The sequence below is a fragment of the Streptomyces canus genome (assembly GCF_030816965.1).
Classification (GTDB): domain Bacteria; phylum Actinomycetota; class Actinomycetes; order Streptomycetales; family Streptomycetaceae; genus Streptomyces; species Streptomyces canus_E.
This window is the reverse complement of sequence record NZ_JAUSYQ010000002.1, coordinates 2,664,857-2,722,527: the sequence shown is the minus strand read 5'-3', so window position 1 is coordinate 2,722,527 and position 57,671 is coordinate 2,664,857. Positions and strand designations below refer to the sequence as shown.

The 57,671-nt window shown below is 70.5% G+C and carries 51 protein-coding genes, 1 pseudogene and 1 riboswitch (1 of these 53 cut by a window edge); of the genes and pseudogenes, 34 read left to right on the top strand and 18 right to left on the bottom strand.

The features are described 5' to 3' along the window. The first annotated feature begins 31 nt into the window (after positions 1-31). Positions 32-256: a (2Fe-2S)-binding protein gene (locus tag QF027_RS13515; protein ID WP_307074717.1), complete on the top strand. Its 225-nt coding sequence runs from the start codon at positions 32-34 to the stop codon at positions 254-256. A gap of 7 nt (positions 257-263) precedes the next feature. Here QF027_RS13515 and bfr read toward each other — a convergent pair whose 3' ends face one another. Continuing rightward, positions 264-743: a bacterioferritin gene (bfr, locus tag QF027_RS13510; RefSeq protein ID WP_007381448.1), complete on the bottom strand. Its 480-nt coding sequence runs from the start codon at positions 741-743 to the stop codon at positions 264-266. Between the two features lie 177 nt (positions 744-920). Between bfr and QF027_RS13505 the strand changes: the two genes are divergently transcribed. Then, positions 921-1,553, top strand: a complete 633-nt coding sequence (locus QF027_RS13505; RefSeq protein ID WP_266565942.1) for a sulfite oxidase-like oxidoreductase — start codon at positions 921-923, stop codon at positions 1,551-1,553. 101 nt (positions 1,554-1,654) lie between these two features. On the opposite strand, the gene QF027_RS13500 is transcribed toward QF027_RS13505, so the two are convergent. The 5 genes from QF027_RS13500 to thiO form a co-directional block, all read right to left on the bottom strand. After that, positions 1,655-2,518: a deoxyribonuclease IV gene (locus QF027_RS13500; protein ID WP_307074715.1), complete on the bottom strand. Its 864-nt coding sequence runs from the start codon at positions 2,516-2,518 to the stop codon at positions 1,655-1,657. 73 nt (positions 2,519-2,591) lie between these two features. Then, positions 2,592-4,520 (bottom strand): Stk1 family PASTA domain-containing Ser/Thr kinase, encoded by a 1,929-nt coding sequence (pknB, locus tag QF027_RS13495; protein WP_307074713.1) that lies wholly within the window; start codon positions 4,518-4,520, stop codon positions 2,592-2,594. Between the two features lie 157 nt (positions 4,521-4,677). Continuing rightward, on the bottom strand, positions 4,678-5,475 hold the full coding sequence (locus QF027_RS13490; protein ID WP_306982726.1) for a thiazole synthase: 798 nt from the start codon (positions 5,473-5,475) through the stop codon (positions 4,678-4,680). Between the two features lie 3 nt (positions 5,476-5,478). Further along, on the bottom strand, positions 5,479-5,679 hold the full coding sequence (gene thiS, locus QF027_RS13485; protein ID WP_306982728.1) for a sulfur carrier protein ThiS: 201 nt from the start codon (positions 5,677-5,679) through the stop codon (positions 5,479-5,481). Continuing rightward, entirely contained in the window at positions 5,676-6,839 is a 1,164-nt protein-coding gene (gene thiO / locus QF027_RS13480) for a glycine oxidase ThiO (protein WP_307074711.1), read from the bottom strand. The genes thiS and thiO overlap by 4 nt, the downstream gene beginning before the upstream one ends. Next, positions 6,837-6,948: riboswitch (TPP riboswitch) on the bottom strand. It overlaps the preceding gene by 3 nt. 52 nt (positions 6,949-7,000) lie before the next feature. On the opposite strand from thiO, the gene QF027_RS13475 reads away from it, so the two are divergent. The 6 genes from QF027_RS13475 (at position 7,001) to QF027_RS13450 (ending at position 11,977) form a co-directional block, all read left to right on the top strand. After that, positions 7,001-7,351 carry a hypothetical protein gene (locus QF027_RS13475; RefSeq protein WP_307074708.1) on the top strand — a complete coding sequence of 117 codons (351 nt, stop codon included), beginning with the start codon at positions 7,001-7,003 and terminating at the stop codon, positions 7,349-7,351. A gap of 32 nt (positions 7,352-7,383) precedes the next feature. After that, on the top strand, positions 7,384-8,598 hold the full coding sequence (locus tag QF027_RS13470) for an NAD(P)/FAD-dependent oxidoreductase (RefSeq protein WP_306982734.1): 1,215 nt from the start codon (positions 7,384-7,386) through the stop codon (positions 8,596-8,598). A gap of 178 nt (positions 8,599-8,776) precedes the next feature. Then, entirely contained in the window at positions 8,777-9,148 is a 372-nt protein-coding gene (locus tag QF027_RS13465; protein ID WP_057618538.1) for an Rv2175c family DNA-binding protein, read from the top strand. Between the two features lie 94 nt (positions 9,149-9,242). Beyond that, positions 9,243-9,893, top strand: coding sequence for a thiamine phosphate synthase (gene thiE, locus QF027_RS13460; RefSeq protein WP_307074706.1), 651 nt, complete (start codon positions 9,243-9,245; stop codon positions 9,891-9,893). A 123-nt stretch (positions 9,894-10,016) separates the two neighbouring features. Then, positions 10,017-10,940, top strand: a complete 924-nt coding sequence (metF, locus tag QF027_RS13455) for a methylenetetrahydrofolate reductase [NAD(P)H] (RefSeq protein WP_306982739.1) — start codon at positions 10,017-10,019, stop codon at positions 10,938-10,940. Positions 10,941-10,996: 56 nt separating this feature from the next. Next, complete coding sequence (locus tag QF027_RS13450; protein ID WP_307074705.1) at positions 10,997-11,977, top strand: SCO2102 family sporulation regulator; 981 nt, start codon at positions 10,997-10,999, stop codon at positions 11,975-11,977. Positions 11,978-12,032: 55 nt separating this feature from the next. Here the strand turns inward: QF027_RS13450 and QF027_RS13445 are convergent, their stop codons facing one another. The 5 genes from QF027_RS13445 to QF027_RS13425 form a co-directional block, all read right to left on the bottom strand. Next, entirely contained in the window at positions 12,033-13,535 is a 1,503-nt protein-coding gene (locus QF027_RS13445; RefSeq protein ID WP_307074703.1) for a phytoene desaturase family protein, read from the bottom strand. 86 nt (positions 13,536-13,621) lie between these two features. Continuing rightward, positions 13,622-14,236 carry a DUF4126 domain-containing protein gene (locus tag QF027_RS13440; RefSeq protein ID WP_307074701.1) on the bottom strand — a complete coding sequence of 205 codons (615 nt, stop codon included), beginning with the start codon at positions 14,234-14,236 and terminating at the stop codon, positions 13,622-13,624. 386 nt (positions 14,237-14,622) lie between these two features. Then, positions 14,623-15,255 carry a TetR/AcrR family transcriptional regulator gene (locus QF027_RS13435; protein ID WP_307074699.1) on the bottom strand — a complete coding sequence of 211 codons (633 nt, stop codon included), beginning with the start codon at positions 15,253-15,255 and terminating at the stop codon, positions 14,623-14,625. Between the two features lie 47 nt (positions 15,256-15,302). Continuing rightward, positions 15,303-17,387, bottom strand: coding sequence for a YhgE/Pip domain-containing protein (locus tag QF027_RS13430; protein WP_307074697.1), 2,085 nt, complete (start codon positions 17,385-17,387; stop codon positions 15,303-15,305). Next, on the bottom strand, positions 17,359-18,111 hold the full coding sequence (locus QF027_RS13425; protein WP_307074695.1) for an ATP-binding cassette domain-containing protein: 753 nt from the start codon (positions 18,109-18,111) through the stop codon (positions 17,359-17,361). The genes QF027_RS13430 and QF027_RS13425 overlap by 29 nt, the downstream gene beginning before the upstream one ends. A 185-nt stretch (positions 18,112-18,296) precedes the next feature. Between QF027_RS13425 and QF027_RS13420 the strand changes: the two genes are divergently transcribed. From QF027_RS13420 to QF027_RS13410, 3 genes are all read left to right on the top strand, one after another. Further along, positions 18,297-18,872 carry an SAV_6107 family HEPN domain-containing protein gene (locus tag QF027_RS13420; RefSeq protein WP_306982755.1) on the top strand — a complete coding sequence of 192 codons (576 nt, stop codon included), beginning with the start codon at positions 18,297-18,299 and terminating at the stop codon, positions 18,870-18,872. Positions 18,873-19,557: 685 nt separating this feature from the next. Beyond that, entirely contained in the window at positions 19,558-20,328 is a 771-nt protein-coding gene (locus QF027_RS13415) for a methyltransferase (protein WP_306982757.1), read from the top strand. Between the two features lie 277 nt (positions 20,329-20,605). Next, positions 20,606-21,001: a DUF3040 domain-containing protein gene (locus tag QF027_RS13410; protein ID WP_057618523.1), complete on the top strand. Its 396-nt coding sequence runs from the start codon at positions 20,606-20,608 to the stop codon at positions 20,999-21,001. A 210-nt stretch (positions 21,002-21,211) separates the two neighbouring features. Here QF027_RS13410 and QF027_RS13405 read toward each other — a convergent pair whose 3' ends face one another. The 4 genes from QF027_RS13405 to QF027_RS13390 form a co-directional block, all read right to left on the bottom strand. Continuing rightward, positions 21,212-23,623, bottom strand: coding sequence for a transglutaminase TgpA family protein (locus tag QF027_RS13405; RefSeq protein ID WP_307074693.1), 2,412 nt, complete (start codon positions 23,621-23,623; stop codon positions 21,212-21,214). Then, positions 23,623-24,990 (bottom strand): DUF58 domain-containing protein, encoded by a 1,368-nt coding sequence (locus QF027_RS13400; RefSeq protein WP_306982763.1) that lies wholly within the window; start codon positions 24,988-24,990, stop codon positions 23,623-23,625. The genes QF027_RS13405 and QF027_RS13400 overlap by 1 nt, the downstream gene beginning before the upstream one ends. Next, complete coding sequence (locus QF027_RS13395; protein WP_306982765.1) at positions 24,990-26,024, bottom strand: AAA family ATPase; 1,035 nt, start codon at positions 26,022-26,024, stop codon at positions 24,990-24,992. Before QF027_RS13395 ends, QF027_RS13400 begins: the two co-directional genes overlap by 1 nt. A 248-nt stretch (positions 26,025-26,272) precedes the next feature. After that, on the bottom strand, positions 26,273-26,878 hold the full coding sequence (locus QF027_RS13390) for a beta-class carbonic anhydrase (RefSeq protein WP_266565988.1): 606 nt from the start codon (positions 26,876-26,878) through the stop codon (positions 26,273-26,275). 376 nt (positions 26,879-27,254) lie between these two features. Here QF027_RS13390 and rsmH point away from each other — a divergent pair, with 376 nt between their 5' ends. From rsmH to QF027_RS13310, 16 genes are all read left to right on the top strand, one after another. Continuing rightward, positions 27,255-28,211 (top strand): 16S rRNA (cytosine(1402)-N(4))-methyltransferase RsmH, encoded by a 957-nt coding sequence (rsmH, locus tag QF027_RS13385; RefSeq protein ID WP_307074691.1) that lies wholly within the window; start codon positions 27,255-27,257, stop codon positions 28,209-28,211. A 60-nt stretch (positions 28,212-28,271) separates the two neighbouring features. Next, positions 28,272-28,814 (top strand): hypothetical protein, encoded by a 543-nt coding sequence (locus tag QF027_RS13380; protein WP_306982769.1) that lies wholly within the window; start codon positions 28,272-28,274, stop codon positions 28,812-28,814. A 5-nt stretch (positions 28,815-28,819) separates the two neighbouring features. Further along, on the top strand, positions 28,820-30,796 hold the full coding sequence (locus tag QF027_RS13375) for a peptidoglycan D,D-transpeptidase FtsI family protein (protein ID WP_306982771.1): 1,977 nt from the start codon (positions 28,820-28,822) through the stop codon (positions 30,794-30,796). Between the two features lie 244 nt (positions 30,797-31,040). Next, on the top strand, positions 31,041-32,561 hold the full coding sequence (locus QF027_RS13370; protein ID WP_306982773.1) for a UDP-N-acetylmuramoyl-L-alanyl-D-glutamate--2,6-diaminopimelate ligase: 1,521 nt from the start codon (positions 31,041-31,043) through the stop codon (positions 32,559-32,561). Between the two features lie 4 nt (positions 32,562-32,565). Continuing rightward, entirely contained in the window at positions 32,566-33,975 is a 1,410-nt protein-coding gene (locus QF027_RS13365; RefSeq protein ID WP_306982776.1) for a UDP-N-acetylmuramoyl-tripeptide--D-alanyl-D-alanine ligase, read from the top strand. Then, positions 33,972-35,045, top strand: a complete 1,074-nt coding sequence (gene mraY, locus QF027_RS13360; RefSeq protein WP_306982778.1) for a phospho-N-acetylmuramoyl-pentapeptide-transferase — start codon at positions 33,972-33,974, stop codon at positions 35,043-35,045. Before QF027_RS13365 ends, mraY begins: the two co-directional genes overlap by 4 nt. Further along, on the top strand, positions 35,027-36,460 hold the full coding sequence (gene murD, locus QF027_RS13355) for a UDP-N-acetylmuramoyl-L-alanine--D-glutamate ligase (RefSeq protein WP_307074690.1): 1,434 nt from the start codon (positions 35,027-35,029) through the stop codon (positions 36,458-36,460). Before mraY ends, murD begins: the two co-directional genes overlap by 19 nt. A 20-nt stretch (positions 36,461-36,480) precedes the next feature. Next, on the top strand, positions 36,481-37,842 hold the full coding sequence (gene ftsW / locus QF027_RS13350; RefSeq protein ID WP_307074688.1) for a putative lipid II flippase FtsW: 1,362 nt from the start codon (positions 36,481-36,483) through the stop codon (positions 37,840-37,842). A gap of 6 nt (positions 37,843-37,848) precedes the next feature. After that, a complete protein-coding gene (murG, locus tag QF027_RS13345) occupies positions 37,849-38,943 on the top strand; it encodes an undecaprenyldiphospho-muramoylpentapeptide beta-N-acetylglucosaminyltransferase (RefSeq protein ID WP_306982784.1) in 1,095 nt (364 codons plus the stop codon). Between the two features lie 19 nt (positions 38,944-38,962). Next, positions 38,963-39,757, top strand: coding sequence for a cell division protein FtsQ/DivIB (locus QF027_RS13340; protein WP_307074686.1), 795 nt, complete (start codon positions 38,963-38,965; stop codon positions 39,755-39,757). Positions 39,758-40,044: 287 nt separating this feature from the next. Further along, positions 40,045-41,241 (top strand): cell division protein FtsZ, encoded by a 1,197-nt coding sequence (ftsZ, locus tag QF027_RS13335; protein ID WP_307074684.1) that lies wholly within the window; start codon positions 40,045-40,047, stop codon positions 41,239-41,241. Then, on the top strand, positions 41,238-41,966 hold the full coding sequence (pgeF, locus tag QF027_RS13330) for a peptidoglycan editing factor PgeF (protein WP_307074681.1): 729 nt from the start codon (positions 41,238-41,240) through the stop codon (positions 41,964-41,966). The genes ftsZ and pgeF overlap by 4 nt, the downstream gene beginning before the upstream one ends. Positions 41,967-41,972: 6 nt before the next feature. Next, the gene (locus tag QF027_RS13325; RefSeq protein WP_307074679.1) at positions 41,973-42,692 is read left to right on the top strand and encodes a YggS family pyridoxal phosphate-dependent enzyme; all 720 of its coding nucleotides are present in this window, start codon (positions 41,973-41,975) and stop codon (positions 42,690-42,692) included. A gap of 129 nt (positions 42,693-42,821) precedes the next feature. Then, positions 42,822-43,463 (top strand): cell division protein SepF, encoded by a 642-nt coding sequence (locus QF027_RS13320; protein WP_306982794.1) that lies wholly within the window; start codon positions 42,822-42,824, stop codon positions 43,461-43,463. Between the two features lie 50 nt (positions 43,464-43,513). Next, positions 43,514-43,804, top strand: a complete 291-nt coding sequence (locus QF027_RS13315; RefSeq protein WP_057618503.1) for a YggT family protein — start codon at positions 43,514-43,516, stop codon at positions 43,802-43,804. A gap of 52 nt (positions 43,805-43,856) precedes the next feature. Next, positions 43,857-45,098: a DivIVA domain-containing protein gene (locus tag QF027_RS13310; protein ID WP_307074677.1), complete on the top strand. Its 1,242-nt coding sequence runs from the start codon at positions 43,857-43,859 to the stop codon at positions 45,096-45,098. A gap of 152 nt (positions 45,099-45,250) precedes the next feature. Here the strand turns inward: QF027_RS13310 and ileS are convergent, their stop codons facing one another. Beyond that, positions 45,251-48,388 (bottom strand): isoleucine--tRNA ligase, encoded by a 3,138-nt coding sequence (gene ileS / locus QF027_RS13305; protein WP_307074675.1) that lies wholly within the window; start codon positions 48,386-48,388, stop codon positions 45,251-45,253. 584 nt (positions 48,389-48,972) lie between these two features. Between ileS and QF027_RS13300 the strand changes: the two genes are divergently transcribed. The 6 genes and pseudogenes from QF027_RS13300 (at position 48,973) to QF027_RS13275 (ending at position 54,978) form a co-directional block, all read left to right on the top strand. Next, positions 48,973-50,388, top strand: coding sequence for a TraR/DksA family transcriptional regulator (locus tag QF027_RS13300; protein WP_307074673.1), 1,416 nt, complete (start codon positions 48,973-48,975; stop codon positions 50,386-50,388). A 61-nt stretch (positions 50,389-50,449) separates the two neighbouring features. Beyond that, complete coding sequence (lspA, locus tag QF027_RS13295; RefSeq protein WP_307074672.1) at positions 50,450-51,025, top strand: signal peptidase II; 576 nt, start codon at positions 50,450-50,452, stop codon at positions 51,023-51,025. Between the two features lie 49 nt (positions 51,026-51,074). Beyond that, positions 51,075-52,019: an RluA family pseudouridine synthase gene (locus QF027_RS13290; protein ID WP_059206042.1), complete on the top strand. Its 945-nt coding sequence runs from the start codon at positions 51,075-51,077 to the stop codon at positions 52,017-52,019. Beyond that, entirely contained in the window at positions 52,016-52,486 is a 471-nt protein-coding gene (locus QF027_RS13285; RefSeq protein WP_306982808.1) for a GNAT family N-acetyltransferase, read from the top strand. The genes QF027_RS13290 and QF027_RS13285 overlap by 4 nt, the downstream gene beginning before the upstream one ends. Before the next feature lie 125 nt (positions 52,487-52,611). Beyond that, positions 52,612-54,186: a Na+/H+ antiporter gene (locus tag QF027_RS13280; protein ID WP_307074670.1), complete on the top strand. Its 1,575-nt coding sequence runs from the start codon at positions 52,612-52,614 to the stop codon at positions 54,184-54,186. 52 nt (positions 54,187-54,238) lie between these two features. Beyond that, positions 54,239-54,978: pseudogene (locus QF027_RS13275) on the top strand (SDR family NAD(P)-dependent oxidoreductase). Between the two features lie 128 nt (positions 54,979-55,106). Here the strand turns inward: QF027_RS13275 and QF027_RS13270 are convergent. Further along, complete coding sequence (locus tag QF027_RS13270; protein ID WP_307074668.1) at positions 55,107-56,219, bottom strand: mechanosensitive ion channel family protein; 1,113 nt, start codon at positions 56,217-56,219, stop codon at positions 55,107-55,109. A gap of 119 nt (positions 56,220-56,338) precedes the next feature. On the opposite strand from QF027_RS13270, the gene QF027_RS13265 reads away from it, so the two are divergent. Continuing rightward, positions 56,339-56,908: a dienelactone hydrolase family protein gene (locus QF027_RS13265; RefSeq protein ID WP_306982816.1), complete on the top strand. Its 570-nt coding sequence runs from the start codon at positions 56,339-56,341 to the stop codon at positions 56,906-56,908. Here the strand turns inward: QF027_RS13265 and QF027_RS13260 are convergent. After that, positions 56,905-57,671 carry the final stretch of an alkaline phosphatase D family protein gene (locus QF027_RS13260; RefSeq protein WP_307074666.1) on the bottom strand. It continues 892 nt past the right edge of the window, so only the last 767 of its 1,659 coding nucleotides appear in the window; its start codon lies off the right edge, out of view; its stop codon occupies positions 56,905-56,907. The two genes, QF027_RS13265 and QF027_RS13260, sit on opposite strands and share 4 nt — an antisense overlap.

Below are 57,671 nucleotides of genomic sequence, written 5' to 3'. Positions count from 1 at the left end.
CCTTATCGATCTCTGCGGGAGGTGAATCCGCGTGTACGTCTGCAACTGCTTCGGAGTGACCGAAGCGCAGGTCCAGCGGCATGCGGACAACGGCGCCTGTACGCCCCGCCAGATCGCCTCCGCCTGCAAGGCCGGGACGGACTGTGGATCCTGTGTACGTCGGATCCAGGCCCTCCTCGGCCGAGGCGCCTTCCCCCGCCGGGAGCCGGCCGACCCGGGCAAGCAGGTCCTGACCGGACTCGACGAGGCGGCCTAGCTCAGGCCTAGCTCTCCGGCTGCTCGATCAGCTGCGCGATGTAGAGCGCCTCACCGAGCTTCTCCAGAAGCTCCAGCTGCGTGTCGAGATAGTCGATGTGGTGCTCCTCGTCCGCGAGGATCGACTCGAAGATGTTCGCCGACGTGATGTCGCCCTTGGCGCGCATCACCTCGATCCCGCGCTTGAGGCGGTCGATGGCCTCGACCTCGACCTGCCGGTCGGCCTCGAACATCTCCTTGACGGTCTGGCCCACGCGCACGTGGAACAGCCGCTGGTAGTTCGGGAGCCCCTCCAGAAAGAGAATGCGGTCGGTCAGCACCTCGGCGTGCTTCATCTCGTCGAAAGACTCGTGCCGCGTGTACTTCGCGAGCTTCGTCCAGCCGAAGTTCTCCTGCATCTTCGCGTGCAGGAAGTACTGGTTGATCGCGGTGAGCTCGCCCGTGAGCTGCTCGTTGAGGAATTCGATGACCTCGGGGTCGCCCTGCATCGCAGAGGCTCCTTCCAACCGTGGGGAACTGGCAGGCTGCGCCGCATCCTCGCACCGGCGAAGATGATCGTCCAGTAAGTCTCCACTTAGTAAGTAAGGGCATGCTTAGTCCAATGTGGGATGAATTGGGCGAGGGCTGGTCAGGTGCATCGCTTCGGGTCTGTCAGGATGGAAGGCATGGGTCAGCCGGTGGAGCGTGAGAGCGGAGAAGCGGCGCACTCCGAGCTTCCGCCGGGGCAGCGACTGCAGCGTGGCTGGCCCGTCACGCACTACGGCCCGGTCCCCAAGTTCCGGCCCGAGCGCTGGGAGTTCCGGGTCTTCGGCGCCACCGCGGACGGCGAGAAACACTGCTGGAACCACGAGGAGTTCACGGCGCTGCCGTACACCACCGTCGTGGGCGACCTGCACTGCGTGACGAAGTTCAGCATGCTCGGTGCCGAATGGGGCGGCATTCCCGCCCGCACGATCCTGGAGATCGCCCCGCCCGCGCCGGCGGTCACCCACGTGATGGTCTGGGCCGAGTACGGCTTCAGCTCCAACCTCCGTCTCGAGGACTTCGCGTCCGAACACGCGATCCTCGCCACCCACAAGGACGGGGAACTGCTGACCGCGGAGCACGGCTTTCCGCTCCGGCTGGTCGTCCCCCATCTGTACGCCTGGAAGGGGCCCAAATGGGTCCGCGGCGTCGAGTACATGACCGCCGACCGCCGCGGCTTCTGGGAGGAGCGCGGCTATCACAACGTCGGCGATCCCTGGAAGGAACAGCGGTACTCGTACCAGGAGCAGCCGGGGGACGGCCCCGAGCTGTGACGGTCAGTGCGCGTGGTGCTGGTGGACCACGGCATGACCAGTGACAGGGTGTCGGCGGCCAGTGCCACCTGGACCGCGGCCCGGACGGCCCCGTCCGTGTGTTACCCGTCCCGGAGTTTCTTCAGCCGCTCCACGTCCGCCGCGTGCCCTTCCTTGCCGCCGGGCGTTTCGATGATCAGTGGTACGCCCGCGGTGGCGGGGTGGGTCATCAGGGCGCGGAACGGGTCCTCGCCGATGTGGCCGGAGCCGATGTTCTCGTGGCGGTCCTTGTGGGCGCCGACCACGTCCTTGGAGTCATTGGCGTGGATGAGCTTCAGGCGGCCCTCGCCGACGGTCTCCACCAGGAGGTCGAGCGTCTGGTGCATGCCGCTCGGACCGGTGAGGTCGTGGCCGGCCGCGAAGATGTGGCAGGTGTCCAGGCAGACGCCCAGCTTCGGGTGGGCGTCCAGGGCCTCGAAGTACGGGCCGAAGTCCCAGGTACGTGAGCAGAGGGAGGCGCCCTGGCCGGCCGTCGACTCCAGGAGCAGGTACGGGTCCTCGTCGTGGGTGAGCTCGTCGAGGAGTGGCAGCAGGTGCTCGCGCACCTGCTTCAGGGCCACGGAACGGTCGCGGCCGCCGGTCGCGCTGCCGGTGTGCACGACGACGCCTCGCGCGCCGATCTCGCGTCCGCGCCGGAGGGAGTGCCGGAGCGAATCGACCGACTTCTCCACGGTCGCCTCGGTGTGCGAGCCGAAGTTGATCAGGTACGGGGCGTGGACGTACGCCGGTATCGCCTCTTGCGCGCAGGCCTCGCGGAATGCCTCGTCCTGGCGGGGGTTTCCGACGGGGGTGGCCCAGCCGCGCGGGTTGGCGACGAAGACCTGCACGGTCTCGGCGTCGAGGTCACGGGCGTACGACAGGCCGACGGAGTGCAGGCCGCCGGCCACGGGGACGTGGCCGCCGACGGGGTTGCGCTGAGTTGTCACCGGTCAAGGGTGCCATGGCCCGCGGCGCGTGCGCGGGTGGGGTGTGCTGCGCGCATCACACCCTTCGCGCTGGTCAGCGAATGGTGATCGTGATGGTCGAACCCTTGGGGGCGGTGTCGCCACCCTCCACGGACTGTTTCTTCACCGTGTCGCCGAACAGGCCGAGCAGGCCGCGGTCCTCGTCGACCTGGAAGCCCGCGGCCTCCAGTTCGGACTTGGCGTCGTCGACGCTGTCGCCGGTGACGTCCGGGACCTCGATCATCTCGGGGCCCTTGGAGATCGTCAGGGTGACGGTGTCACCGTCGGCCGCCTGGCTGTCGCCGGCCGGGGTCTGCTCGGCGACCTGGCCGGCGTCGTACTCGGAGTTGACCCGACTGGTGGCGATCTTCACCTTCAGACCGGCCTCCGTCAGGTCGGCCCTGGCGTCGGCCAGGTCCTCGCCGGTGACGTCCGGGACGTCGACCGGGGCACCCTTGCTGACGGTGAGCGCGATCGCCGAGCCGGCGCGCAGTGTGGTGCCGTCCTCGGGATCCGTGCTGATCACGAAACCCTTCGGTACGTCGTCGCTGAACTCCCGGGTGACCATGCCCGGCTGCAGCCCTTCCGCCTTCAGCCGGGTCCTGGCAGTGCTCAGCGCGTCCCCCTGCACATCGGGCACCTTCACCGTCTGCGGGCCCTTGGAGACGGTGATCGACACGGAGTCGTGGTTCCGTATGCGGGCGCCCACTCCGGGGTCCGTGCTGATGACGGTGCCGCGCTTCACGGTGTCGCTGTAGGCGTACGTGACCTTGCCGGTCTCCAGACCGGCCTCGTCCAGCCGGTCCCGGGCCTGTGCCTCGGTCTTCGTCAGGAGGGCCGGGACCTGGGTGAACTGTCCGGAGTTGATGTACCAGACGCCCGCCCCGAGCCCGAGGGCCAGCAGGATCGCGGCGACGATCAGGAGCGGGCCGCGCCGGGGGCCGCCGGAAGAGCGGCCGCGCCGGGAAGGCGGGGGCGGCGGGCTCTCCAGGCGGCTGGTGCGGTGGTACACCGGCTCGTCCTCGTTGACCGGCAGGGGGCGCGGCACAGTCAGGGTGCGCGGGATCACGCTCGTGCGGTTCTCGGCGCCCGCGTACTCCGCCGCGAGCGCCTGCGGCGGTACCGCGTCCAGCTGGTCGGCGCTCAGCCTGCCATGTGCCTCGCGGGTCTGCGCGAGCAGCGCCACGGCGTCGTACGGACGCAGGTCCGGGGTGCGGGCGGTGGCCGAGGCGACCAGTTCGTCCAGTTCGTACGGCAGCCCCGGGACCACGGCCGAGGGCGGCGGGACGTCCTCGTGGAGGTGCTTGTAGAGGACGACGGCGGGGGAGTCGCCGTCATGCGGGCGGTCGCCGGTCAGCATCTCGTACAGGACCACACCGCATGCGTACACGTCGACGCGGGCATCCGCGGTGCCCGGCTGCTGGATCTGCTCGGGCGAGAGATAGGACACGGTGCCCAGTACGGCTCCGGTGGTGGTCACGGTGTCGACCGACCGCACGAGTCCGAAGTCGGCGACCTTGACCCGGCCGTCGTCCCCTATCAGGACGTTCTCCGGCTTCATGTCCCGGTGCACGAAACCCGCGCGGTGCGCGGCGCCGAGCGCGGCGAGCACGGGCTCCAGGATGTCCAGGGCGGCGCGCGGCTGCAGGGCCCCGCGCTCGCGCAGCACGTCGCGCAGGGTGCACCCGGCGACGTACTCCATGGCGAGATAGACGTACGACCCGTCGGTGCCCTGGTCGAAGACCTGCACGACGTTGGGGTGGGCGAGCCGGGCGACGGACTTGGCCTCCCGGATGAACCGCTCGACGAAGGACCCGTCCGCCGCGAGCGCGGGGTGCATCACCTTGAGCGCGAGCACGCGGTCCAGACGGGTGTCCAGGGCCCGGTAGACCGTGGCCATGCCGCCGACCGCGATCCGCGCGTCCACGCGATAGCGGCCGTCGAGCACCTGCCCGACCAGCGGGTCCTGAAGGGTCGTATCCACGCAGGTGAGTGTACGAGCCGACGCTGACAGCCCGTCCGGTTCGGCCGATATCGAGGCGGGACTGCAGCGTAGCTGTGACGCAGATCGCACGGAGTTGCCGGTCGGGGGGCAGGTGTGGCACGGGGATCACCCCCCTCACCCCAGGCTCCACGTCAGGTCACTGGAAAGCAGGCCGCTCCGGGTCCAGTACCGCCCTGCCCTCCACCGGAGACGACGCCTCGGCGAAGTGCCGTCGAGGGATCCGCCCCGCCCGGTAGGCCAGCCGTCCCGCCTCCACCGCGTGCCGCATCGCATGCGCCATCAGCGCGGGCTCCTGCGCCCGCGTCACCGCTGAGGCGAGCATCACACCCGCGCATCCGAGCTCCATCGCCAGGGCCGCGTCCGACGCCGTACCCGCCCCCGCGTCCAGGATCACCGGCACACGCGCGTGCTCGACGATCAGCTGGAAGTTGTGCGGGTTGCGGATGCCGAGGCCCGAGCCGATCGGTGAGCCCAGCGGCATGATCGCCGCGCAGCCCACGTCCTCCAGCTTCCGGGCGAGCACCGGGTCGTCGTTCGTGTACGGCAGCACCGTGAAGCCGTCGTCCACCAGGGTCTCCGCCGCGTCCAGCAGCTCTATCGGGTCCGGCAGAAGGGTGCGCTCGTCGGCGATGACCTCCAGCTTGACCAGATCGGTGCCGAGCGCCTCACGCGCGAGGCGGGCCGTCAGGACGGCCTCTCCGGCGGTGAAACAGCCCGCCGTGTTCGGGAGCACCCGGATGCCGAGCCGCTCCAGTACGGACAGCACCGAGCCGTGCACCGAGGGGTTCACACGCCGCATCGCGACCGTCGTCAGCTCGGTGCCGGAGGCGACCAGTGCCCGCTCGAGCACATCCAGGCTGGGCGCTCCGCCCGTGCCCATGATCAGCCGGGACGAGAAGGACGTACCGCCGATGACAAAGGGATCGTCGGCCATGGGTCAGCCTCCTTGGACGGCGGTGAGGACTTCCACGCGGTCTCCCTCGGAGAGGGGCGTCGAGGGCCACTGCGCGCGCGGGACGACGGTTTCGTTGAGCGCGGCGGCCACCCCGGAGGGCGCCGGCGTCAGCGCCCGCACGACGGTGTCGAGGGCCGTGCCGGGAGCGAACTCCCGCGGCTCCCCGTTGACGGAGATGTTCATGCCGGCTGCTCCAGGAGTTCCGTGGCGGCGAATCGCCTCGGAGTGAACGGGCTTGCCACGTCGGGGAGTTCACCCGTCGTCAGAACGTGCGCCATGGCGTCCCCGGTGATCGGCGTGAGCAGCACGCCGTTGCGGTAGTGGCCGGTCGCGAGGACCAGCCCGGTCAGTTCCGTGGGCCCGAGCAGCGGGGCGTTGTCCGGGGAGCCCGGGCGCAGTCCCGCGCGGGTCTCCGTGAGCGGCAGCTCGGTGATGCCGGGGACGAGTTCGTGGGCGTCCCGCAGCAGCTCGTACACCCCGCCCGCGGTCACCGTCGTGTCCCAGCCCAGCTCCTCGCTGGTCGCGCCGATCACCAGCTCGCCGTTCTCCCGCGGCACCAGGTAGACCTGGCTGCCGCGGACCACGGCCCGCACAGTGCGGCTCAGGAAAGGCGCGCAGCGCGGAGGCACGGTCAGCCGCAGCACCTGGCCCTTCACGGGCCGTACCGGCGGCAGGACGTCCGCGGGGACCCCTTCGAGGCGGCCGCTGAGGCTTCCGGCGGCGAGCACCACCTGGCCCGCGCCCAGCTCGTCGCCGTCGGCCGTGCCGACCCCCGCGGCCCGGTCCCGTGCGACACGGAGGCCCTTGGCCCACGCGCGGTGGAAGACGACACCCGCCTGCTCGCACGCGGCCAGCAACGCGCGCGTGAGCCGCCGTGGATCGATCTGGTGGTCGCCGTCCACCCGCAGTCCACCCCGCACCCCCGGTGCGAGCATCGGCTCCAGGCGTCGGCACTCCCGGCCGGACAGCCACTCCGACTCCAGCCCCGACTGCCGCTGGAGGGCGTGCAGTTCGCGCAGGTGGGCACGGTCGTCGGCGTCCAGGGCCACGGCGAGCGTGCCGCAGCGGCGGTAGCCGAGGTCGAGACCGGTCAGATCGGTGAGCTCGGCCGAGAAGTCGGGATAGCGGTGGGCCGAGGCGAGGTTCAGCCCCAGCAGGGTGTGCTCGCCGTAGTGCAGTTCGGTGACCGCGGCCAGCATCCCGGCGGCCACCTGGGCGGCCCCGCCGCCCGGTTCGGGGTCCACGACAGTCGTGGTGAGTCCGCGCTGCGCGGCCCGCCAGGCCGTGACCAGGCCGATGATGCCGCCCCCGACGACGAGGACGTCTGACGTACGTGAGGACATGGGCGTCCAGCCCCTCCCTTCGCCGGCATGACCCGGATCAGGTTCGTACGGTCGGAGGCCGCCAGTCTCCCTCTCAGCCCGGTGCGTCCGGGCTCCCGCGAGTGCTCTACGTTGGCCACCCTAGCCCGTGCCCGTGCGCCTCTGTAAGGGAGCCTTCCGCCATGCCCCGCTCGCTCGACGGTCTCGTCCTCGCCCCGGTGGCCGATCAGGCCCCAGGTCAGGTGGGTACGCGGACCCGGTTCACCTACCACGAGAAGGACGGGCAGATCTGGGCCGAGTACGCGGGTGGTGACGTCGTACGCGGACATCTCGTCGGCACGCGCGCGGGGGACCGTCTCGACTTCCGGTACGTACAGCTCAAGCACGACGGAACGACATCCTCCGGGCACTGCGTCTCGACGGTCGCGGAGCTTCCCGACGGCCGGCTGCGGTTGGAGGAGACGTGGGAGTGGGAGTCGCAGTCGGGCAGCGGGACGAGTGTTGTGGAACAGGTCACTGAGCACGACTCCTGACTGACTGACTGTCAGGTGACTAGGGTGATCAAATGAGCGAGCAGACGCAGGCGCAGCGGCGGGTGGTCGTGGTCGGCGCGGGCATGGCCGGCGTGCAGACCGCGGTCGCCCTGCGCGAACAGGGATTCAAGGGCACGGTCACGGTGATCGGCGCGGAGCCCCATCAGCCGTACGACCGACCGCCGCTGTCCAAGGCCGTGCTGCTCGGCAAGGCCGAGGGCTCCGCCTTCGACGTGGACTTCGAGGCCCTCGGCATCGAACTGCTGCTCGGCCGCGAGGCATTGGGCGTACGCCCCGAAGCGCACGAACTGGACACCGAGGCCGGGCCTGTCCCGTACGACGCCCTGGTCCTCGCCACCGGTGCCGAACCGATCCGGCTGCCCGGCGCGGAGGGTGTGCCGGGCGTGCATCTGCTGCGCACCCTGGACGACGCCGAGCGGCTGCGCCCCGTGCTCGCCCGGCAGCACGACATCGTGGTCGTCGGCGCGGGCTGGATCGGCGCCGAGTTCGCCACCGCCGCGCGCGAGGCGGGCTGCGCGGTGACGGTCGTGGAAGCCGCCGACCGGCCGCTCGCGGGCGCGCTGCCCGCCGAGGTGGCCGCGCCGATGACCTCCTGGTACGCCGACGCGGGTGCCGTGCTGCGCACACACGCGCGCGTGGAGCGCGTCGAACCCGGCGCTGTCGTCCTGGACGACGGCTCCCGGGTGGCCGCGGGCGCGGTCGTGGTGGGTATCGGCGCCCGGCCCGCCACGGCCTGGCTCGCCGGTTCGGGCATCGAACTCGGCGCCCACCGCGAGGTCGTCGCCGACGACCGGCTGCGCACTTCCGTGCCCGACGTCTACGCGGTCGGCGACTGCGCCTCCTTCCCCTCGGGGAGGTACGGCGAGCGCCTGCTGGTCCACCACTGGGACAACGCGCTCCAGGGCCCCCGCACGGTGGCCGCCGACATCCTGGGCGAGACCCGCACGGTCTACGACCCGGTCCCGTACTTCTGGTCCGAGCAGTTCGGCCGCTTCGTCCAGTACGCCGGCCACCACGCGTCCGCCGACACGACGCTGTGGCGCGGCGAGCCGTCGGGCCCCGCCTGGACGGTGTGCTGGCTGCGCGAGAACCGCCTGGTGGCCCTTCTGGCGGTGGGCCGCCCCCGCGACCTGGCCCAGGGCCGCCGCCTGATCGAGGCGGGCGCGGAGATGGACCCGGAGCTGCTGGCGGACCCGGCGAGGCCGCTGAAGGCGGCGACTGCGTAGACGATCACAGGGAGGCTCGGGCAGTCGCTGTGACCTACTGGGCGGAGTCCGGCGGTGCACGACGACTAGGACGTCCTTCGCGTCCGTGGCAGTCGGCACCCGGCAATCGAGCCCCCTGTTCCTCCGTCGGGGGCGCCCCGGCTTCCGACTGTCAGTGCGGGATGGCACGCTTGATCCCGTGACCGAGATTGATGCAAAGATCGATGCTCTCGTCCCCGCCTGGCTCACCCTCCCCGACATCGCAGAGATGCTCGATGTCGAGGTGACGCGTGTGCGGCAGCTGGTCAAGGACGGCCAGCTCATCGCCGTACGCCGTGGTGAGAACCGCGCGCTGCACGTCCCCGCCGCCTTCATCGACGGGGTCGAGCAGAAGGTCGTCAAGGGCCTGGCCGGGACCCTGACGCTCCTGAGGGACGACGGCTTCACCGACGAAGAGATGCTGGAGTGGCTCTTCACGCCCGACGAGAGCCTGCCCGGCACCCCCGCGCAGGCCCTGAGCGAGAATCGCGGCACGGAGGTGAAGCGCCGGGCCCAGGCGCTCGCCGTCTGATCCGAACCACACCGGCGTACGGGCCGTGACCGCCGAGGCCACGGCCACGGTCCGGCACGGCCCGTACGCCACCGAACCCGGGGGAGACTCACGCATGCCCGACACCACCCGTGACCGGCTCGCCGGCGCCCGCGTCTACCTCTGCACGGACGCCCGGAAGCGCCAGGGCGACCTCGCCGAGTTCCTGGACGCGGTCCTGGCCGGGGGCGTCGACATCGTGCAGCTGCGGGACAAGGGCATGGAGGCGGCCGAGGAACTGGAACATCTCCAGGTCTTCGCCGACGCCTGCGCGCGGCACGGCAGGCTCCTCGCGGTCAACGACCGGGCCGATGTCGCCCACGCGGCGGGCGCCGAAGTGCTGCACCTCGGCCAGGGCGACCTGCCCGTTCCCGCCGCCCGCGCGATCCTCGGCGACGACATCCTCATAGGCCGCTCCACGCACGCCGAGGCGGAGGCCGCCGCGGCCGCCGTCCAGGACGGCGTGGACTACTTCTGCACCGGCCCCTGCTGGCCGACCCCCACCAAGCCCGGCCGGCACGCCCCCGGCCTCGACCTGGTCCGGTACACCGCCGCCCTCGGCACCGACCGCCCCTGGTTCGCCATCGGCGGCATCGACCTCGGCAACCTCGACGAGGTCCTGGAGGCCGGTGCCCGCCGGGTCGTGGTCGTCCGGGCGATCACCGAGGCGGACGACCCGGGCGCGGCCGCCGCTGAGTTCGCGAAGCGGTTGAGTGACACAGCGTGAGGTGCTGATGTTCGGCGGTCACATGATCGGCCCGGTGTCCGAGGGGTGGACAACAAGTCGACAAAACGGGCAAATTTCCGTGATCCGGTTGGGTGACCGCTGCCCCCTGGCTAACCTGCCGGTATGGCCCTAGGAACCGCATCCACCAGGACTGACCGCGCACGCACGGTGCGTGACATGCTCGCCGCGGGCAAGACGACGTACTCCTTCGAGTTCTCGGCGCCGAAGACCCCCAAGGGTGAGCGGAACCTGTGGAGCGCGCTCAGGAGGGTCGAGGCGGTCGCCCCGGACTTCGTCTCCGTCACCTACGGCGCCGGCGGCTCCACCCGCGCGGGCACCGTCAAGGAGACCCAGCAGATCGTCGCGGACACCACACTGACTCCGGTCGCCCACCTCACCGCGGTCGACCACTCCGTCGCGGAACTGCGCAACATCATCGGCCAGTACGCCGACGCCGGGATCCGCAACATCCTGGCCGTGCGCGGCGACCCGCCCGGCGACCCGATGGCCGAGTGGGTGGCGCACCCGCAAGGCCTGACCTACGCCGCCGAACTCGTCCGGCTCATCAAGGAGTCGGGCGACTTCTGCGTCGGCGTCGCGGCCTTCCCCGAGATGCACCCGCGCTCCGCCGACTGGGACTCCGACGTCACGCGCTTCGTCGACAAGTGCCGCGCCGGCGCCGACTACGCCATCACCCAGATGTTCTTCCAGCCGGAGTCCTATCTGCGGTTGCGTGACCGAGTCCACGCGGCGGGCTGCGACACCCCCGTCATTCCCGAGGTCATGCCCGTGACCAGCGTGCGGATGCTCGAGCGGCTCCCGCAGCTCAGCAACGCGATCATCCCCTCCGTCCTGAAAGAGCGGATCCTCACAGCAAAGGACGATCCGACCGCTGTACGCTCGATCGGAATCGAGTTCGCCACGGAGTTCTGCGCCCGGCTGCTGTCCGAGGGAGTGCCCGGACTGCACTTCATCACGCTCAACAACTCCACGGCGACGCTGGAAATCTACGAAAACCTGGGTCTGCACCATCCACCGCAGGCCTAGACCGGCCGCACGGATATACGACACACTGCGTAGCGGTCACTGGGAGAGGGGCGTACATGGGCTGGACGGTCCTCTACATCGCGTTCGGAATCGTCGCGCTGTGGCTGCTCGGCGAGGTGCTGCTGCAGTACAAGGCACGGCTGCGCTGGCGGCTGCTCGCCTTCGTCGGCTTCCTCGGTGTGGTCCTCGGCGTGCTGATGCCGTCGGTGGTCGTCATCGGGCTGGGCGCGATCGCCTTCGCGGTCGGCCAGACCTACGTCACCCTGTCGTTCCGCCGCGGCTTCGAGCAGGGCTGGGCGGTCAACCCGCCGGCCGCGCTGGGCGGTCTGACCGGCGGCAAGAAGAGCCGTCGTGAGCGCGGCCGCGAGGAGCCCGCCCTGGAGGTCTCCGACCTGGAGGCAGGCGACGAGGCCCACGGCGACGAGGCCGGGTACGACCAGGGCCGGCCGGACACCTCCGGCTACGGCCACGACGACTACGACCGCGACGACGTCTTCACGCCCGCGCGCTCCGCCGCGCCCACCACCGCCGAGACCACCTCGGTCTACGAGCCGCAGCCCCTGCCGGACGACACCGGCTCCTACGGCATATACAACGACTCCTCCTACGCCGGTGACCAGTCCTACGCGTCCACGGGACAGACCCAGGACCAGTACGCGACGGCCGCCGCCGACCAGACGTACGGCTACGACGGCTACTCCGGATACGACCAGCAGCAGTACGGCTACGACCAGGCCGGGCAGCAGCAGTACGCCGCCTACTCCGACCCGTACATCGGCACCCAGACCTATGGCGCGGGGTCGTACGACGCCTCCTACGGCGGTCAGCAACAGTTCGCCCAGCAGGGCTACGACCAGTACGGCGGGACGTACGGCGGCGAGACTCCGGCCGGCGGGGTGTGGGTGCCGCAGCAGCGCACCGACGAGTCCTACGGCGGCGAACTCCCGCCGGAGCAGGGGTACTACCCCGACGACGGCCAGGGACAGAACCACGGGCAGAGCCAGGGGAACGGGTACGACGAGCAGTACCGCTTCTGATCCCGCGCGGGTGTCACTGAGTGGTCGTCACTGAGCGTTCGTCACTGAGCTGTTGTCACTGAGAACCGCGGAACTCCGGTCCCTCCACGATCAGTCCGGCCACCAGTGAGCCCGACATGCCCGCATGGGGGAGGCCGCCGCCGGGGTGTGACCAGCCGCCGGCCGTGAACAGGCCAGGTATCGCCGTGCTGTTGGACGGGTGCAGGGTGCCTTCCCCGCCGGCCAGCGAGGGCGGGGGAACGGCGCCGCCCACGGCTCCTGTCTCCCGCTCGGTGTGCACGGGCGTGCGTACCTCGCGCCAGAGGATCCGCTCACGCAAGCCCGGAATCGCCCGCCCGGCGGCGGCGACCATCCGGTCCGCGAAGGCCTCGACGACTCCCGGGGCGCCCCAGTCGTGGCCAAGGCCGCAGGGCACGGTCGCCGTCAGCACCACGGACTCGTGGTCCGCGCCGGGACGCAGGGCAGGGTCGTCCGGCCGGTCGATCCGGACCGTGGGGTCGGGCATATCCCCGTCCACGAACAGGTCCAGCTCGTTCTCCGGTTCGGGGCCGTACACCACCGTGCGGTGCACGGCGTCCGGCTCCCGCGCTTCGCGCAGGGCGAGGCACACGACGACCCGGCCGGGATGCAGGTCCTCGGCGTCGGGAAGGACGTCCTTCGCGCCGTAGAGCTCACGACCCGGTACGAGCCCGCGCAGTCGCCAGGGTCCGGCGCCGACGACGGTGTCCGCCTCCACGACCGCCCCGTCGGACAACTCCAGACCTGCTGCGCGACCGTCCTTCTCCAGGACGCCCGTCACCTCGGCGCCGAAGTGGAACTCGACCTTGCGCTTGACGCACCGCTCGTACACCGCCCGCGCCAACTCCCGCATGCCGCCCCGGACATACCAGGTTCCGAAGGCGTGCTCCATGTACGGCAGGACGGCCGCGCTCGCCGGCGCGGTACCGGGGTCGACGCCGTGGGCGAGCGCATGGCCGTAGAGCAGGGCCGCGAGCCGCGGGTCACGCAGCTCCCAGGCACCGATCTCCTGCAGCGTGCAGGCCCGTCGGGTGCGCAGCAGCCGTTTGTGCGGCACCGCGGGGTACGGCTCGCGCTGCAGCACCTGCCAGTTGGGCCACAGGGGCTCCTCCAGGAGCGGCCTGCGGGTGCGGTCCCAGGCCTCGCGGGCCCGGATGAGGAAGTCACCCCAGCGTCCTCCCGCGCCCGCGCCGAGGGCCTCCTCCAGTGCGGCGACCACTCCCGCGCGCGAGGCGTTCGGCAGGGACACCTCGGTGCCGTCCGTGAAGATGTGCCGCGACGACGGATCGACCTGGACCAGCTCGACGACCGACTCCAGCGGCTCCTTGCCGGTCTTGATGAACAGATCGCGGTAGACGGCGGGGAGGGTGAGCAGTCCCGGCCCGGTGTCGAACCCGAACCCGTCCCGCTCGAACCGGCGCACCGCCCCGCCGTACGTCTCCGTGCGCTCGTACACCGCCACCCGGTGGCCCGCGACGGCCAGCCGGGCAGCGGCCGCCATCGCGCCCATCCCAGCGCCGATCACCGCAATCCGTGCCATGCCTGCGACTTTATCGGCCGCCACTGACACTCCGCCCGCGGGCGGCGGCTTGCCGACGAGGACCTGCCGAACACCGTGTGCGGCCGTCAGCCGGGCGGTCGGACGATTTGTGCCGCGAGGCGTTTCTCCTCCCGGCGTCGGGCCCTGCGGCGTCGGAATCTTCGGATGCGGGAGATCAGGAAGAAGAGCGTCAGCAGGCCGGCCAGCAGCAGTACGCCCGCGATGACCGCGGCCGCCTCCGGGTGGAACATCGCGAAGGCGACGACGCCGCCGACCCCGAGATCCTCGGCCAGGCTCACGATCACGTTGCTGAAGGGCTCGGGCGAGGCGTTGACCGCCATACGCGTGCCCGCCTTGACCGTGTGGCTGGCCAGGGCCGTCGAACCGCCGATCAGACCCGCCGCCACATCGGAGAGCGAACCGCTCTGACCTGCAAGCAGGGCGCCGACCCAGGCGCCGGCGACGGGACGGATCACCGTGTGGACCGAGTCCCAGGCCGAGTCGACGTACGGGATCTTGTCGGCCACTGCCTCGCACAGGAACAGCACGCCCGCCGCGACGAGGACCTCAGGGCGCTGGAGGGTCCCGGGGACGTCGTCGCTCAGCCCCGTCGCGCCGAACACGCCGAGCAGCAGCACCACCGCGTAGGCGTTGACGCCGCTGGCCCAGCCGCTGGTGAACACCAGAGGGAGTACGGACACGGACGCGATCGTAACCAGTCGGCCGTGGGGCGGTCTGGGGGTGAGTGCGCAGAACTGAGTATCCGTACCTAGGGGGCGAGATGAGTACGCGCGCGGATGGGCCCCGACCTGCTCGAACGAGAGAGTGGAGCCACGGCGAAGGGGAACGGCTCCGGCACCGGCGACACGGGGCGCCGGAACGGAGCCGGCCCCGGATCCGCTCCTTCCGCCGGCCGAGGCCGGCGGGAGCGAGGCACGGGGGAACCCGGGAAAGCGGGGGAACGACCGAACGGGGGCCCAACGGGGGGTTCGGGGGAAAACGGGGGAGCAAGGGAAGGCGCCGGTTCGAGGTGGCCCGCGGGGGACGCGGCCACAGCGGACCGGCGCTTTCGCATGTCAGCCTCGTGTCATCCCCGGCGCCCGCTCACCCGCCCCTGCAGCAGCCGCGACAGCGCCGCGTGCACGTCGTCCAGAGAGCGCTCGGGCTGGAAGGACTGCCAGTCCAGGGCGGCCACCAGGACCATGCCGACCAGGGCGGAGGCGGTCAGCGGTACGTCGATCTCGTCGCTGAACTCGCCGTTCTCCACGCCCTCGCGCAGGACGCCCTCCACGACCGCCACGGCCTGCTGACGGACCACCATGAGCGTGGACTGCCAGGCCCTGTTGGTGCGCCACAGCTCGGCCACGTACAGCTGGGTGAAGGCCGGGTAGCGGTCGATGAAGACGAGACCGGCCCGGATCATCGCGTCCAGGGCGTCCACCTTGCCGCCACCCGCGCGGGCCGTCGATTCCGCTGCCTCCTTCAAGGAGGCGGTGAGAAGGCCCACGCCGTGCCGCAGCAGTTCCTCGAAGAGGACGGACTTGCTCGCGAAGTTGTAGTAGACCGTGCCCTTCGCGACTCCGGCCCGCTCGGCGATCTCGTCGACCGTGGTGGCGGAGAAGCCCTGCTCGGCGATGAGCGTGACGGCCGCCTCGTAGAGCTTCTGCCGGGTGGCCTCGCGGCGTGTGCTGACGCCCGCCGTGGCGCTGCTGCTTTCCATGGTTCTGATTCTCACAGGTGAGGCCGCCCCTGATGTCGCGGAAGAGCTCACAGGGTCAGCTCCGGGTGCAGTCTGTCCAGCGTCCACACCTGCCGGCGGCGGGCCGACAGGGCGGTCAGCGCGAGGGCGCCGGCGGTGAAGGCGAGGAGCACCACGCACGCGTGCCACACCGGAGTGAGACCGCCGCCCGTGATGAGCCTCCTGAGGGCCTCCACGACGTAGCTCATCGGCAGGAAGGGATGGATCGCGTTGAAGAAGCCCGGACTGGTCTGGACGGGGTAGGTGCCGCCCGCGGACGTCAGCTGGAGCATCAGGAGCGCCAGGACGAGGATCCGGCCCGCCGCTCCGAAGCGTGCGTTCAGCCATTGGACGATCGCCGCGAAGCAGGCCGTCACCAGGAAGAGGAAGCCCACGGTCCCGGCCGCCCGCGCCATCTGCAGGCCGATCGCCCAGTGCAGCACCGACATCAGCGCCACCGTCTGCAGCACTCCGATCGCCACCACGGGCAGCCACCCGGCCAGCGCGATCCGCCAGGCCGCGGCACCGGCGGCGAGCGCACGCCGGTTCATCGGTGTGATCAGCATGTACGCCACCATCGCGCCCACCCACAGGGACAGCGGGATGAAGTACGGGGCGAACCCCGTGCCGTAGTTCGGCGCCTTGTGCAGGTCCCTTGAGACCAGTTGGACCGGATCCGCCATCACGTCGGTGCGCCGGTCGCGGTCCTTCTTGTCGTAGTCGGGGATCTGCGATGCGCCGTCGTGCAGCCCGTCGGAGAGCTTCTCGGAGCCGTCCGCGAGCTTGTACATGCCGCCGCTCAGGTCGTCGGCCCCGGTCTTGAGCCGGCCGACGCCCTCGTTCAGGTCCTGTGCGCCGGTCCTCGCGGTGCCGAGGCCGGAGTGGAGCGTCCTGGCGCCCGCGGCGACCTTGCCCGCGCCCTGGTTCAGCTTGTTGATCTTCGCTACGGCGTCGTCCAGGTCCTCGGAGAGGCGGGGCGCCCGGTCGGCGAGTGCTCGGGCCTGCTGCTGGAGGGTGGCGAGCCGGCTGTCGAGCTTCTTCAGATCGCCGTTCTGGTCGGCGACGAGAGCGTTGACGTCGTCGGCGACCTTCGCCACGTCGGCGGCAGCCTGCTCGGCCTTCTTCAGGTCGGCGCAGGCGGGGTCAGGCAGTACGGGGTCCGTACAGCGCGCCTTATGGACGGCGTTCAGGGAGTCGGCGGCCTCATGGGCCCCCTCGGCGGCCGCCGGGGCGGTCCTCACCAGGGTGTCGAGGTTGTGGCGGACGGCTCCGGCCGAGTCGGCGACGAGCCGGGCGGTGTCGCCGATGGCCTTCTCGTTGCCTTCGAGGAAGGGACCCACCTTGTCCGCGACCCCGTTGACCTTGTCGGCGAGGCTCTGCGTCCCGTCGGCGACCTGCTGTGCGCCGTCCGCGAGGTCGCCCGAACCCGTGTCGAGCTTCGCCAGCCCGTCGGAGAGCTGCCCGCTGCCCGCCTCGGCGTCCTTCAGGCCCGTGGCGAGGTCCTCGGATCCCTTCTCCGCCTTGCCGATGCCGCCTTCCAGGTCATCGGCCCCGTCGGCGGCCTTCACCGTGGCCCCGTGGATGTCGGAGAAGGAGATGAAGATCCGGTCCAGGAAGGATCGCGACGCCTTCGTGGACGCGGCTTGGCGCACCTCGGCGAAGACTGTCCGTGAGATCTGCCCGACGATGTAGTTGTTCGAGTCGTTCGTACGGACCTGGAGGGCGCCGGTCTCGGGGGAGTTCCCGGCACTGGAGGCGATCTTCTTGCTGAAGTCGGCCGGCATGGTCAGCGACAGGTAGTAGGTGCCGTTCTCGACACCCTTGCGTGCCTCGGCGGCGCTCACCTGGTGCCAGTCGAAGGTGTCGCTCTCGCGCAACCCCTTGGTGAGGTCGTCGCCCGCGGTCAGTTTTCTGCCGTCGGCGGTGGCGCCCCTGTCGTCGTTCACGAGGGCGACGGGGATGCGGTCCAGGCGGCCGTACGGGTCCCAGAAGGACCACAGATACAGGGCGCCGTACAGCAGCGGCAACACGAGCAGCGCCACAAGGGCGGCGCGCGGGAGCTTCCCCCTGCCGAAGCGGCGCAGCTCAAGCGCGGCCAGTTTCGGCGAGCGCATCGGCCTTCTCCTTCCGGGTTTGCGTGTCCTGTTGCGGTTCAGGTCGCGTGGACACCGTCACGGCGTCCTCCGGGGCCTCACTGCCCACCGCCACGACCGTCGTCCCGGCCGCGGCGAGGGACCTCAGCAGCGCCCAGGCCTCGGTCCGCTCGGCGTCCGACAGCTTCAGGTCCAGGTCGTCGACGGCGAGCAGCCGCGGGCGGCCGATCAGGGCCAGGGCGATCGACAGCCGCAGGGCCTCCAGGCGTTCCAGATCACGTACGGCCGTTCGCGCGCCCTTGGGCAGCGCTTCCCGGTCGAGCCCGGCGGACGTCAGCGCGGTGTCGATCCTCAGCCTCGCCTCGGACCTACGCTCCTCACGCGGCCGCAGCAGCGCGCGCACCGAATCGCCGAACCGGCGCTGCAGCAGCGCCCGTTCACGCAAGTGCTCGGCGACAGTCAGGGCCGGGTCGAGGTCGGTGACCCCGGCGACGTTCGCCGGCGCGCTGAACCGGCGCACCGCCGCCAGCTGTTTCGGCAGCCGCGCCCCGCCCACCGTCGCCGTCCCCTCGGTGGCCTTCATCCGCCCAGTGAGCGCGAGCAGCAGGCTCGTGCGACCGGACCCCGAGGGCCCCTCCACGGCGATCAACGCGCCGGGCTCGGCGGCGAGGTCGATCCCGCGGAAGGCCCAGCCGCGAGGCCCCTTGAGCCCGAAACCTTCGGCCGTGACAGCGACTCCGTCCATGTCACCCCCTGATCTTCTTGAACCGAGAACTTTTTGAACTGACTGGTCAGTGCAAAAACTAACCCGAACCTTCGATCGAAGCAAAAGCCCAGGTCAGAACGGATTGTCAGTGGCATACCTCACGATGGGCACATACGGCACTCCGTAGCGGGACGTGCCGGCAACCAGACGACAGGAGGTTCGTCATGGCCAGCTATCACGCAGCCGCCGCCCGTCGGCGCCGCGCCACCGGCCCTGCCCCCTCACTGACCGGCCCGGCGAGCGACGTACACCCCGTCCTGCGCCGGGCGACGGCCCCGCCCGCCGCCCTCGACCTGCTCGCCCAGGCCCGCGCCGGCCTCGACGAGGCCTCGGCGCTGGAGACGTCGAACGAGCGCTATGCGACGGCGCACCTCGCCGCGCTGCGCACCGCGGCCGCCGTGCTCGCCGCGCGGGGGCGTCCGGAGCCCACGCCCCGACGTCGCGCCAAGATCCGGAGCGCCTGGGAAGTGCTTCCCGAGATAGCACCCGAGCTCACCGAGTGGAGCGCGCTGTTCGCCTCCGGGGCCCGGCGCCGCGCCCGGGCCGAGGCCGGCATCCAGGGCGCGGCCAGCCGCCGGGACGCGGACGACCTCATACGCGACGTGGCGATGTTCCTGCGTCTCGTCGAGCGGATGCTGGTGCTCCAGCCGGTCCTGCCCCAACCACGCCAGGACGCGGACCAGCCCGAGGGGGACGCCGGCGATCCCGACCGTGACCGCGACTTTCCGGACGCGGGCTGAAGCGCGGCACGCTCGTGGCCGGGATGCGGCCACGACTCGGGGACTCGTACCCCAGGGGGTGGTCCAGAGACCGTCTCGCCGACGGCGGCCTGGATGGACGCCTCGCGGGTGGGGGCCGGGGCACGTGTCGCGAGGGAGACCCAGGACGCACCCCCGCGGTGCCCCGGCAAACCGCCCCTCGACCGGCGTGGGCACCGCGCCTCCCTGTCTCGACCCGGCGCGGATCGCAGGCACCCGCCTGTGAGCCACCCAGCCGAGTCTCAGGTGTCGCCTTCTCGGCCCGGAGTGTGCCGCGGAGCCGCCCTCCGTGGACCATCCTGCCGAGCCGTAGGTGCCGTCTCCGCGTCTTGCCCGCCGCGGATCGCAGGCACCCGCCCGTGGGCCACCCAGCCGAGTCTCAGGTGTCGCCTTCTCGGCCCGGAGTGTGCCGCGGAGCGCCCCTCCGCGGATCGCCCCGCCAAGCCTCTCCTCGTACCGCCACGTGCCCCACCCGGCGCCCCTCGGTTCCCGCCGCCCCGCCCGGTGGGACGTGTCCCTGGCCGTGGCACCGTGATGGCTGGGCGCGGCGGCGGAGGCAATAGGGTGGGGAGCGCCTGAAGCCTTCCCCGTCCATGCCCCCGGCCGGGAAGGCGCCCCGATCGCTCCGCCGTGCAACGGGCGGTGCCGCGCCGAGGAGTCAACTGCCGTGTCGGACCCGATGCGACCCCGCGCCTCTCTCCGTACCGCCGTGGTCTGGGAGGTCCTCCAGGACGCCCTCGACCGCCGGGTCAAGGCCACGGGACGCCAGGCGCTGGACGTCCTCGACACCGGAGGCGGCAGCGGCAACTTCGCCGTGCCCGTCGCCCGCCTCGGCCACCAGGTCACCGTCGTCGACCCCAGCCCGAACGCGCTGTTCGCCCTGGAGCGCCGCGCGGCCGAGGCCGGCGTCGCCGACCGGGTGCGAGGTGTCCAGGGCGACGCCCACGGCCTCTTCGACGTCGCCGAGCGCGGCGGCTACGACGTGGTGCTGTGCCACGGCGTCCTGGAGTACGTGGACGACCCGGCCGAGGGCGTGCGCAACGTCGTGGCCGCCCTGCGCCCCGAGGGCGTCCTCAGTCTGCTCGCCGCCGGTCTCGGCGGCGCCGTGCTCGCCCGGGCCCTGGCCGGCCACTTCAAGGAGGCCAGGCAGGCGCTCGGCGACCCGAACGGCCGCTGGGGCGACGGCGACCCTGTGCCGCGCCGCTTCACCGCCGAACAGCTCACCGCGCTCGTCGAGGGCGCGGGCCTCACCGTGGGCGCGGTGCACGGTGTGCGGGTCTTCGCCGACCTCGTCCCCGGCGTGCTCGTGGACACCGAGCCCGGTGCCCTGGACGCCCTGCTGAAGCTGGAGGAGGCGGCGGCCGAGCTCCCCGCCTTCCACTCCGTGGCCACGCAGCTCCATGTGCTCGGCGAGACCCGGGAGGCCGCCGAGGCCTGAGCCGTCCCCTGTGCCGGAGTGCTGATCAGGTACTTGATGGCACATGGAGTACGCCACAGGCCCCCCGATCGCGCGCGCAGCGCCGTATGATCGAGGGAGACCGCCCGGCATGACGGGACGGCCGCTGGGGAATGACAAGATTCAGCAGCCGGAGCGTGCATGGCGGAATCCGGTTGGCCAATTGGCGCAGAGGGGCGGGTTTCACGGGGGCGATTCCCTGCCTATCCTGAAGGGACCCCCCGAGTCGCCCCGGCGACTGCACGATGAGGAGGACTCCGTGCCGCTCTCGGAGCACGAGCAGCGCATGCTCGAGCAGATGGAGCGAGCGCTGTACGCCGAAGATCCCAAGTTCGCGTCGGCGCTCGAGGGAAGCGGGCTGCGTACGTACACCCGGCGGCGGGTCTACCAGGCAGTTGCCGGCTTCCTCGTAGGTATCGCGCTCCTCATGGCCGGTATGGTCGCCAAGCAGGTGTGGCTCAGTGTGGTGGGGTTCCTCGTCATGCTGGGTTGCGCGGTACTCGCCGTGACCGGCTGGCGCAAGGCCCCCAAGCCGGGCGAGCAGCCTGCCGCGGGCGCCCCGCATGCCCGTCGCCAGGGACGTCAGAAGCGCTCGATGATGGATCGGATCGAGCAGCGCTGGCAGCGGCGACGAGACGAACAGGGCGGCCAGTAGCCAGCCCGCCGAGCAGCTCCCACAGACGTTCTGAAGGGGTGAGCACCCAGCCGGGTGCTCACCCCTTCAGACATGTCCCCAAGCTCGCGCATGTCCTCAGGACGTCACCCCACCCGTCTCCGCAGGGCACTCCCACCCCGCGAAACACGGTGGCCCGGGCCTTTGAAAGGCTCGGGCCACCGTCGTTCCGCCCTCTGCGTGCGGTGCTTTTCAGCCTTGCTGACCGAACGGCTTGCGCAGGGTCGGCCGGATCGCCGCCGCACGTGTCCTGATCCCGGCCCACCACTCCGACGCCGCCCAGACCACCCGTGCGGTGGAACGCGGGGCGATCAGCGCGCGCACCCGCGTGACCCGGCCGACCGAGCCGCGCAGTCCGCCGATCACCCGGTGGACGTCCTGGGCGAGGCCGGCCGTCGGCCGGGGGCGCGGGGCGTAGAGGACCTGCTCCACGGCGTCCGCCACCCGGTGCACCGAGGCCGCGGCCGTCGGATCGAGATGCCCGAGACGTACGATCCGCGCCGCCGCCTTGCGCGGCGTCTGCGAGTCGTCCGGCAGGATCCCGAAGTCCCACGCCGTGTCCGTCAGCTCCTGCCAGGCCGCCAAGGCGTGCGCGGCGGCATCCGCGTCACTGCGGCCGTGCCCGCCCAGGCGTACCGAACGGGTGCGCAGCCGCCACAGCATCGGCGCCAAGGGGATCGACAGCACGGCCAGCCCCACGAACACCCAGAACAGCATCTTCAGGTACCACCACTGGCCCTGTACGGCCCACCAGGGGCCGCCACCGTCCCCGGCCGCCGCGGCCGCGGGCGACGCGCTGTCGCACGCCTCCAGCTTGCGCAGCTGGGCCGAGCAGCTCTCGCTCGCCGAGGGGGAGGCCGACGGCTCCGTGGACGAACCCGCGGACGGCCGCGGCACGTCGGGGGTCAGATTGCCGGTGGCATCCGGGACGGTGTACGAGGGCACCGTGCCCCGGGTCGGGGTGGGCTCGAAGCGGGTCCAGCCCACCCCCTCGAAGTACAGCTCGGGCCAGGCGTGGGCGTCCTTGAGCCCCACCGAGATCGAGCCGTCCGCCTGCGGGGTGCCGGGCGCGAAGCCCACCGCGACCCGGGCCGGAATGCCCAGGGAGCGGGCCATCGCCGCCATGGCGAAGGAGAAGTGCACGCAGAAGCCCTGCTTGTCCCGCAGGAAGTTGGCGATCGCGTTGGGCCCGTCGCCGACCTCCACCTTGGTGTCGTACTCGAAGCCGCCGTTCACCGCGAAGTAGTCCTGAAGCGCGACCGCCTGCTCATAGGGGTTCTTCGCGCCCGCGGTGACCTCGCGGGCGGTCTTGGCCACCACCGACGGCACCGAGTCGGGCAGCTTGGTGTAGTCGCGCTCGATGGCCGCGGGCGCGGTCGGCGCCGACGCGAGCTGCTCGGCCGTCGGCTGCACGTCCAGGCTCTTCACCTGGTACGTCAGCCCGCGCGTGTTCTGCCCGTGGTCACCGACGAGCGCCATCCCCTCGGGCTCGTAGCGCCAGCTGCCCCGGATCTTGACGCCGCTCGGCGGGTACGGCATCGGCAGGTAGTCCTGCGCGTACCAGTTCGCCGCCTGGATGGTCGTCTCCACCTCCGCGCGTTTGACGTCGCCGCCGAGGCCGACCGGGGTGGGGAAGTCGTCCGGTACGGCCTTGATGGGCCGCTTGGACGGCTTCCAGGTCCGGCCGTCGAATTCGTCCAAGGAGACGATCCGCAGGTACAGGTTGGAGATGTCGGTGCTGCTCCCGGTCCGCACGGACAGGACCTGGCGGTCCTCGTCCACGTTCAGGCTGTCGCGCAGGGTGAGCAGCGGGTTCACGGCGGAGATCGTGCCGCCGTTGCCGTTTCCGGCGCCCACGCCCGCCCCGGTGGCGTCCAGGAGGCCGCCGTTCATCGCGGGCAGAGCGGCCGATACCACGAGGGCGATGCCGAGGCTCGCCACGCCGATCCGCCGGCCGGTGCGCACCGGCGCCACCGGCCCGGAGTCGGCGCCCGGGCCGCGCGCGGCCCCGCCGAAGACGCGACCCCACTGCGAGAGCCGCTCGCGCCCCTCGGCCAGAAGCAGCAGCAGATAGCCGGCCGCCGCGACCAGGAACCAGAACCAGCCGCCGTGGCCTTCGGACAGTCCCGCGGCGACGGAGTACAGCGCGAGCAGCGGCAGGCCCGCCGGCGCCGCGCTGCGGAAGGTCACCGCGAGGGTGTCCACCACGAGTCCGATGATCAGGACACCGCCGAAGACCATCAGCTTGATGCCCTCGGACGCCAGCGGCGCCGGGATCGCGTAGCGCGCGATGTCATCGCCGCCCTGCTGGAGCAGGTCCCCGAAGTGCACGAAGGCGCCCGGGCCGGGGATCAGCCCGAAGAGGGCCTGGTCCCGGGCGAAGATCAGGGTCAGCATGACCAGCGTGACGAGGGTCTGGGCCGCCACCGTCAGAGGACGGGCCAGCGGGATCCGCCGGGTCACCGCGCCCACGACCGTCTGCACCCCGAGCAGGAAGGCGGCCTGCACGATCCAGGTGACCGGCTCGACCAGCGGGAGCAGGGCGCACGAGGCCATCAGCGTGGCCGCCCACGCGCACAGCGCCAGTCGTCCCCGCCCGCTCATCACGGTCCCTCCCCGGCGCCGGCCACGCCGACGCCCGTGCGCTCGCGGTCCGCGAGGCGCCACAGCTCCTCCAGCGAGGCGCCCCGCGGCACACCCAGTGCCGTCCAGCCCGCCTCGCGCAGCATCCGCAGCCGTTCCTCGCGCTCCTGCAACGCCCCGGGAACGTCGGTCGGTTCCCGCATCCAGCTCTCGCTGTCGAGCACGAAGGCGAGCGCGCCCCCGCTGCGCTGCCGCATCTTGGCGACGACCGCGGCCTGCTCCTCGTCGAGGTCGCCGAAGAAGGCCACCAGCAGTCCTTCGTTCCCCCTGCGCAGCACGTCGTACGCGCGCGACAGGCCGGTGTCGTCGGAGTGGTCGATCACCGCGAGCGTGTCCATCATCAGCCCGGCCGCGTCCGCCGTCCCCTGGCTGGCGCCGGCGAAGCCGTCCGCGCCCTCGCCGGGTACGGAGTTGCCCGTGTCCGTCAACAGCCGTACGGAAAAGCCTCGTTCGAGCATGTGGACCAGGACGGAGGCGGCGCCCGAGACGGCCCACTCGAAGGCCGAGTCCGGGCCCGCGCCCGCGTAGGCGAGGCCCCGGGTGTCCAGGAGCACCGTGCAGCGGGCGCGCTGGGGCTGTTCCTCGCGGCGCACCATCAGCTCGCCGTAGCGGGCGGTGGAGCGCCAGTGCACCCGGCGCAGGTCGTCGCCGTAGCGGTAGCCGCGCGGGATGGCGTCGTCCTCGCCGGCCAGGGCGAGCGAGCGCTGCCGCCCGTCGCCGTACCCCTTCGCCTCGCCGTTCAGCCGCACCGGCGGCAGCGCCTCCACGCGCGGGATCACGGTCAGGGTGTCGTACGTCGAGAAGGAGCGGGTCAGTTCGCACATGCCGAACGGGTCGGTCAGGCGCAGCTGGAGCGGGCCGAGCGGGTAGCGGCCCCGCAGGTCGGAGCGGACCCGGTAGGACACCTCGCGGCGGCCGCCCGGCTCGACGCGATCGAGCACGAAGCGGGGGCGCGGGCCGAGGACGTAGGGGACCCGGTCCTGGAGCATCAGCAGGCCGGTGGGCAGCCGCGAGACGTTGTCCATCCGCAGATGGACGCGGGCCTCGCTGCCGGCGGGCACGCGCGCGGGGGAGAGCCTTCGGCTGCCCGCGACCCGGTAGCGGGTGCGGTAGAGCACGGTGGCGCAGACCAGGGGCAGCACGGCCAGCATCAGGCCGACCCGCAGCAGGTCGCTCTGGCCGAGGACGTAGGCGCAGACGGCCGCGGCGATGCCGGCGGCGAAGAAGGAGCGGCCCCGGGTGGTCAGACCCGCCAGCGCGGTACGCACCCCGCCCTTGTCGCCCCGGTCGGTCTCGGGGCCGTCGGCGGAGGGCACCCCGGTGGACATCACAGGCTCCGCGGCGGCTGCTGCGGATACGCGGGTGCGGTGCGGCCGATCCCGAGGCCGCCCTGCTGGGGTGCGGCGGGAACCGGGGTGCGCTGGAGGATCTCCTGCACGACCTGTTCCGCGGTGCGCCGGTTCAGCTGGGCCTGGGCGGTGGGCAGCAGACGGTGGGCGAGCACGGCGACGGCGAGCGCCTGGACGTCGTCCGGCAGCGCGAACTCCCGGCCGCTGAGGGCGGCGGAGGCCTTGGCGGCGCGCAGCAGGTGCAGCGTCGCGCGCGGGGACGCGCCGAGTCTGAGGTCGGGGTGGGTGCGGGTGGCGGAGACCAGGTCGACGGCGTACCGCCGGACCGTTTCGGCGACGTGGACGCCGCGGACGGCCTCGACCAGCTTCACGATGTCGTGTGCGTGCGCCACCGGCTGGAGGTCGTCCAGCGGGTTCACCCCGCCGTGGATGTCCAGCATCTGCAGCTCGGCGTCCGCGCTGGGGTAGCCGATGGAGACCCGGGCCATGAAACGGTCGCGCTGGGCCTCCGGCAGCGGATACGTGCCCTCCATCTCGACCGGGTTCTGCGTGGCCACCACCATGAAGGGACTGGGCAGCTCGTAGGTCTGCCCGTCGATGGTGACCTGGCGCTCCTCCATCGACTCCAGCAGCGCCGACTGGGTCTTCGGCGAGGCGCGGTTGATCTCGTCGCCGATCACTATCTGCGCGAAGATCGCACCCGGTTTGAACTCGAAGTCCCGGCGCTGCTGATCCCAGATGGACACACCCGTGATGTCCGAGGGCAGCAGGTCGGGCGTGAACTGGATGCGGCGCACCGAGCAGTCGATGGACCGCGCCAGCGCCTTGGCCAGCATGGTCTTGCCGACGCCGGGGACGTCCTCTATCAGAAGATGTCCCTCGGCGAGCAGCACGGTCAGCGAAAGCCGAACGACCTCGGGCTTCCCCTCGATCACGCCCTCCACCGAACTGCGTACCCGCTCCACGACGGCGGTCAGATCAGTGAGGCTCGCTCGATCGTCATAGGTGGTCACCCGGCCCTCCTCGGCCCGTACTTTCCGGGCCGACGCTCTGTGATGCGTAACCGGCCCACCCCGAATCACGGACACCACGCGAAAAAGTTCCGCGTGACGCCACAACCGCATTCTTGCTGCCGTTACCGATTCGTGTCACTCGACTGTGGACAACTGGCTGCACTATGTCGGGTCTTACGGCGTTTTGGGCACCCTGAGGGCCGAAATCAACAGCGAAACGACAGCTACGGCAGCCGGACGGCAGCCGGTTACGCGGGGTCGATCTCGCGCAGCAGGCCCGTCTTCACGTCGAACACGAAGCCGCGCACGTCGTCGGTGTGCACCAGGAACGGCGAGGTGCGCACCCGCTGCATGGACTGCCGTACGTCCTGGTCGACGTCCCGGAAGGCCTCCACCGCCCACGCGGGACGCTGGCCCACCTCCATCTCCAGCTCGGTGCGGAAGTCCTCGGTGATCGCCTCCAGGCCACAGCCCGTGTGGTGGATCAGGACAATGCTGCGGGTGCCGAGCTTGCGTTGGCTGATGGTGAGCGAGCGGATCACGTCGTCGGTGACCACACCGCCCGCGTTGCGGATGGTGTGGCAGTCGCCGAGCTCCAGGCCGAGCGCGGCGTGCAGGTCGAGTCGGGCGTCCATGCAGGCCACGACGGCGACGTGCAGCACCGGCCGGGCGTCCATACCGGGGTCGGTGAACGCGGCGGCGTACCGCTCGTTGGCGTCGACCAGGCGATCGGTCACACGGCCGCCGGGAGATATGGCGCCTTCGGTGGGAACGGATGCGGAAGTCGTCATAACCATGACGGTACTGGTCACCGCCGTTCCGGTCCTGCCGTGAGAAGGGAAAAAGAGCGTCATCACGTCCTCTGTGTGAGGTACCCCACAAGGGTCTCGGGTGCACCCGAACATGTGTTTTCTGCCCTTTCATGGCGTCGAGTCCGCACGGGGGCGCGACGCGCAGGCCGGTTGATTGACCGCGAGAGGCCGTGGACTAAAGTGACGCGAAGCGGGAGGCGAGGCCTCCCTGCTGGACTTTCCACGGAGACCCCGGCGATTTTCCGGAGATCTCCCCACGTGCGCGGCGCGTACGTACGGCTCGGCCTCCTCCCGCTCCCGGTCGGCTGACGCTTCCGGCGCCGGCAGGCCTCTCCTTTCACCGGGATCCCCTCGGCGAAGGGGAGGGACGGCGGGGACCCGGCGGTGCGTACGGCCGCGTTGGACCTGAGAGGGCCCCTTGAGTCAGAGTCGACACGTCCCGGTGATGCTCCAGCGGTGCCTGGACCTGTTGGCCCCCGCCCTTGAGCGGCCCGGAGCGGTGGTCGTCGACTGCACGCTCGGCCTCGGCGGCCACAGCGAGGCACTGCTCCAGCGGTTCCCCGAGGCCCGGCTCGTCGCCCTCGACCGCGACAAGGAGGCCCTGCGCCTGTCCGGCGAGCGGCTCGCGCCCTTCGGTGAGCGTGCCACCCTCGTCCACGCGGTCTACGACGAGCTCCCCGAGGTTCTCGACAGGCTCGGCATCACGCGCGTGCAGGGCGTCCTCTTCGACCTCGGTGTCTCCTCCATGCAACTCGACGAGGCCGACCGAGGCTTCGCCTACGCCCAGGACGCCCCGCTCGACATGCGCATGGACCAGACGACCGGCATGAGCGCCGCCGAGGTCCTCAACACCTACCCGCCGGGCGAACTCGTCCGGATCCTCAGGGCGTACGGCGAGGAGAAGCAGGCCAAGCGGATCGTGTCCGCGATCGTGCGGGAACGGGAGAAGCAGCCCTTCTCCCACAGTGCTCGGCTCGTCGAGCTGATCAGGGACTCCCTGCCGCAGGCCGCCAAGCGCACCGGCGGCAACCCGGCCAAGCGCACCTTCCAGGCCCTGCGTATCGAGGTCAACGGCGAACTCTCCGTCCTGGAGCGGGCGATCCCGGCCGCGGTGAAGTCACTCGCCGTGGGCGGCCGGATCGCCGTGCTGTCGTACCACTCGCTGGAGGACCGGCTGGTCAAGCAGGTCTTCGCGGCCGGTGCCGCCACCACCGCCCCGCCCGGACTGCCGGTCGTCCCCGAGCAGTACCAGCCCCGGCTCAAGCTGCTCACGCGCGGTGCCGAACTTCCCACCGAGGAAGAGATCGCCGAGAACCGGCGGGCCGCACCGGCGCGATGCAGGGGCGCCGAGCGAATCAGGGAGTCCATCGAGTGAAGTGCGTGAGGCGCGTGAGCCGCGTCAGTGAGTGGGGAAACCGGACTCACTGGAGGGTGAGTGAGTAGGAAACCCGAACTGAGGGGGAGGGCGGCCCGTCTCGCGCGCCTGTTCCCCGGCCCTACGGGCTCCGGACAGGCGGCCCGCACCCCTTTCGTGCTCCTCGTGGTCCTCCTTCTCGGCGGCGGCCTCATCGGGTTGCTGGTGCTGAACTCCGCGCTCAGCGAAGGGTCCTTCAAGCTCACCGACCTCCAGAAGGAGACGAAGAGCCTGACCGACGAGCAACAGGGTCTCCAGCGGGACATCGACGCCTACTCAGCGCCCGAGGCCCTGGTGCGCCGCGCCCGTGAACTCGGCATGGTGCCCGGCGGAGACCCGGCCTTCCTCGACCCCGACGGCACCGTCAAGGGCGTCCCGTCCCCCGCCTCCGACGCCGAACAGGCCTCCTTGCGGATGCCGCTCGTTCTCGCCCCCGAGGTGATCGACAGCGCGACCGCCCCGACGCCGACGGCCGGATCCACCCCGACGGAGACCGTCGTACCCGCGCCCGAGGCCGTGCCCTCGGTCGTCCCGCCCCCCACGACCCCGACCCCCGGCAGGTGACGGAAGTGTCCGACGATTTCGGCAGGCAACCGCCGCGCCGCCGCGTGCCCGGACCCGCACGCCCCGAGCGCTCCGCCCGCCCCGTCGGCCGACCGCGCCCGGGCCCCGGAGCCCGCCCGGCCCGCCGCCCTGCGGCGCCCCGCCCCGCGGCCCCCAAGACCATCCGCCTGGGCAGCCCCCGCCCCCGGCTGCGCCTGGTCGGCCTCGCGCTGACGCTGGTGCTGGCCGCCTTCGTCGTACGACTGCTCCAGGTGCAGGCCGTCGACGCGAGCACGTACGCCGCCAAGGCCGAGCAGAACCGGTATGTCGGCTACACGCTGGCCGCCGAGCGCGGCGGTATCACCGACCGCGACGGCGTGGCCCTCGCGACCAGCGAGGACGCGTACGACATCACGGCCGACCCCACGCTCTTCACCCGCGAGGAACTGAAGATCGACGACGGCCCCGAGCAGGCCGCCGCCCTGCTCGCCCCGATCCTGGGGCAGGAGCAGGAGACGATCGTCAAGAAGCTGCGGCCCAAGGACAAGAAGCTCCGCTACGTCCTGCTCGCCAACCGCCAGACCCCGCAGGTCTGGAAGCAGATCAAGGACCTGAAGTCCGCGCTCGCCACCAAGAGCGGGACCGACCCCGGCACGGCCAACGTCCTCGCGGGCGTCCTGTCCGTGCCGACCACCAAGCGCGTGTACCCGAACGGCGATCTCGCCGCCGGGATACTGGGCTGGGTCAACGCCGACGGCAAGGGCGGCGGCGGTGTCGAGCAGCAACTGAACTCCCTGCTGGCCGGCAAGGACGGCAAGATCCGCTACGCCCAGTCCGGCGGCCGTCAGGTGCCCACAGTGGGTTCCACCGAGACCCCGGCGGTGCCCGGCAGCGACGTCGAGCTCACCATCGACCGTGACATCCAGTGGGCCGCCCAGCAGGCCATCACCGAGCAGGTGAAGGAGTCCAAGGCGGACCGCGGGTACGTGATAGTGCAGGACACGCAGACCGGCCAGGTTCTCGCCATGGCCAACTCGCCCGGCTTCGACCCGAACGACCTGTCCAAGGCGAGCTCGGTGAACATGGGCAACGCGGCCCTCCAGGACGCCTATGAGCCCGGTTCCACCGCCAAGGTCATGTCCATGGCCGCCGTACTGGAGCAGGGGGTCGCCACCCCGCTCACGCATGTGATCGTGCCCAACCGGCTGCACCGCGGTGACCGGCTCTTCAAGGACGACATCGACCACGAGACCTGGTACCTCACGCTCAACGGCGTGCTCGCCAAGTCCAGCAACATCGGCACCATCCTGGCGACCGGCCAGCTCGGCAAGACCCAGGCGCAGGCCAACCAGGTGCTCTACTCCTACCTGCACAAATTCGGCCTCGGCCGCTACTCCGGACTCGACTTCCCCGGCGAGACCCCGGGCATCCTCGCCAAGCCCGCGGACTGGTCGACCTCGCAGCAGTACACGATTCCTTTCGGCCAGGGTGTGTCCCTCAACGCCATGCAGGCCGCGTCCGTCTACTCGACGATCGCCAACGGCGGTGTCCGCGTCGAACCCACGCTCGTGCGCGGCACGAAGGGTCCCGACGGACGCTTCACGCCCGCCGCGAAGCCCAAGAAGACAAGAGTCGTCAGCGCCAAGACGGCCAAGACACTGGCCCGGATGCTGGAGTCGGTCGTGGACGACGAGGAGGGCACCGGCACCAAGGCGCGCATCCCCGGCTACCGGGTCGCGGGCAAGACGGGCACGGCCAACCGCGTGGATCCGGCCACCGGCAAGTACAAGGGCTACACCTCGTCGTTCGCCGGCTTCGCGCCCGCCGACAAGCCCCGGATCACCGTCTACTGCGCCATCCAGAACGCCACCAGCGGCAGTTACTTCGGCGGCCAGATCTGCGGACCCGTCTACAAGCAGGTCATGGAGTTCGCCCTGAAGACCCTGCAGGTCCCGCCCACGGGGGCGAAGGCCGCGAAGCTGCCCGTCTCCTACACGCCCTGATCAGCACCACCTCAGCACGTCATCAGCGCTCGGAAAGGCCACCAGGAACCACCTCGTGACGACGATCACCTCCGATTCCGGGAACCAGGGCGCTCCCCGCCCCTCGCCCGCCCGTCGCCCACCACCGCCCTTGTCCGACCGCGCTGCGCGCGGGCCCTCTTTTAGCTCCAAGGCGGGTGTGCCCGGTACGCTCACCGCCGTGCCACACGCTGATCAGTCCCAAACCACCCAGAAGGGCGCACCCGTGACATATCCGGGACCGCCCCGGCCGGTCCGGATCTCCGCAACACCCCTCGCGGAGCTCGCCGACCAGCTGGGTGCCGAGCAGCCGGGGAACGCCGCGCAGGTCACGGGTATCACCCATGACTCGCGTGCCGTCCGCCCCGGCGACCTGTACGCCGCCCTCCCGGGCGCCCGCCTGCACGGCGCCGACTTCGTCACCCAGGCCGTCGGCCTCGGCGCGGTCGCCGTGCTGACCGACCCGGCAGGCGCCGAGCGCGCCGCCGCGACCGGGCTCCCGGTGCTGGTCGTCGAGGACCCGCGCGCGTGCATGGGCGAACTGGCGGCCACGATCTACGGTCACCCCGGCCGGGACCTGCTCCAGATCGGCATCACCGGCACCTCCGGCAAGACCACCACGGCGTATCTCGTCGAGGGCGGTCTCAAGGGGGTCAGGTCCACCGGCCTGATCGGCACCGTCGAGATGCGTATCGGCGACGAGCGCATCAAGTCCGAGCGCACCACGCCCGAAGCCACCGACCTCCAGGCCCTGTTCGCGGTCATGCGCGAGCGCGGGGTCGAGGCGGTCGCCATGGAGGTCTCCAGCCACGCGCTGGTCCTCGGGCGGGTCGACGGCTGTGTCTTCGACATCGGCGTCTTCACCAACCTCAGCCCGGAGCACATGGAGTTCCACTCCGGCATGGAAGACTACTTCCAGGCCAAGGCGCAGCTGTTCACGCCGAAACGCAGCCGTCTCGGCGTGGTCAACCTCGACGACGAGTACGGGCGCCGGCTCGTCAAGGAGGCCACGGTCCCGGTCGTCACCTTCTCCGCCGAGGGCCACCCGGACGCCGACTGGCGCGCCGCGGACGTCGAGGTCGGCCCGATGGACTCGACGTTCACCGTGATCGGCCCCAAGGACGAGCGGATCACCGCCAGGTCGCCGCTGCCGGGGCCCTTCAACGTGGCGAACACCCTCGCCGCGATCGTCGCCCTGGCCGCCGCGGGCCTCGACCCGCAGACCGCCGCCGACGGCGTCGCCGCGGTGCCGGGCGTGCCGGGCCGACTGGAGCGCGTGGACGCCGGACAGCCCTACCTCGCGGTCGTGGACTACGCCCACAAGACGGACGCCGTCGAGTCGGTGCTCAAGGCGCTCCGCAAGGTCACCGAGGGCCGGCTGCACGTCGTGCTGGGCTGCGGAGGCGACCGCGACAGGACCAAGCGCGGTCCGATGGGCGCCGCCGCGGCCCGCCTCGCCGACACCGCCGTACTGACCTCCGACAACCCCCGCTCCGAGGACCCCCTCGCGATCCTCGCAACCATGCTCGAGGGCGCGGCGTCCGTGCCAGTACACGAGCGTGGCGAGGTCCAGGTCTTCGAGGACCGGGCCGCCGCGATCGCAGCAGCCGTCGCCCGCGCGCGGCCGGGCGACACCGTACTGGTCGCCGGGAAGGGCCACGAGCAGGGCCAGGACATCGCCGGGGTGGTCCGTCCCTTCGACGACCGCCAGGTGCTTCGAGAAGCCATCCAGAAGACCCAGGGATGAACTTGTGATCGCCCTCTCTCTCGCCGAGACCGCCTCAGTCGTCGGCGGGCAGACGTACGACATACCGGATCCGTCGGTGCTGGTGCACGGGCCCGTCGTCATCGACTCCCGGCAGGTGAAGGACGGCAGTCTGTTCGCCGCCTTCGTGGGGGAGCGCGTCGACGGCCACGACTACGCCGAACAAGCCGTCCGGGCCGGTGCGGTGGCCGTGCTGGCCCAGCGCCCCGTCGGCGTGCCCGCGATCCTCGTCGAGGACGTCCAGACGGCCCTCGGCGCCCTCGCACGTCATGTCGTACGACGGCTCGGCGCGACCCTTGTCGCTCTCACCGGCTCCGCCGGCAAGACCAGCACCAAGGACCTGATCGCCCAGGTGCTCCAGCGCAAGGCGCCGACGGTGTTCACGCCGGGCTCGCTCAACAACGAGATCGGCCTGCCGCTCACCGCGCTCACCGCCACCGAGGAGACCAGGTTCCTCGTGCTGGAGATGGGCGCCCGTGGCATCGGCCACATCAGCTACCTCACGAATCTGACGCCCCCGCAGATCGGACTGGTCCTCAACGTCGGCAGCGCCCACATCGGGGAGTTCGGCGGCCGCGAGCAGATCGCGCAGGCCAAGGGCGAACTCGTGGAAGCTCTGCCGTCGGCACAGGACGGCGGCACCGCGATCCTCAACGCCGACGATCCTCTCGTACGCGCCATGGCATCCCGTACGAAGGCGAAGGTGCTCCTTTTCGGAGAGTCCGGCGAAGCGGACGTTCGAGCCGAGAACGTACGACTCACGGACAGCGGACAGCCTGCCTTCATGCTTCACACACCCTCCGGTGCAAGCGAAGTGACCATGCGCCTGTACGGTGAGCACCACGTGTCGAACGCGCTCGCCGCGGCCGCCGTCGCCCATGAGCTGGGCATGTCCGCAAGTGAGATCGCCACCGCGCTCTCCGAGGCGGGCTCCCTCTCCCGCTGGCGTATGGAGGTCACCGAGCGCCCGGACGGCGTGACCATCGTCAACGACGCCTACAACGCGAACCCCGAGTCCATGCGAGCGGCCTTGCGCGCGCTCGCGGCGATGGGCAAGGGGCGGCGGACCTGGGCGGTGCTCGGCAAGATGGCCGAGCTCGGGGACGAGGCGCTCGCCGAGCACGACGCGGTCGGACGGCTCGCCGTCCGGCTCAATGTCGGCAAGCTCGTCGCGGTCGGGGGCAGGGAAGCGTCCTGGCTGCAACTGGGCGCATATAACGAGGGTTCGTGGGGTGAGGAGTCGGTGCACGTGTCCGACGCACAGGCGGCGGTCGACCTGCTGCGCAGTGAATTGCGCCCGGGAGACGTCGTCCTCGTGAAGGCGTCCCGTTCGGTCGGCCTGGAGAGCGTCGCCCAGGCGCTGCTCGACGCCGAGGGTGAGGTTGCCGCCCGATGATGAAGCAGATCCTGTTCTCAGGAGTCATCGGCCTCTTTCTGACCCTGGTCGGCACCCCGCTGCTGATCAAGCTGCTCGCGCGCAAGGGTTACGGCCAGTACATCCGGGACGACGGCCCGCGCTCGCACGGCAGCAAGCGCGGTACGCCGACGATGGGCGGCATCGCCTTCATCCTGGCGACGGTCGTCGCCTACTTCCTGTCCAAGGTCATCACCGGCTACCCGCCCACCTACTCGGGCCTGCTGGTGCTCGGCCTGATGTGCGGCATGGGCCTGGTCGGCTTCCTCGACGACTACATCAAGATCGTCAAGCGGCGTTCGCTGGGCCTGCGGGCCAAGGCGAAGATGGCCGGCCAGCTGATCGTCGGCATCAGCTTCGCTGTGCTCGCGCTGATGTTCCCGGACGCCCGCGGCAACAGTCCGGCCTCCACGAGGCTGTCGTTCATCACCGACTTCGGCTGGAAGATCGGCCCGATCCTGTTCGTGGTCTGGGCGCTGTTCATGATCCTCGCGATGTCGAACGGCGTGAACCTCACCGACGGTCTGGACGGCCTCGCCACCGGCGCCTCGGTCCTCGTCTTCGGCGCCTACACCTTCATCGGCGTCTGGCAGTTCCAGGAGTCCTGCGCCAACGCGGGCACCCTGACCAACCCGAACGCCTGTTACGAGGTGCGCGATCCGCTCGACCTCGCGGTGATCGCCTCCGCGCTGATGGGCGCCTGCCTCGGCTTCCTGTGGTGGAACACCTCGCCGGCCAAGATCTTCATGGGCGACACCGGTTCGCTCGCCCTCGGCGGTGTCCTCACGGGCCTGGCGATCCTGTCCCGCACGGAGCTCCTGGTCGCCATCATGGGCGGTCTGTTCGTCCTCATCACCATGTCGGTCGTCATCCAGGTCGGCTCCTTCCGGATGACGGGCAAGCGGGTCTTCCGGATGGCACCGCTCCAGCACCACTTCGAACTCAAGGGCTGGTCCGAAGTCCTCATCGTGGTCCGTTTCTGGATCATCCAGGGCATCTGTGTGATCGTCGGCCTGGGTCTCTTCTACGCGGGATGGGCAGCAGAAAAGTGACCTCCTCGGAGCCTTTGGACTGGCAGGGCAGGCACGTCACCGTCGCCGGACTCGGTGTCTCCGGCGTCCCGGCGGCCAAGGTGCTGCACGCGCGCGGGGCGAACGTCACGGTCGTCAACGACGGCGACGACGCACGCGCGCGTGAGCAGGCCGCCGAGTTGGAGGCGCTCGGCATCACCGTGCGCCTCGGTGACGGTGCGACCCTGCCCGAAGGCACCGAACTCGTCGTCACCGCGCCCGGCTGGAAGCCGGACAAGCCGCTGTTCGCGGCGGCCCGTGAGGCCGGCCTGGAGATCTGGGGCGATGTCGAACTCGCCTGGCGGCTCAGGGGCCCCGACGCGGCTCCCTGGCTCGCGATCACCGGCACCAACGGCAAGACGACCACCACCCAGATGCTGGCGTCGATCCTGAAGGCCGCGGGGCTGCGCACCGCCGCCGTCGGCAACATCGGCGTCTCCCTGCTGGACGCGGTGCTCGGCGACGAGCAGTACGACGTCCTGGCCGTGGAGTTGTCGAGCTATCAGCTCCACTGGGCGCCCTCCCTGCGCGCCCACTCCGCCGCCGTGCTGAACCTGGCGCCGGACCACCTGGACTGGCACGGCTCCATGGAGGCGTACGCCAAGGACAAGGGCCGCATCTACGAGGGCAATCGGGTCGCCTGCGTCTACAACGTCGCCGACAAGGCCACCGAGGACCTGGTGCGCGAGGCGGACGTCGAGGAGGGCTGCCGGGCCGTCGGCTTCACCCTCGGCACCCCCGGACCGTCCCAACTCGGCGTCGTCGAGGGCATCCTGGTCGACCGCGCCTTCGTCGAGGACCGGCACAAGAACGCCCAGGAACTCGCCGAGATCTCGGACGTCAACCCGCCCGCCCCGCACAACATCGCCAACGCCCTTGCGGCAGCGGCCCTCGCACGCGCATTCGGGGTGCCCGCCAGGGCCGTACGAGACGGGCTCCGGGACTTCACCCCGGACGCCCACCGCATCGCCCACGTGGCCGACGTGGCCGATGTCGCGTACGTCGACGACTCCAAGGCCACCAACACCCACGCGGCGGAAGCCTCGTTGGCGGCCTACGAGTCGATCGTGTGGATCGCGGGCGGGCTCGCCAAGGGCGCGACCTTCGACGAGCTGGTCGCCAAGTCGGCAAAGCGACTTCGCGGTGTCGTGCTGATCGGCCAGGACCGCGCCCTGATCCGTGAAGCCCTCGCGCGACACGCCCCGGAAGTACCCGTGGTGGACCTCGACCGGACCGACACTGGGGCGATGCTCGCGGCTGTCCAGGAGGCTTCGCGCCTCGCCGTCGCAGGTGACACGGTGCTGCTGGCCCCGGCCTGCGCCTCGATGGACATGTTCGCCAACTACAACAAGCGCGGTGACGCGTTCGCGGAGGCGGTTCGCGAACTCGGCTCCTGACCGACGTAGCGGAGGCGTTGATGCCCAGTAGCCGTACCGGCAGGCCGCCCGTGCAGCGGGCGTCCCGGCGCCTCGCCGCCCCCCGGCCCTCGCGCGAGAACCCCGTACAACGGCTCTACACGCGCGCGCGCAAGGCCTGGGACCGGCCACTGACCGCCTACTACCTGATCCTCGGCGGCAGCCTGCTGATCACCGTGCTCGGTCTCGTGATGGTCTACTCGGCCTCCCAGATCACGGCTCTGCAGATGTCCTTGCCGGGATCCTTCTTCTTCCGCAAGCAGTTCCTGGCCGCCGTCATCGGCACCGTACTGCTGCTGATCGCCTCCCGGATGCCGGTCAAACTGCACCGGGCGCTCGCCTATCCGATCCTGGCGGGCGCGGTCTTCCTGATGGCCCTGGTGCAGGTGCCGGGGATAGGGATGTCGGTCAACGGCAACCAGAACTGGATCTCGCTCGGCGGCTCCTTCCAGATCCAGCCCAGCGAGTTCGGCAAGCTGGCCCTCGTGCTGTGGGCGGCCGACCTGCTCGCCCGCAAGCAGGACAAGAAGCTGCTGACCCAGTGGAAGCACATGCTGGTGCCGCTCGTCCCGGTCGCCTTCCTGCTGCTCGGGCTGATCATGCTCGGCGGCGACATGGGTACGGCGATCATCCTGACGGCGATCCTGTTCGGCCTGCTGTGGCTCGCGGGGGCGCCGACCCGGCTGTTCGTCGGGGTGCTGTCGGTCGCCGCGTTCATCGGGTTCGTCCTCATCAAGACCAGCCCCAACCGCATGGCCCGGCTCGCCTGCATCGGCGCCACCGAGCCCAAGTCCGGTGCCGCCGACTGCTGGCAGGCCGTGCACGGCATCTACGCCCTCGCCTCCGGCGGAATCTTTGGCTCCGGGCTCGGTGCGAGTGTGGAAAAATGGGGCCAACTCCCCGAAGCCCACACCGACTTCATCTTCGCCGTCACCGGTGAGGAACTGGGCCTGGCGGGGACGCTGTCGGTACTCGCCCTCTTCGCGGCTCTAGGCTATGCGGGTATCCGCGTGGCCGGACGCACGGAGGACCCCTTCGTGAGGTATGCCGCGGGAGGTGTGACCACCTGGATCACCGCTCAGGCTGTGATCAACATCGGTGCGGTGCTCGGTCTGCTGCCGATCGCCGGCGTCCCGCTCCCGCTGTTCTCCTACGGAGGTTCCGCCCTGCTGCCGACCATGTTCGCCGTCGGGCTGCTGATCGCGTTCGCGCGTGACGAGCCCGCCGCGCGGGCGGCGCTTTCGATGCGGCAACCTCGCTTTGGTAGAAAGCGGGCGGGAGGCGCCGTGCCGGCACGGGGGCCTCGGAGATGGAACACGATGCGACGGCGCGCCCCCTCGGCGCGTTCGTCCGGAGAGCGGTGAATTTCGGTGCATGTCGTACTCGCTGGTGGGGGGACCGCCGGCCACATCGAGCCCGCGCTCGCCCTCGCGGACGCCCTGCGCAGGCGGGACCCGAGCGTGGGTATCACGGCTCTGGGCACGGAACGGGGGCTGGAGACCAAACTCGTCCCACAGCGGGGCTACGAGCTCGCGCTGATCCCGGCTGTCCCGCTGCCTCGTAAGCCCACCCCTGAGCTGATCACCGTGCCGGGCCGACTGCGCGGCACGATCAAGGCCACCGAGCAGATCCTGGAGCGCACCAAGGCCGACGCCGTCGTCGGCTTCGGCGGCTATGTGGCGCTGCCCGGCTACCTCGCCGCCAAGCGGCTCGGTGTGCCGATCGTGATCCACGAGGCCAACGCCCGCCCCGGCCTCGCCAACAAGATCGGCTCCCGGTACGCCGCACAGGTCGCCGTCGCCACGCCGGACAGCAAGCTGCGCAACTCCCGCTACATCGGCATCCCGCTGCGCTATACCATCGCCACCCTGGACCGGGCCGCCGCCCGCCCCGAGGCCCGGCACATGTTCGGCCTCGACCCGAACCTGCCGACCCTGCTGGTCTCCGGCGGCTCGCAGGGCGCCCGGCGCCTCAACGAGGTCGTCCAGCAGGTCGCGCCCTGGCTCCAGCAGGCCGGGATCCAGATCCTGCACGCGGTCGGCCCGAAGAACGAACTGCCGCACGTACAGCAGATGCCGGGAATGCCCCCCTACATCCCGGTAAGTTACCTGGACCGGATGGACCTCGCGTACGCCGCGGCCGACATGATGCTCTGCCGCGCGGGCGCGATGACCGTCGCCGAACTCTCCGCCGTCGGGCTCCCTGCCGCCTACGTCCCGCTGCCCATCGGCAACGGAGAACAGCGGCTGAACGCCCAGCCGGTGGTCAAGGCCGGCGGCGGACTGCTGGTCGACGACGCGGAACTGACGCCGGACTGGGTCCGGGCCAACGTCCTGCCCGTGCTCGCCGACCCGCACCGGCTGTACGAGATGTCCCGCGCCGCCGCCGAGTTCGGCCGCCGGGACGCCGACGAGCTGCTCGTCGGCATGGTGTACGAGGCGATCGCCTCCCACCGACGCCAGTAGCCAGGAAAAGGGAGTGGGCGTGGCCGGATCGACGACCGCCGAGCGCGGTGAACGCCAGCAGGAGTCGTCCGGCCCGCCTCCTGCCCGGCGGTTGAGGGTGCGTCGGCTTCGTACGATCATCATTCTTGCCGTGGCGCTCGTGCTTCTTTCCGCGGGCACCGTCTGGCTGTTGTACGGCTCTCAGTGGCTGCGCGTCGACCGCGTGTCGGTCTCGGGAACCAGGGTGCTGACTCCGGACCAGGTCCGCGAGGCCGCCGACGTTCCGGTCGGATCACCGCTGATTTCCGTCGACACCGATGCGATTGAGGCACGACTGCTCCGGAAATTGCCCCGAATTGCCTCAGTTGATGTCGCTCGTTCCTGGCCCGACGGAATCGGGCTGAAAGTGACCGAACGTACTCCGGTTCTGCTTGTCCAAAAGGGCGGAAACTTCGTCGAAGTGGACGATGAAGGCGTCCGATTCGCCACGGTTTCTGAGGCCCCCAAAGGCGTGCCCGCCCTGGAATTGACGCTCTCCCCGCCGGACTCCCGTGCCGCGAGCCTGCGCCGCTTCGGCGAGGCCCGGCTCGTGCGCGAAGCGGTGCGCGTGGCGGGTGACATTCCGGCCGCCGTCGCGCACGCGACCCGTTCCGTCAAGGTGAGTTCGTACGACGACATCTCGCTGGAGTTGGGGGGCGGTCGTACCGTCGCCTGGGGGAGCAGCGAGAAAGGCGCCGCGAAGGCCCGTACGCTCGTCGCTCTCATGAAAGCCACTCCCGACGCGCGGCACTTCGACGTCAGCGTCCCCACCGCCCCCGCGTCATCAGGGAGTTGACGCACATCAGCGCAGGCCAGCACCCTGGTTGGGCACTGCTACGGCTGATCACATAGGGTGAAAAGAAAAACGGGAGGTTCGGCGTGTTCGTTGAACGTGCGCCACTTGTCGACTTAGTGTCCTGTTCAGAAGACTCCAGGGAACAGACACACTGGTAACCCTAAACTTCAACGTTAGGGTTCGGGTCGGCGCTACGGACCGTCCCATTCGGCATCAGTCGACGGATCGCGAGGCAGCAGTGCCCCGTTGGTTCGGCGACACGTAACTCGAGGCGAGAGGCCTTCGACGTGGCAGCACCGCAGAACTACCTCGCAGTCATCAAAGTCATCGGTGTCGGCGGCGGTGGTGTCAATGCCATCAACCGGATGATCGAGGTCGGTCTCAAGGGCGTCGAGTTCATCGCCATCAACACCGACGCGCAGGCGCTGTTGATGAGCGACGCCGACGTCAAGCTCGACGTCGGCCGCGAACTCACCCGCGGACTCGGCGCCGGAGCCAACCCGGCCGTGGGCCGCAAGGCCGCCGAGGACCACCGCGAGGAGATCGAGGAGGTCCTCAAGGGGGCCGACATGGTCTTCGTGACGGCCGGTGAAGGCGGCGGCACCGGCACCGGCGGCGCGCCCGTCGTGGCCAACATCGCACGCACCCTGGGCGCCCTCACCATCGGCGTGGTCACGCGCCCGTTCACCTTCGAGGGACGGCGCCGCGCCAACCAGGCCGAGGACGGCATCGCCGAACTCCGCGAAGAGGTCGACACCCTCATCGTCATCCCCAACGACCGGCTGCTGTCCATCTCGGACCGCCAGGTCTCCGTCCTCGACGCCTTCAAGTCGGCCGACCAGGTCCTGCTCTCCGGTGTCCAGGGCATCACCGACCTCATCACCACTCCCGGTCTGATCAACCTCGACTTCGCCGACGTCAAGTCGGTCATGTCCGAGGCCGGTTCGGCGCTCATGGGCATCGGCTCGGCCCGTGGCGACGACCGCGCGGTGGCCGCCGCCGAGATGGCGATCTCCTCGCCGCTCCTGGAGGCGTCCATCGACGGCGCCCGCGGTGTGCTGCTCTCCATCTCCGGTGGCTCCGACCTCGGCCTGTTCGAGATCAACGAAGCGGCTCAGCTGGTCAGCGAGGCCGCCCACCCCGAGGCCAACATCATCTTCGGTGCGGTCATCGACGACGCCCTCGGCGACGAGGTCCGCGTCACCGTGATCGCCGCCGGCTTCGACGGGGGGCAGCCGCCGACCCGTCGGGAGACGGTCATGGGGTCGTCCTCGAGCCCGGCCCGCCGCGAGGAGCCCACTCCGGTACGGCAGACCGAGAGCCGCCCGTCCTTCGGCTCGCTCGGCAGCGTCACGCCGAAGGAGGACCCGGAGCCCGCGCCGGAGCCGGTCGCTGACCTTCCGGTCGCCCCGCCGGTCCCGCCGTCGCGGAGCTACACCGACAGCGCGGCCGAGGAACTGGACGTGCCGGACTTCCTGAAGTGATAGGACGGCGCGAGAACGTGAGCGGCGCGCACTTCGCCTTCACCGACCGGTGGGGCGGGGTGAGCGCCGCTCCGTACGAGGAGCTCAACCTCGGCGGGGCGGTCGGCGACGACCCCGAGGCGGTGGGGACCAATCGCGAACTGGCCGCCAAGTCGCTCGGTATCGATCCCGCCCGGGTGGTCTGGATGAACCAGGTGCACGGGGCGGACGCCGTGGTGGTCTCCGCGCCGTGGGGCGAGCGGCCGGTGCCCCAGGTCGACGCGATCGTCACCGCCGAACGCGGTCTCGCCCTCGCCGTCCTCACCGCGGACTGCACCCCGGTGCTGCTCGCCGACCCGGTCGCCGGGATCGCCGCGGCGGTCCACGCGGGCCGGCCCGGCATGATCGCCGGAGTCGTCCCCGCCGCGCTACGCGCGATGACGGAACTCGGCGCCGATCCCGCCCGGATCGTCGCCCGCACCGGACCCGCCGTCTGCGGCAAGTGCTACGAAGTGCCCGAGGAGATGCGCGCCGACGTCACCGCCGTCGAACCCGCGGCGCACGCCGAGACGAGTTGGGGCACGCCCTCGGTCGACGTGACCGCCGGAGTGCACGCGCAACTCGACCGGCTCGGGGTGCGCGACCGGCAGCAGTCGCCGGTGTGCACGCTGGAGTCGGGCGACCACTTCTCGTATCGCCGCGATCGCACCACGGGGCGACTCGCGGGATATATCTGGCTGGACTGATGGGGCATGACGGACCGTAAGGGCGAACTCGCCGCAAATCTGGCGAAGGTGGAGCAGCGCATTGCCGCCGCGTGCGCGGCCGCCGGGCGGGCGCGGGAAGAGGTGACCCTCATCGTGGTCACCAAGACCTACCCAGCGAGCGATGTGCGGATGCTGGCGGAGCTCGGCGTGCGCCATGTCGCCGAGAACAAGGACCAGGACGCGGCGCCCAAGGCTGCAGAATGCTCGGATCTGCCGCTTACTTGGCACTTTGTAGGTCAGTTGCAGACCAACAAGGTGCGATCTGTGGTCGGTTACGCGGATCTCGTGCAGTCCGTCGATCGTTCCAGGCTGGTGACGGCTCTTTCGAAGGAGGCCGTGAAGGCCGGGCGCGAAGTGGGATGCCTCATCCAGGTCGCGCTCGACGCCGGGTCGAGCGAGCGAGGGGAGCGGGGCGGCGTGGCGCCAGGCGGAATCGCGGAGTTGGCCGATCTCGTGGCCCGGGCTCCGGGGTTGCGGCTCGACGGACTGATGACCGTCGCTCCGCTCACCGGGGAGTACGCGGGACGCGAACAGGCGGCATTCGAGCGGTTGATGGATTTGTCGACCGACCTGCGCCGAGCCCATCAGGCTGCCAACATGGTCTCGGCAGGGATGAGTGCGGACCTCGAACAGGCCGTGGCGGCAGGGGCGACACATGTGCGCGTCGGCACCGCGGTACTCGGAGTCCGCCCCAGGCTCGGGTAACGTCGCCAAGAAGTCGGACCACAGCAGAAAATATGGTCATTACCGCCGAAAGGCGGTCATAACGACCTCGTGGATCGCGGGCACTTGGCAGTCGTCAGCCGATCCACCACAGAGCGGAGGACTCAGAGAATGGCCGGCGCGATGCGCAAGATGGCGGTCTACCTCGGCCTCGTGGAGGACGATGGGTACGACGGCCGCGGTTTTGACCCCGACGACGACTTCGAACCGGAACTCGACCCGGAGCCCGAGCGGGACCGCCGACGGCATGAGCCGTCTCACCAGTCACATCAGGCGATTCAGCCCGAAAGGGATGAATCGGTCAGAGTCGTGCAGCCCTCGATGCCGCGCGACTCGGTGCCCCGATCCACTTCGCTGGCCGCGGAATCGGTGCGTCCCGCGCGCATCGCGCCCGTGGCATCCATCACACAAGAACGCGCAAGCCTGGAGAAGAACGCACCGGTGATCATGCCCAAGGTCGTGTCGGAACGAGAGCCTTACCGGATCACCACGCTTCACCCCCGGACCTACAACGAGGCCCGTACCATCGGGGAACACTTCCGTGAGGGCACCCCGGTGATCATGAATCTGACTGAGATGGATGACACAGACGCCAAGCGACTTGTCGACTTTGCGGCCGGTTTGGTGTTTGGTCTTCACGGCAGCATCGAGCGGGTGACGCAGAAGGTGTTCCTGTTGTCGCCTGCTAACGTCGATGTCACGGCGGAGGACAAGGCCCGCATCGCAGAGGGCGGGTTCTTCAACCAGAGCTGAGAAGCACAACCGGAACGAAGTACGGAACAGGGGAGAGGGAAAGACAGACCATGAGCGTGTTCGCGCAGGTGATCTACATCGCGCTGATGGTGTTCCTCATCGTGCTCATCTTCCGGTTGGTCATGGACTACGTCTTCCAGTTCGCCCGCTCGTGGCAACCCGGCAAGGCGATGGTGGTCGTTCTGGAGGCCACCTACACTGTCACCGATCCACCGTTGAAGCTTCTGCGGCGGTTCATCCCGCCGCTGCGTCTCGGGGGCGTGGCGCTCGACCTGTCCTTCTTCGTGCTGATGATCATCGTCTACATCCTCATCTCCATCACGGGAAACCTGGCGAGGTGACTGTGGACGATACGGTCTTGCCGACTGCCGATGACTACGTTGAGGTGAAGAGATGCCGTTGACCCCCGAGGACGTGCGGAACAAGCAGTTCACGACCGTCCGCCTCCGAGAAGGCTATGACGAGGACGAGGTCGATGCCTTCCTCGACGAGGTCGAAGCCGAACTGACGCGCCTGCTGCGCGAGAACGAGGACCTGCGCGCCAAGCTGGCCGCGGCGACGCGTGCTGCTGCCCAGAACCAGCAGAACATGCGCAAGCCCCCGGAGCAGCAGGACCAGCAGCAGGGTGGCATGCCCGGACAGGGAATGCCGCAGCAGGGCATGCGTGGGCCAGGTCCCGGCGCTCCCGTGCCGGCCGGCATATCCGGTCCGCCGCAGCAGCAGATGGGCGGCCCCATGGGCGGCCCGCCCCAGCTGCCGAGCGGTGCGCCGCAGCTGCCTGCCGGCCCCGGCGGTGGCCAGGGCGGCCCGCAGGGTCCCGGTCAGATGGGCCAGGGTCCCATGGGTCAGGGTCAGATGGGCCAGGGTCAGATGGGCCAGGGTCAGATGGGCCAGGGTCAGATGGGCCAGGGCCAGATGGGCCAGGGTCCGATGGGTCAGGGCCCCATGGGCGGTCAGTCGCCCATGCAGCAGCAGATGGGTGGCCCGATGGGCGGCCCCATGGGCGGTCCGATGGGCGGCCCCGGTCAGGGCCCCGGGGGCGACAGCGCCGCCCGTGTCCTCTCGCTGGCCCAGCAGACCGCCGACCAGGCGATCGCCGAGGCTCGTTCCGAGGCCAACAAGATCGTCGGCGAGGCCCGTTCGCGTGCCGAGGGTCTCGAGCGTGACGCCCGTGCCAAGGCGGACGCGCTGGAGCGGGACGCGCAGGAGAAGCACCGCGTCGCGATGGGCTCCCTCGAGTCCGCCCGCGCCACGCTGGAGCGCAAGGTCGAGGACCTGCGCGGCTTCGAGCGCGAGTACCGTACCCGTCTGAAGTCGTACCTCGAGTCGCAGCTGCGTCAGCTGGAGACCCAGGCCGACGACTCGCTGGCTCCGCCGCGTACCCCGGCGACCGCGTCGCTGCCGCCGTCCCCGGCGCCTTCCATGGCTCCGGCCGGTGCGAGCGCGCCGTCGTACGGTGGCAACCAGGGCATGGGCGGCGGTCCTTCGCCGGCCGGCCCGTCCTACGGCGGCCAGCAGCAGATGTCTCCCGCGATGACCCAGCCGATGGCGCCGGTACGGCCGCAGGGTCCTGGTCCGATGGGACAGGCTCCCTCGCCGATGCGAGGCTTCCTCATCGACGAGGACGACAACTGACGGCCTCTAGTACGCCTTAGGCGTCGGCAGCGTTCAGGGCGAGGCCCCGGATTTCGATCCGGGGCCTCGCCCTTTTACGCGGGTTGAGCACAGTGACGCGGAGACGCGGAAGGCCCGGACCCCTCTTGGGGACCGGGCCTTCGCTCTCGCGATTACGCCTTGCGCAGGCGGAACGTCAGGGACAGGCCCTCGTCGGTGAACGGGGTGCCGTAGGTGTCGTCCGCCTCACCCTGGGCGAAGTCCGTGGCAAGGACCTCGTCGGCGATCAGGGACGTGTGCTCGGACAGGGCCGCGATCACGGCCGGGTCCGTGGCCGTCCAGCGGAGCGCGATGCGGTCGGCCACGTCGAGACCGCTGTTCTTGCGGGCCTCCTGGATCAGGCGGATCGCGTCACGGGCCAGGCCCGCCTGGCGGAGTTCCTCCGTGATCTCCAGGTCCAGCGCCACCGTCGCACCGGAGTCGGACGCCACCGACCAGCCCTCGCGCGGGGTCTCCGTGATGATCACCTCATCTGGGGCGAGCGTGATCGTCTCGCCGTCGACCTCGACCGACGCCGTGCCCTCGCGCAGGGCGAGGGAGAGCGCGGCCGCGTCGGCGTTGGCAACGGCCTTGGCCACGTCCTGGACGCGCTTGCCGAAACGCTTGCCGAGGGCGCGGAAGTTGGCCTTGGCCGTGGTGTCGACCAGGCTGCCGCCGACCTCGCTGAGGGAGGCGAGCGCGCTCACGTTCAGTTCCTCCGTGATCTGCGCGTGCAGTTCACGGTCGAGGGAGCCGAAGCCGGTCGCGGCGATGAGCGCCCGGGACAGCGGCTGACGGGTCTTCACACCCGACTCCGCGCGCGTGGCACGGCCCAGCTCGACGAGCCGGCGCACCAGGACCATCTGCTTCGACAGCTCCGGGTCGATGGCGGAGAGGTCCGCCTCCGGCCAGGAGGCCAGGTGCACGGACTCCGGGACGCCGGGGGTGACCGGCACGACCAGGTCCTGCCAGACCCGCTCGGTGATGAACGGGGTCAGCGGGGCCATCAGCTTGGTGACCGTCTCGACGACCTCGTGCAGCGTGCGCAGCGCGGCCTTGTCGCCCTGCCAGAAGCGGCGCCGGGACCGGCGTACGTACCAGTTGGACAGGTCGTCGACGAACGCCGACAGGAGCTTGCCGGCGCGCTGGGTGTCGTACGACTCCAGGGACTGGGTCACCTGGTCGGTCAGCGCGTGCAGTTCGGACAGCAGCCAGCGGTCCAGGACCGGGCGGTCGGCCGGGGCCGGGTCCGCCTCGCTGGGCGCCCAGTTCGACGTACGGGCGTACAGGGCCTGGAAGGCGACTGTGTTCCAGTACGTCAGGAGCGTCTTGCGGACGACCTCCTGGATCGTGCCGTGGCCCACGCGACGGGCCGCCCACGGGGAGCCGCCGGCCGCCATGAACCAGCGCACCGCGTCCGCGCCGTGCCGGTCCATCAGGGGGATCGGCTCGAGGGTGTTGCCCAGGTGCTTGGACATCTTGCGGCCGTCCTCGGCGAGGATGTGACCGAGGCAGACGACGTTCTCGTACGACGACTGGTCGAAGACCAGGGTGCCGACGGCCATCAGCGTGTAGAACCAGCCTCGTGTCTGGTCGATGGCCTCGCTGATGAACTGCGCCGGGTAGCGGGACTCGAACAGCTCCTTGTTCTTGTACGGGTAGCCCCACTGCGCGAACGGCATCGAACCCGAGTCGTACCAGGCGTCGATGACCTCCGGCACGCGCGTGGCCGTCTTCTGGCACTGGGGGCACGCGAAGGTGACCTCGTCGATGAACGGGCGGTGCGGGTCGAGGCCGGAATGGTCCGTGCCGGTCAGCTGGGTGAGCTCCGCGCGGGAGCCCACGACGGTGAGGTGGTCGTCCTCGCAGCGCCAGATCGGCAGCGGGGTGCCCCAGTAGCGGTTGCGGGACAGCGCCCAGTCGATGTTGTTGTTCAGCCAGTCGCCGTACCGGCCGTGCTTGACCGTCTCGGGGAACCAGTTGGTGTTCTCGTTCTCCTGGAGGAGGCGGTCCTTGGCGGCGGTGGTGCGGATGTACCAGGACGGCTGCGCGTAGTAGAGGAGCGCGGTGTGGCAGCGCCAGCAGTGCGGGTAGCTGTGCTCGTACGGGACGTGCCGGAAGAGGAGGCCGCGCTGCTGGAGGTCCTCGGTGAGCTTTTCGTCCGCCTTCTTGAAGAAGACGCCGCCGACCAGGGGGACGTCCTCCTCGAACGTGCCGTCCCTGCGGACGGGGTTCACGACGGGCAGGCCGTAGGCGCGGCAGACCTTGAGGTCGTCCTCGCCGAAGGCGGGGGACTGGTGGACCAGGCCCGTACCGTCCTCGGTCGTGACGTACTCGGCGTTGACCACGTAGTGGGCCGGCTCCGGGAACTCCACGAGCTCGAACGGACGTTGATAGGTCCAGCGCTCCATTTCGGCGCCCGTGAAGGTCTGGCCGGTGGTCTCCCAGCCCTCTCCGAGCGCCTTGGCGACGAGCGGTTCGGCGACGACGAGCTTCTCCTCGCCGTTGGTCGCGACGACGTATGTGACCTCGGGGTGCGCGGCCACGGCCGTGTTGGAGACCAGGGTCCAGGGGGTCGTCGTCCAGACCAGGAGCGCGGCCTGGCCGGCGAGCGGACCGGAGGTGAGCGGGAAACGGACGTACACGGAAGGGTCGACGATCGTCTCGTAGCCCTGCGCCAGCTCGTGGTCCGACAGGCCCGTCTCGTCGCGGGGGCACCAGGGGGCCACGCGGTAGTCCTGGACCAGCAGGCCCTTGTTGAAGATCTCCTTCAGCGACCACCAGACGGACTCGATGTACTCCGGGTCCATGGTGCGGTAGGGGTCGTGGAGGTCGGTCCAGTAGCCCATGCGGGTCGTGAGCGCCTCGAAGGCGTCGGTGTGCCGGGTCACGGACTCGCGGCACTTGGCGTTGAACTCGGCGATGCCGTACGCCTCGATGTCCTTCTTGCCGGTGAAGCCGAGCTCCTTCTCGACCGCCAGCTCCACCGGCAGGCCGTGACAGTCCCAGCCGGCCTTGCGGGCCACGTGGTAGCCGCGCATGGTGCGGAAGCGGGGGAAGACGTCCTTGAAGACGCGCGCCTCGATGTGGTGGGCGCCGGGCATGCCGTTGGCGGTGGGTGGGCCCTCGTAGAACACCCACTCGGGGCGGCCCTCGGACTGCTCCAGGCTCTTGGCGAAGATCTTCTGCTCGTGCCAGAAGTCGAGCACCGCGTGCTCGAGCGCGGGCAGGTCGACCTGGGCGGGCACCTGGCGGTACGTCGGCGTTGTCATCAGCGAGCTTCCTCCGGCGGACTTGCTGCCTTCCGTCCGGAGGGACGAGAGTCCGTGCGCCGGTTTCGGCGCGCTCCCGCGGTACCACCCTCCTTGGCCCGCCGACGCCTGGTGTGCGTCGGTGAGCCCCCTCATTGGGGCCGCGATGCCGGGTCTACTGGCCCTGGTGGGCTTTCTTCCGGCGGCTCCGGGGTGATCTTCACGTCGCGCTCGCCCCCGGGCTTCCACCGTCCCCGGGTCGCTCTGGGCTGCGTACGCCGCTACTCGTCCCCATCCACGCTTTTCGCTGCGCCCAGTGTACGGCGCCCCGGGGACAGCGGCCGACCGGTTTTCCGGGTCCGGACGCGGAGGCCGCCGCAGGGCCCGGCGTGACCCGAACGGAGCGGCACGACTGTTCGGATTCCGGGACGGTCGATCCGGCGGATTACCTGGCGGGGAGCTGGGCACAACGCATGCATGCTTCGCGCCCCGCACGCGCGTGGCGGGCGAATCGAGCGGCGTGCCCGGTTGCCGCGGGACTCAAGTCGATTTATCGTCCCAGCACGATTCGCGAGCAAGATCACAATATGTGAAGGGGCCGCGGCATGGTGGCGAAGAAGACCGCCGTACAGCAGTCGGCGTCGGGCCGGTCCACACATGCCCGTGCCTCCGGCGGCGAGGCCAAGGGTGCGGCTGCCAAGGCCGTGAAGACGGTCGGAACGGCGGCGAAGAGCGTCGCGAAGAAGGCCGCCGTCAAGAGCACGCGCGCGGGTGGTGAGAAGGCAGTGGCGAAGAAGGCGGCGCCCCGGAAGGCGAGCGGCGCCAAGAAGGCCAGGGCGGCTCCCGGCGGGCGGGCAGCCGCGGAGGAGGTCTCGGCCAGGAGACCGCCGGCCGAGACGCCTGTCGGCGGGACGGCAGAGGCCACCAAGGGCGTCGGCAAGGCCTCGGTCACGAAGAAGGCCTCCGCCACGAAGAGGGCTTCGGCGCCGAAGAGGGCGACGGCCGTCCAGACGGCGGTCGCCAAGAAGGCTGGGGCCCACAAGAAGGCCTCCGCCACGAAGAAGGCGGTCACGAAGAAAGCGGTGACGAAGAAGGCAGCCACGAAGAAAGCGGTGACGAAGAAGGCAGCCACGAAGAAAGCGGTGACGAAGAAGGCGGTCGCGAAGAAGACCGCAGCGAAGGGCACGGCCGCGGCCAAGAGCGCGGCCATGGGTACGGCCGCGACGAAGGGCGCGGGGAGGGAGGCGGCCGCGAAGGACGTCGTGGTCGAGGAGACGGCCGCCAGGAAGAAATCCGTGGCGAAGGACACGGCCGCGAGCAAGAGCGCGGCCAAGGACACGGCCCCGACCAAGGGTGCGGGGAAGGAGACGGCCGCGAAGGACATCGCGGTCGAGGAGACGGCCGCCACGGAGGCCGGTGTCCCGCAGGGGGACTCCGGGCAGGGCACCTCCGGGAAGAACACCCTCACGAAGAGGGCGGCCAGGAAAAGCACGGCCAAGAAGGCGGGCGCGGCCGAGGCCGCGAAGCAGACGGGAGCCACGACAGTGGTTGCGAAGAAGACTCCTGGCACGGCCACGGCGGCGAAGACCGCCCTACCCAACGCGCGTGTCTCCGCGGTGGAGCCCGGCGAGCTCGCGGTGCGCCCGGGTGAGGACCCCTGGACGCCCGAAGAGGTCTCCGAGGCGCGCGCGGAGCTCACGGCCGAGGCCCTGCGGCTGCGTACCGAGATCACCACCTCGGAGGAGTCCCTGGTGGGTCTCATGCGGGACTCCGGGGACGGCGCCGGCGACGACCAGGCCGACACCGGGACCAAGAACATCACGCGCGAGAGCGAGATGGCCCTGGCGGCCAACGCGCGCGAGATGCTCCTCCAGACCGAACGCGCCCTGGGGCGGCTCGACGCCGGCACCTACGGCCTGTGCGAGAACTGCGGCAACCCCATCGGCAAGGCGCGCATGCAGGCCTTCCCGCGCGCGACCCTGTGCGTGGAGTGCAAGCAGAAGCAGGAACGCCGGTACTGAGGGTCCGTGGAGGCGTGTCGTACCCTCGTCCTCAGTCAGGTATCTAGGTCGAGGGACTCACGTGACAGAGGCGGAGCGCATCATCGGTACGCCGGATACCCCAGAGGCGGCGGGGGCGGAGCCGGAGCAGGACCAGACGGCGCGGCCCAGGGGCAGGCGCCGGATCGCCGTGCTGTTCACGGTGGCCCTGTTCGCGTACGCCCTCGACCTGGTCAGCAAGATGATCGTGGTCGCCAAGCTGGAGCACCACGAGCCGATCGAGATCGTCGGGGACTGGCTGAGGTTCGAGGCGATCCGCAACGCGGGTGCGGCCTTCGGCTTCGGTGAGGCCTTCACCGTGATCTTCACGGTGATCGCGGCGGCCGTGATCGTGGTCATCGCCCGGCTCGCCCGCAAGCTCTACAGCCTGCCGTGGGCGATCGCGCTCGGTCTGCTGCTCGGCGGCGCGTTCGGCAACCTCACCGACCGGATCTTCCGCTCCCCGGGCGTGTTCGAGGGCGCGGTCGTCGACTTCATCGCGCCCAAGCACTTCGCCGTCTTCAACCTCGCCGACTCGGCGATCGTGTGCGGCGGCATCCTGATCGTGCTGCTGTCGTTCAAGGGACTCGACCCCGACGGCACGGTCCACAAGGACTGATCCACAGGCGCCGGTCGGGGCTGTCGGTGGTGTCCGGCATACTCGACGGGTGAGCACCGTTCCCGAGATCCGTACCCTGCCCGTGCCCGACGGCCTGGAGGGCGAGCGCGTCGACGCCGCCATCTCCCGCATGTTCGGCTTCTCCCGGACCAAGGCGGCCGAGATCGCCGCCGCGGGGAAGGTCACGGTCGACGGGTCGGTGGTCGGGAAGTCCGAGCGGGTGCACGGCGGGGCCTGGCTGGAGGTCGAGATGCCACAGGCCGCCGCGCCGGTGCAGATCGTCGCCGAGCCGGTCGAGGGCATGGAGATCGTCCATGACGACGACGACGTGGTCGTGATCGTCAAGCCGGTGGGTGTCGCCGCGCATCCCAGCCCCGGCTGGACCGGGACGACCGTGATCGGCGGGCTCGCAGCCGCCGGGTACCGCATCTCGACCTCCGGTGCCGCCGAGCGCCAGGGCATCGTGCACCGGCTCGACGTGGGTACCTCGGGGCTGATGGTCGTGGCCAAGTCGGAGCGGGCGTACACCTCGCTCAAGCGGCAGTTCAAGGAGCGCACGGTCGACAAGCGGTACCACACGCTCGTCCAGGGCCACCCGGACCCGACCAGCGGCACCATCGACGCACCCATCGGCCGCCACCCCCAGCACGACTACAAGTGGGCGGTCACGGCCGAGGGCAAGCCGTCCGTGACGCACTACGACCTCATCGAGGCGTTCCGCGCGGCCTCCCTGCTCGACGTGAAGCTGGAGACCGGACGAACCCACCAGATCCGCGTCCACATGGCGGCCCACCGTCACCCCTGCGTCGGCGACCTGACGTACGGCGCCGACCCGACGCTCGCCAAGCGGCTCCGGCTGACCCGGCAGTGGCTGCACGCCGTGCGGCTCGGCTTCGAGCACCCCGGGGACGGGGAGTGGGTGGAGTTCGCGAGCGACTATCCGGAGGATCTGCAGCAGGCCCTGGATCTGGTGCGCGAGGAGACCTACGGGTGAGCACGCACGCGTACGTGGTGCGGGTCGCCGAGGACCCCGCCGACCGTGAGGCCTGCTTCACGGTGCGCAAGGAGGTCTTCGTCGGCGAGCAGGGCGTGCCGGAGGACATCGAGTACGACGCCTACGACGCCGTAGCGGTGCATGTGCTGGCCGTGCGGGAGGACGGGGTGCCGCTCGGGACCGGGCGGCTGCTGTACGGCGCGGCGGCAGCCGGGAAGACCGGCGGTGACATGACGGTGGGGTCGCTTGGGCGGCTCGCCGTGACACAGGCGTCGCGCGGACTCGGCGTGGGGGCGGCTCTTGTGCGGGCCGTCGAGGACGCGGCACGCGCGCGTGGGCTCGTGGCCGTGGATCTGCATGCGCAGACGCATGCGCTGGGGTTTTACGAGCGGCTCGGGTACGTGGCGTACGGGCCGGAATTTCCGGACGCGGGGATACCGCATCGGGCCATGCGGCGAGTTCTCTGACGGTCGGATTTCGGATTTCGGATTCGCGTCGACGGGAGAGGGAGAGCGGCGGTCGGGAAGGTCTGGGCGTGGAGCGGGCAGACTGAAGTGACCGTTGATTTGTCGATCTGCCCGGAGCTCTGACCGTGGATCAGTTGGCCCTGTTGTTCGCGTTGCTGCTGGGGGCTCTGATCAGCGTCCCGGTGGGAGACCGGTTCGGGTTGCCGGCGCCGGTGCTGATGACGCTGCTCGGGATCGTGCTCGCGGTACTGGACTTCGTACCGAATGTCGATATTCCACCCGAGCTGATCCTGCCCATTCTGTTGCCGCCCTTGCTCTATGCGGCGGTGCGTCGGACGTCGTGGCGGCAGTTCGCGGCCAACAAGCGGCCGATCTTCCTGCTCGCCGTCGCGCTCGTGTTCGTCACCACCCTGTGCGTCGCCGTCGTCGCGCAGGCGATCGTGCCGGGGCTGCCGGTCGCCGCCGCCGTCGCGCTCGGGGCGCTGGTCGCGCCGCCCGACCCGGTCGCCGCCACCGCCGTGGCCGGCCAACTCGGGCTGCCCCGGAGGCTGGTGTCCATCCTGGAGGGCGAGGGGCTCTTCAACGACGTGACGGCGATCGTGCTCTACCACGTGGCCGTCGCCGCAGCCGTCAGCGGCTCGTTCACGGCCGGGAAGGCCGTCTTCGAGCTGGTGCTCTCCGCCGTGGTCGCCGTCGCCGTGGGGCTCGCGCTGGGCTGGGGGGCCAACAAGCTGATGGATCTGCTGGGGGACGCCACGCTCCAGATCGGGCTGACGGTACTCGTGCCGTACGCCTCCTACGTGCTCGCCGAGGAGCTCCACGGCTCCGGGGTGCTCGCGGTGCTGACCACCGCCCTGTTCATCGCCGAGTACGCCACCGACGCCGACGACGTGATGACCCGGCTCGCCGGGCACACCTTCTGGGACATCGTCGACACGCTCGTGACCGGGGTGGCCTTCGGGCTCATCGGACTCGAACTGCACAACGCCATCCGGACCGCGTCCGGACGCTGGGGCGAGATGCTCGGCTGGGCCGCCGCGATCGTGGCCGTGGTCGTGCTCGTACGGCTGCTGTGGCTGTTGCCGGCGACCTGGCTCACCAAACGCATGCACGCCAAGCGGGACATCGACGAGGAGATCCCGATGGGATGGCGGGAGACCGTCGTCATGTGGTGGTCCGGGATGCGAGGCGTGGCGTCCGTGGCGCTGGCGCTGGCCATCCCGCTGGAGACCGACTCGGGGGCGGGCTTCCCCGACCGGGACGAGATCGTGTTCATCGCGTTCGGGGTGATCATGGCGACCCTCGTGTTGCAGGGGCTGACTCTGCCGTGGCTGGTGAAGCGGCTGGGGGTGCGGGCGGACAGCGAGGGGGAGATGGAGTTCGAGAAGACCCTCGCGGTCCGGGCGGCGAAGGCGGCCAAGAAGCGGCTGCGGGAGATCGAGAACGTGGAGGACCTGCCCGAGGAACTGTCGGAGCAGATGCTGCGGCGGGCGTTCGAGATCGGTGTGCGAATCTCTCCCGAGATGGGGGACGAGGAGCGGCGCGAGACCCGGCGGCGGCTCAAGCGGGTGCGGCGCATCCACGGCGAGATGCTGAGCGCGGCTCGGCACGAGGTGCTGGCGGCGCGGAGCGAGCCGGGGGCCGATCCCGAGATCGTGGACCGGGTGTTGCGGCATCTTGACGTTCGCAGTCTGCGGTGAAGGTTCGGAAACCGGGGTGAGCTCGCCGACCGGGCGTTTGTAGGCTGCAGTTATGGCTCGCAACGTGATAATCAGCGGTGGCGGTACGGGAATCGGACTCGCGGCGGCGCAGGTGTTCGCCGCGGAAGGGGACAGGGTGCTGCTGCTCGGCCGGCGTGCCGAGGTGCTCGAGAAGGCCGGGGTACCCGGAGCCCTGACGTACGCCGCCGATCTCGGTGACGTCGACGAGGTGCGCGGGGTCGTCGGGTTCGTGGAGCGTGAACTCGGGACCGTGGACGTGCTGATCCACGGCGCCGGGGCACCGGGCAGCTCGAGCCGCCCGTCGACAGCTCCGATCCGCTCGACGCCGTCGTACACAACTGGACCGTGAACTTCCGGCTCAATCTGCTGACCGCGGCACTGCTCACCGAGGGGTTGAAGGAGCGGCTCGCCTCGCCGGGCGGGCGGGTGCTGTTCGTGAGTTCCATCGCCGCGTACCGGGGGTCCGGGAGCGGGGCGTACGGGGCGGCGAAGGCCGGGCTGCATCCGTACGCCCATGATCTCGCGCGGGAGTTGGGGCCGCGGGGGATCACCGCGAACGTGGTCGCACCGGGGTACATCGAGGACACGGAGTTCTTCGGCGGGGCCATCGACCCCGCTCGGCGGGAACGGCTCATCGGTGACACCTCGACGGGGCGGGCGGGGACGCCCGGGGATGTCGCCGCCACGCTGCACTGGCTGGCATCGGCGGGGGCGGGGCATGTGACTTCGCAGGTCGTGCAGGTCAACGGTGGGGCCGAGCGGGGGCATTGACGGGGACGGGTGCGGGTCCGTCGTGGCTGGTCGCGCCCACGCGGCGGTAGCCGCACACAGACACAGCCCCGCACCCCCGGGCGGGTGCGGGCACCGGTGCCACGACGGACCGCCGGCTCTCCGGGCCGTCAGCCGCGGCCCGCTGGTGGGGACTCGTGGGCTCGGCGGGGGGCCGTGCCGTTGCCGTTGGAGGAGGAGCCGCTGCGTGGCAGTACGACCGCGTCCGCGGTATTGACGCGGGGGAGCGCGTACGGATGGTGTTCGGTCAGCCAGCGGAGCATCTGCTCGCGGACCGTGACCCGTACCGTCCAGATGTCGTCGGCGTCCTTGGCGGTCACCAGGGCCCGTACCTGCATGGTGTTCGGGGTGGTGTCGGTGACGTCGAGGCCGTAGGCGCGGCCGTCCCAGGCCGGACACTCGCGCAGGATGTCCCGCAGCCGCTCGCGCATCAGCTCCACCGGAGCCGTGTGATCGACGTGCCAGAAGACGATGCCGGTCATCTGCGGGGTGCCTCGGGACCAGTTCTCGAACGGCTTCGAGGTGAAGTACGACACCGGCATGGTGATCCGGCGCTCGTCCCAGGTCCGTACGGTCAGGAAGGTCAGGGTGATCTCCTCGACCGTGCCCCACTCGCCGTCCACCACCACGGTGTCGCCGATGCGCACCATGTCACCGAAGGCGATCTGCAGCCCGGCGAACATGTTGCTGAGCGTCGACTGGGCGGCGACACCGGCGACGATGCCGAGGATTCCGGCCGAGGCCAGCAGCGAGGCACCGGCCGCGCGCATCGCGGGGAAGGTCAGCAGCATCGCTGCCACGGCCACCACCCCGACGGTCGCGGCGACCACCCGCATGATCAGCGTGACCTGGGTGCGCACCCGGCGGACGCGGGCGGCGTCGTGGTGGGCGCGCGCGTAACGGGTGTACGTCGTCTCCACTATGGCCGCGGCGATCCGGATCACCAGCCAGGCGGTCGCCCCGATCAGGACCAGCGTCAGTGTCTGCCCGATGCCTGCGCTGTGCCGCTGCAGCACCCTCGCCTCGTCGTACGCCCCTCTCAGCATCGCCGCGCACAGCACGAGCATGTAGGGGATGCGACCACGGCGCAGCAGACCCCACATCGGGGTCTCGCTGTGTCGTGCGTCGGCCTTGCGCAGCAGAAGGTCGGTGGCCCAGCCGATCACCAGTGTGAGCAGCACCGAGCCGCCGACCACGATCAGTGGGCGGAGTACGTTCTCCATGACCCCGAACCTAACCGGCCCGGGGCGGGCATGAACATGTGACTTCGGCCGCGAAGTGGGTAGGGCCGCCCGTACGCCCGCGAAACGGCACTGTCGGTGCAGGCTGGCACCATGGCCTCATGAACATCATGCTCTTTCACTCGACCTACGGCCTCAGGCCCGCCGTCCGTCAGGCCGCCGACCGGCTGCGGGAGGCCGGCCACGAGGTGTGGACGCCGGACCTCTTCGAGGGGCGCACGTTCGAGACGGTCGAGGAGGGCATGGCCTTCAACGCGGAGATCGGCAAGGACGAGTTGCTCAAGCGGGCCGTCCTGGCCGCCGCGCCCTACTCAGACCGCGGTCTCGTCTACTCCGGCTTCTCGCTCGGCGCCTCGATCGCGCAGACCCTCGCCCTCGGTGACGAGAAGGCCCGCGGTCTGCTCCTCCTGCACGGCACGTCGGACATCGCGCCGAACGCGACCGCGGACGAGCTGCCGGTCCAACTGCACGTGGCCGAGCCGGACCCCTTCGAGACCGACGACTGGCTGAGCGCCTGGTATCTGCAGATGGGCCGCACCGGCGCCGATGTCGAGATCTACCGATACGCCGGGGCCGGTCATCTCTACACCGACCCGGGCCTCCCGGACTACGACGAGGAGGCCGCCGAGGCCACCTGGCGGGTGGCCCTCGGCTTCCTCGAGACGCTCTAGACGGGGGTGTACGTCCGCTCGACCTTCTGTGTGCCGGTCCGCGTGCGGTACGAACGCGCCCAGGACGAGGACGCGTTCGCCTTGGTCTTGTCGGACAGCACGTAGTAGTCCATCTGCGCCCGGTCGGCGGTGATGTCCAGGACGCCGTAGCCATGGCGGTCGGTGTCGACCCAGTGGACGTGCCGGTTGGCGACCTGGATGACCGGCGCGGCGAGCGCGGTGACCGTGCCCTCGGGGACCTTCAGGAGGTCGTCGAGGTTGTCGGAGGTCACCGAGGTGACGACGAACTCCGTGGCGGCCGAGGCCGACAGCGGATAGGTGCCGGCGTCGACCGGCACGTCATTGGCCCACGCCATGTGGATGTCGCCGGTCAGGAAGACGGTGTTGCGGATGGCGTTGGAGCGCAGGTGGGCCAGCAGCTCGCGGCGGTCGTCCGTGTAGCCGTCCCACTGGTCGGTGTTGAGGGCGAGGCCCTCCTTGGGCAGGCCCAGCAGCTCGGCGAGCGGCTTCAGCAGGTCGGCGGAGAGCGAGCCGATCGCGAACGGCGAGATCATCACGGAGTTGCCGACCAGCCGCCAGGTCGTGTCGGAGGCCTTCAACCCCGACTTGAGCCAGTCCAGCTGCGCGCGACCGGTGATCGTGCGGTCCGGGTCGTCCACCGAGCCGTTGCCCACGGCGACCTGCTGTGAGCGGAAGGACCGCAGGTCGAGCAGTGAGAGGTCGGCGAGCTTGCCGAACCGCAGCCACCGGTAGGTGGTGCCCG

Excerpts from the sequence above, each read along its gene's own strand:
- bfr (WP_007381448.1), bottom strand. The coding sequence starts at position 743 with ATGCAGGGCGACCCCGAGGTCATCGAATTCCTCAACGAGCAGCTCACG.
- QF027_RS13505 (WP_266565942.1), top strand. The coding sequence starts at position 921 with ATGGGTCAGCCGGTGGAGCGTGAGAGCGGAGAAGCGGCGCACTCCGAG.
- QF027_RS13490 (WP_306982726.1), bottom strand. The coding sequence starts at position 5,475 with ATGGCCGACGATCCCTTTGTCATCGGCGGTACGTCCTTCTCGTCCCGG.
- thiS (WP_306982728.1), bottom strand. The coding sequence starts at position 5,679 with ATGAACATCTCCGTCAACGGGGAGCCGCGGGAGTTCGCTCCCGGCACG.
- thiO (WP_307074711.1), bottom strand. The coding sequence starts at position 6,839 with ATGTCCTCACGTACGTCAGACGTCCTCGTCGTCGGGGGCGGCATCATC.
- QF027_RS13475 (WP_307074708.1), top strand. The coding sequence starts at position 7,001 with ATGCCCCGCTCGCTCGACGGTCTCGTCCTCGCCCCGGTGGCCGATCAG.
- QF027_RS13470 (WP_306982734.1), top strand. The coding sequence starts at position 7,384 with ATGAGCGAGCAGACGCAGGCGCAGCGGCGGGTGGTCGTGGTCGGCGCG.
- thiE (WP_307074706.1), top strand. The coding sequence starts at position 9,243 with ATGCCCGACACCACCCGTGACCGGCTCGCCGGCGCCCGCGTCTACCTC.
- metF (WP_306982739.1), top strand. The coding sequence starts at position 10,017 with ATGGCCCTAGGAACCGCATCCACCAGGACTGACCGCGCACGCACGGTG.
- QF027_RS13450 (WP_307074705.1), top strand. The coding sequence starts at position 10,997 with ATGGGCTGGACGGTCCTCTACATCGCGTTCGGAATCGTCGCGCTGTGG.
- QF027_RS13445 (WP_307074703.1), bottom strand. The coding sequence starts at position 13,535 with ATGGCACGGATTGCGGTGATCGGCGCTGGGATGGGCGCGATGGCGGCC.
- QF027_RS13435 (WP_307074699.1), bottom strand. The coding sequence starts at position 15,255 with ATGGAAAGCAGCAGCGCCACGGCGGGCGTCAGCACACGCCGCGAGGCC.
- QF027_RS13430 (WP_307074697.1), bottom strand. The coding sequence starts at position 17,387 with ATGCGCTCGCCGAAACTGGCCGCGCTTGAGCTGCGCCGCTTCGGCAGG.
- QF027_RS13425 (WP_307074695.1), bottom strand. The coding sequence starts at position 18,111 with ATGGACGGAGTCGCTGTCACGGCCGAAGGTTTCGGGCTCAAGGGGCCT.
- QF027_RS13420 (WP_306982755.1), top strand. The coding sequence starts at position 18,297 with ATGGCCAGCTATCACGCAGCCGCCGCCCGTCGGCGCCGCGCCACCGGC.
- QF027_RS13405 (WP_307074693.1), bottom strand. The coding sequence starts at position 23,623 with ATGAGCGGGCGGGGACGACTGGCGCTGTGCGCGTGGGCGGCCACGCTG.
- QF027_RS13400 (WP_306982763.1), bottom strand. The coding sequence starts at position 24,990 with ATGTCCACCGGGGTGCCCTCCGCCGACGGCCCCGAGACCGACCGGGGC.
- QF027_RS13390 (WP_266565988.1), bottom strand. The coding sequence starts at position 26,878 with ATGACGCTCTTTTTCCCTTCTCACGGCAGGACCGGAACGGCGGTGACC.
- mraY (WP_306982778.1), top strand. The coding sequence starts at position 33,972 with ATGATGAAGCAGATCCTGTTCTCAGGAGTCATCGGCCTCTTTCTGACC.
- murD (WP_307074690.1), top strand. The coding sequence starts at position 35,027 with ATGGGCAGCAGAAAAGTGACCTCCTCGGAGCCTTTGGACTGGCAGGGC.
- ftsW (WP_307074688.1), top strand. The coding sequence starts at position 36,481 with ATGCCCAGTAGCCGTACCGGCAGGCCGCCCGTGCAGCGGGCGTCCCGG.
- QF027_RS13325 (WP_307074679.1), top strand. The coding sequence starts at position 41,973 with ATGACGGACCGTAAGGGCGAACTCGCCGCAAATCTGGCGAAGGTGGAG.
- QF027_RS13320 (WP_306982794.1), top strand. The coding sequence starts at position 42,822 with ATGGCCGGCGCGATGCGCAAGATGGCGGTCTACCTCGGCCTCGTGGAG.
- QF027_RS13315 (WP_057618503.1), top strand. The coding sequence starts at position 43,514 with ATGAGCGTGTTCGCGCAGGTGATCTACATCGCGCTGATGGTGTTCCTC.
- QF027_RS13310 (WP_307074677.1), top strand. The coding sequence starts at position 43,857 with ATGCCGTTGACCCCCGAGGACGTGCGGAACAAGCAGTTCACGACCGTC.
- ileS (WP_307074675.1), bottom strand. The coding sequence starts at position 48,388 with ATGACAACGCCGACGTACCGCCAGGTGCCCGCCCAGGTCGACCTGCCC.
- QF027_RS13300 (WP_307074673.1), top strand. The coding sequence starts at position 48,973 with ATGGTGGCGAAGAAGACCGCCGTACAGCAGTCGGCGTCGGGCCGGTCC.
- QF027_RS13270 (WP_307074668.1), bottom strand. The coding sequence starts at position 56,219 with ATGGAGAACGTACTCCGCCCACTGATCGTGGTCGGCGGCTCGGTGCTG.
- QF027_RS13265 (WP_306982816.1), top strand. The coding sequence starts at position 56,339 with ATGAACATCATGCTCTTTCACTCGACCTACGGCCTCAGGCCCGCCGTC.